The sequence below is a fragment of the Peribacillus suis genome, from assembly GCF_059384845.1.
Window position 1 is genome coordinate 865071 of the sequence record NZ_CM182019.1, and the last position, 57021, is coordinate 922091.

Genomic DNA, 57021 nt, shown 5'->3' on the forward strand with positions numbered 1-57021 from the left:
TTTCTCAATTGGATGGCGTACTGGGCATCAATTGCATATTACGAAAACTACAATTTAAAAGTCAAGGAATCGTCGCCACGTTAAATAAGGAATTAGAGAAACTTCCTCATTTGGGTGGGTTTTGCAGTTACGGGGAGCAATTAAATAACATGCAATTAAATCAGACCCTTATATTACTGGGGTTCGGGAAACGCAAACGAGGAGATAGAAAATGAGTATTCTAGATTTGCTTCGTAAGGACAACGTCGAGAAAGTGACGAAGAAAGAAATCATCGAGCTTGCGACCACGATGGATAAACAAGACTTCGATCAAGTTGTAAAGGGATTAGAAGACTTGGTCGGACTGTTACGGGATACCAGTAGCGACAATTCCAAGCAGGATAGCCAGTTGAATCATTTCGTCCATGATTTGAAATCTAGTATCGAAGTTCAGAATCTGGCCTTGGGAGAGACGGTTTCTAATATTCGTCATGTAGTAGGCAGTACGGAAAACATCGAGACGATTACGGATGAAGTATCTATACAAACAAAAGAAAGTATGGAAATGGTCTTGGCTGGTAGTGATAATATCGATAACTTGGTCAACCAAATGACGAATGTTAATGCGATGTTCCAACAATTCGAAGAAACCATCATGAGTTTACAAGAAGAAATCAAAGAGATTTCAAGCTTTGTCGTGGTGATTGAATCGATCGCCGATCAAACGAATCTTCTCGCCTTGAATGCTTCGATTGAGGCAGCTAGAGCCGGGGAGCACGGACGAGGTTTTGCTTTAGTGGCACAGGAAGTAAGGAAATTGGCAGATAAAAGCAAAGCCTCCCTGACGGAAATCAATCTGAAGGTAAATAGTATCGTGAAGAATGTGGACACTTTTTCAAGTAGTGTTTCAGAGAAAACGAAAGAAATTGAAGCGGTTATCCTGACCACTGAAAATACGAAAAAGTACTTTATTGATATTTCCAGCAATGAGAAGAAATTATCCGAGAAAATGAACGAAATCAAAAAGGCCACGGGTATTACCCTTCATGAAATGATCGGTTTCTCAGAGGGACTGGATGACGTGCTGAATGGTTTTATCGACAATAACGATAAAATCAAGGCACTCCATGCTCTATCACAGGAAAAGTTCATTTTTTCTACAGAAGCTTTTTCCTATATTACACAAATGAAAGACTTGGTTCATTCTTTGAAGCAGGGGAAGCTGTAGACCCTGCAACTAATTGTGAAAGATAGAGGAAAACTGCCATTCCAAGGGCAGTTTTTTTATTTTAGTTTATACAAATTATTTTGCCTCAAGGAAACATTTTGTCGGAATTGCATAGATTATAAAAAAGGAGAGGATTCATATGAATTTTACGAACCGTACCCAAAAGAAAATCATTGGATATTCCACCTTGTTCAAGAAGTTGGGAATTATCAATGATAAGGAATATAAAAATATAATGAATACTGTTCAATCGAAGGATTAAGCTGTGGATACCTATAACCGCGGTTTTCAATAAAAGGTAAGACCCCATCTTTATTACTAAGTAAGGTGGGGGAGGCTGCGGTTACAAAAGAGATGGGATATGGTAGAGTGATTATATTACATTTAATAGGTAAACATCCGTAAAGTGGTGGGAGGATGAGTTGAAAATGAAGCAGAACGTGTTTGTACATATGCCCTCTTTTATTCTATTAGTCTTCAGTTATTTACTTATTGCCCTACTATTCTTTGTTGTTTACAAAAAACAACAGAATCCGCCTAAGGTATGGAAAGGGCTCCTAGTTATGCTCATTGGGATTTTTTCTTTCAGTATTCATTTTAATTTATCAAGTGAAGTGACAAAGATACCAATATTGCCATTAGGGGTCGTCTTTTTATATTGGTTTTTGAGAAGAAAGGACAATACAGAGCGTTGGCCGCGGTACCGTCGTTATGCTTGGTTAGGGTTTTGGGTGAATTTCATCTTTTTTGCTTCTTCATTCTTAAACTCGCCGCTTGAACATTTAATGTTCCCAAAAGATCAACCCTCGACCTATATCCAGGACGTTGAAAAAGCTTCCCTGATTATCACTCACCCGGCTGGCAAGGATGTCACATTGAATAATGAAGTGTTGCAAGTACAGGTGGACAAGATGAAACAAAATCAAATCAAAAGTGAATCTTGGTATTATAAAATTAATGAAAAGAACGGGTATAAAGAACGGTTCCCTTATCTTTTGATAGGAACGGTTCCTGAAAAGGGAAGCGGACTTGAAACGGTCATTTATGTAGAAGATGATGGAAAGGGTTTCCTCATTACACCGAATAATGGAGGCCAGGTTTACTTCCGGTCTGAAGAATCTGTGTTGATCGGAGGTGCTGAAAAATGAATAAAAAAACGAAAATCATCATTTTAGTGATGGTGATTGTCCTTATAGTGGGAGTCCTTTTGATCATTCGAGCTCCAAGAGAACCTGAAGCATTTCTTACAGATAAACAGGTGATTAAACGAATCAATTCTTTTTTTCCTGAATCAGAGCCTAAAATCATTCAAGACGTTCTTTACTTAGATGAAACCCATGTTTTTGTCCCTTTCATCAATGAAAGCAAAGAATACGGGATGAGTTTCTGGGTATGGAAGGACAATAAATGGAGAGCGGCTTCCGTAGATAATGGGGGTGAGCCAAAGGCCTGGAATGGAGAAGGAGATTCATTTTTTATGTGGAATCTAAATCCAAAGGACGAAGTGTCTGAAATTAAGGCGTTTATGAAAAAAGATAGGAATTTTAGTGTATCAGGGGATGAGGCGACCTATGAACCCGGTTTAGAAGTGATGCACAGTATCACGGTTGAGGATAAATCATATGGAGTGGAAAAATATCCGGATAGCTGGCGGACTCTTATGGATCAGTATGCAGAAGTACAGAAAGAATCCAGTTTTGATGAATTCTTTGAGGATAGACAAACATTTAAAATAGGTAATAGATTCTATGACAAGGACGGCAAGGAAGTTTTTCCGACGGTGCCTACCGATGGAATCGGGTATTCAACAGGGAATGATTATGTGGATGTGCCTTATCTAATGGATTTGGTAGATGATGAATTGGAAGGCTCATATTAACAGGGGGCTGCCAAGAAATTGGTGGCCTTTGTGCGTTGTGTAAAAACTAGTATTCTTATATAGTTAAGGGAAGAAAGTTTTATAGAAGGAGTGGCTTAGAGGTGCTGGCATCATGAGTTCGACGTTTTTAGCTCTACTTATTTTTATGATTACATTAGTGTTGGTCATCTGGCAGCCAAAGGGTCTGGGAATTGGCTGGAGTGCCTGCGGAGGGGCGATCATCGCTCTTTTGTTCGGTGTTGTTTCATTCCAGGATGTAAGTGATGTGACGCAGATTGTTTGGAATGCGACATTGACGTTCGTGGCCCTGATTATCATTTCGTTAATTTTAGATGAAATTGGATTTTTTGAATGGGCTGCGCTTCATATGGCCCGATATGCAGATGGTAAAGGCTTCCGTCTCTTCATTTTGGTGATGATTCTAGGAGCCATCGTTTCGGCGCTTTTTGCAAACGATGGGGCGGCATTGATCTTGACGCCGATTGTGCTAGCGATGGTGCGAGCATTGAAGTTCGATGATAAGATGGTGCTCCCATTCATCATGGCGAGCGGATTCATTGCCGATACGACTTCCTTGCCATTCGTCATCAGTAATCTGGTGAATATTGTGTCAGCGGACTTTTTCGGGATCGGTTTTGGTGAATATGCCAGCCGGATGATCGTTCCGACTTTATTCAGTTTAGGAGCTAGCATTCTCGTATTGTATTTGTTTTTCAAAAAGGATCTACCTGTAACCTATGATTCCTCTCATTTGAAGCGTCCTGCCGAAGCGGTAAAGGATCCACGTATGTTCAAGATTTCCTGGTTCGTCCTGGCTATTCTTCTAGTCGGCTATTTTTCAAGTGAGTTTGTAGGTGTACCCGTTTCGTTTGTGGCTGGTGCAATTGCCATTGTCCTTTTGATTTTGGCAAGAAGAAGTCCAGCCGTGAAAATCCGTACCGTTTTAAACGGTGCCCCATGGAATATCGTATTCTTCTCGATTGGGATGTATGTGGTCGTATATGGACTGCGAAATGTAGGACTGACTAGTCTGTTAGCTGACGTCATTAAGGCAACGGCCAATCAAGGTTTGTTTTCGGCGACGATTATCATGGGATTCATTGCGGCTATTCTATCTTCATTCATGAATAATCTGCCAACGGTCATGATTAATGCCTTGGCCATTGCGGAAGTTCAAACAACGGCGCCTATTAAGGATGCTCTGATTTATGCCAACGTCATCGGTTCCGATTTAGGACCAAAGATCACGCCAATCGGCTCTTTGGCCACACTTTTGTGGCTCCATGTATTAAAGCTAAAAGGTGTCCGGATCACATGGGGATATTATTTTAAAGTAGGAATCATCCTGACTGTTCCAACACTATTCATCACTCTGTTTGGACTATATATCTGGCTATTGATCCTTCATTAACGAGACTGCCGGTTTTCTGGCAGTTTTTCTTTTGCATGAAAATAATTGGTGAAGGGCCCTATCCTTTGAGATAATAGAATAAATGATTCGAAAAGGAGTTACATAGATGGCAGAGGACTTTAGCATTCCAAGCACCAAGGTGGATGAAATCGATAAGAAAATCATTTCAATCTTGCATGAAGATGCGCGGATTTCGTATACGGATTTAGCAAAGCAAGTGGAACTGTCGAGAGTGGCGGTTCAGATGAGAATCAATCATTTAGTGGAAAAAGGGGTGATTGAACGTTTTACCGCTGTCATCAATCCGGCTAAGATAGGCATTCATGTTTCTGCATTTTTCAATGTCGAGGTGGAGCCTAAATATTTGGAATCGGTGGCACAACAACTGGAGGATGAGCCTGCAGTAACGAGTTTGTATCATATGACGGGGCCTAGTAAGCTGCATATGCATGGAATCTTCACGGATAATCAGGAGATGGAACGCTTCCTCAATGAAAAGTTATATCCGGTCGTCGGGGTTGTCAGCGTCGATTGCCAACTCCTTATTAAACGCTATAAGAGCCGGATGGGAATGAAGCTCTAGGAAAAGCTCCATGTAGAGATAAAAAAAGATTGTCGAGAAGATATAGTTATCTCGGCAATCTTTTTTTTGGGCGCATAATGCCTACAATTCTATTACTATTCCATTTCTTCCACAATTCCTTTGACCAATCCAACGAATTGCGTTCTAACTTTACTTGCAACTTCAATCACTTCATCATGACTTAATGGTTGATCTAAAATCCCGCAAGCCATATTCGTTAAGCAGGAAATCCCTAGCACTTTCATCTTGCCATGGACGGCTACAATGGCTTCCGGAACGGTTGACATCCCTACAGCGTCTGCCCCCAGCGTACGAATCATTCGAATTTCCGCTGGTGTTTCATATGCGGGACCACTCCACCAAGCATAGACGCCCTGTTGCAAGGAAATGTTCTTTTCCTTAGCTACTTTGGACGCAATGTTTCGCAAGTCAGGATGATAAGTTTGGGAAAGGTCAGGGAAGCGAGTACCCAATTCATCATTATTAGGTCCTATGAGAGGATTTGTACCAACTAAATTGATATGGTCGGTAATGAGCATTAAATCACCTGGATTAAAGTCTGTATTAACTGCGCCACAAGCATTGGTAATGATCAATTGCTCCACCCCTAATGCCTTCATGACACGTATGGGAAAAGTCACTTCATCTAGTGTATATCCTTCATAATAATGAAAGCGTCCTTTCATAGCCACTACAGTCTTACCTTTCAATTGCCCGATTACTAGTTCGTTTGCGTGTCCGATTGCTTCGGATTTTGCAAAGTGAGGAATTTCACTATATGGGATTTTGAACGGGTTCTCAATTTCATCAGCAAGAGATCCTAACCCCGATCCTAAAATCATACCGATTGTTGGCTGATTGTCCGTTTTACTCATAATAAAATCTCTGGTCTCTAAAATTTCTTGTAATCTTTGCATACAAAATTCCTCCTCGATAAATGAAAATCCAAGTACTCTATTTGAATATGGATGGTAACCAAAAGTTTAAGGGCTTTACTGGCTAATGTAAATAAAATATTTAGATAAATGGTAATATTAAAATAACTTTTTTTAAATGAACGGGGGAGTTGTTGATCATATTTGCTAAAGAATAACTAGAAATTATTAGTGAAATTAAAACTGAACAAGCAGATCAAATCTAAAACTCAATGGCTATCAACTAATTTATAAGGAGACAATTTAATGTTTGGATTTTTCCGTATGTATCGATTTACATTATCAATTTTACTATTATCAATTATTGTATTAAGTGGTTGTGGAACCACTAATAAAATGGATTTCTATGAAAATACTGATAGCACAAGTTTGTCAGAGGAAGTAAATACAATTTCTTTAAATTCAACAGAAGATAAGATTAAAGAAGTCTTAGGAGAACCAGACTTTGTTGAAGAGGTAGAAAAGTCAAAATCCACCTATTTAATATATGGGAAAGATAGAGATAATAGTGATATAGAATTTCAAATAGTTAATGGGCAAGTTGCTAGTTATTTTTTTTCAAGCAATACATATAAAACATCAAAGAAAATAACAAAGGGCAGTTCAAAAGAAGATGTTATACAAGAATATGGAGAAAATTACTACGAAAGAGATGATTCTGGTGCTAAAATAATTGGTTACTTTGATAAAACCCAAAAGGTTAATATGGAATTTTCTTTTAATGAAACGATAGAGGGGATAATCATATCAAAAATTAATTAATTTAGTAGTTTAGTTATTGTATCAAATGGTTTTCTTGCCACCTTAATAAAAAAAACCACCTTTAAGGTGGATTTTTTTATGTGATCGGGAGGATGAACCCTCCATAGGCAAAGGCAAAAATGATGACGAAGGCAGGGTGAATCTTGAATTTCCCCAATGCTAGGAAAGCAATTCCAGCAATGATTAAGGAATGAATATATCCAATGGAGCCGACAGCGTCAGCAGCCATCTGCCATGTAAGCAATAGCATCATGATGGCGATCACGGGCTGAACGAGTAAGGACATGCCTTTTACGATGGGCGACTGCTTGTATTTTCGCAAGATTTTCAATAAATAAATCAAGGCCACGGCAGAAGGAATGATCGTCCCCGCCAAAGCGACGAAGAACCCGGGCCATCCGTAAACATCGTAACCGACATAGGCGGCGATTTTTGTGGCAATCGGTCCTGGGAGGGAGTTTCCAAGCGCAAGCATTTGTGAGAATTCCGTATTAGAAAGCCAACCATAGCGGGTGACAATTTGGTCGTACATAAGCGGAATCGAAGCCGGGCCTCCTCCATAGCCAAGGATATTCGCTATGAAAAATGCCAAGAATACAGCTATGCCAATCGGGATGAATAGGGCACCCATTATGCTGATTCCTCCTTCCTATCCTGTTTCTTATTTTTCAATCTGTTCTTCAATTTAAAATGAAAGGCGCCATATAAAAGGAAAATCATGATGACGATTCCAGGATGCAGGGAAACGACCTGAAGAAGCAAGAAGGAGATGGAAAAAAATAAGATGCCAAGCACTTTCCCTAACCCTTTAACGGCCTTTTCACCAAACTCATATGCCATTTGTCCAAGCATGACAGCAACGACTGGCATCACGGCAGCAATCATATTGGTAATCATCGCCGAATTACTGAGGACGTTTATGAAGGCGATCAAGAATACCATGGCAAAGGCAGATGGTAAGATATGCGCCGCCACACTTACGATGGCACCAGGCCATCCTTTCAGTTTGTACCCCAGATAGGCGGCCATCTTTGTGGCAATCGGACCAGGGAGTGTATTGGCAATGGCCAATGTATCACCGAATTCGTCATCATCTAGCCAATGATAACGGGAAACTGCTTCATGCCGGATGAGTGGAATGACCGAGGGACCACCACCGAACCCTAAAATCCCCGTCCGCATCATTCCCACGGTTAATTCGCCATATGGATTGTTCACATTGGTTCCTCCTCTGTTCGAATAATAATTTCCATGATTATCTATTAATCATAACAAAATAGGTTTCGAAATGCTCATAATATTTTAATAAAAGTATCGAATTGTATGTAATTATATAACTTATTAGTTCAATAGATGATTTAAAGGTGAAAATGATTTCTATTTGTTAATAAAAACAAAAAAGTGGATTACGTATTGTGAGTTAATGGTTTATAATACAAATATAGTTAATTTTCAGAAAAATAAAATAAATAAAAGGAGCAACTGTATGACACAATCGATTATCGGAACGAAGAGCATGGTAGTGAGCCCCCACTATTTAGCATCGATGGCGGGAAATCATATTCTCGAAAAAGGAGGCAATGCTTTTGATGCAGCGGTGGCTGTCAGTGCCTGCCTGGGTGTTGTTTATCCGCATATGACGGGACTTGGCGGTGATATGTTCTGGCTGAATTATGAAAACAGTGACGGGAAAATAAGTGTTTATAATGGTAGCGGACGATCTGGGGCAAATGTCAGCCGTGAAACGTATGCAGGAGAAGCGGCCATTCCCTTTCGTGGCATAAGGAGTGCCATCACCGTTCCAGGAATGGTAGATAGCTGGGATGCTATATTAAAAGAATTAGGTACCTTATCATTGGCTGAAGTTCTTGTACCGGCAATCGAGTATGCGGAAAATGGTTTTCCCATTACGAAGAACCAAGTGGACTATACAAAGCAGAACTGGGACTGGCTTTCAAAGATGCTGATCACAGCCGATATTTATGCGCCAGGAGGAAGAATTCCGGAAGTGGGGGAACGTTTTTTTCAAAAAGACTTGGCCCGTAGTTTAACCTTGATTGCTGAACGGGGGAGGGATGTTTTTTATCATGGCGAACTTGGTCAATCCATCGTTACTTATTTGCAGGAACAGGGTGGACTGTTAACCGCTGCTGACTTTGCCAACCATGAAGGTAACTGGGTCGAACCTATATCCACTACCTACCGCGACTATACCATTTATCAAGTCCCACCCAACTCTCAAGGGTTCGTCGGTTTGCTGGCATTGAATATTCTAGAAAACTTTGACTTGGAAAACATGGAGCATGGTTCTGCCGATTATTATCATCTATTGGCGGAGGCATTAAAAGCAGGGTTTCGTGACAGAAACGAGGTATTAACGGATCCTGAATTCTTTGATATTCCCCTGGGTAAGCTCCTTGATAAGCGATATGCTGCCAAGATTGGGGCAGCCATTCAACGAACGAAGGCAGAAAGGGTAGCCAGCCCGCCGATGGGCAGTGACACCGCTTATGCCGCCGTTGTAGATAAGGATGGGAATTCCGTATCATTCATTCAGAGCCTGTACTTCGAGTTCGGATCGGGTGTCGTTGCCGGGGATACAGGAGTGATTCTTCAAAACCGGGGGTCCTTTTTCTCGCTAGATTCCAACCATGTCAATACTTTGGAACCTAACAAGCGTTCCTTCCATACCCTGATGCCGGCAATGGCCTGTAAGGATGGAAAACCTAGCATTATTTACGGAACGCAAGGTGGGGAAGGTCAACCGCAGACGCAAACCGCGATCATTACCCGGATGATCGATTATGGGATGGATCCCCAAACGGCCATCAATGAGCCTCGTTTTGTCTGGGGCAGGACCTGGGGAGAATCTAGTGAGGCGTTACGCATCGAAAGTCGTGTCGAGAAAGATACCATTAAGGAACTCCAAGAAAAAGGGCATCTTGTCGAAGTCGTGGAGGAGTTTGATGGGGCGATGGGACATGCGCAGGCCATCCGGATCGATGAGCATGGGTTCCTTAAAGGTGGAGTCGACCCACGGGGAGACGGTGCAGCCATCGGATCTTGAAAAGAGTACGAACGTAACCTCGATATAACCTGATTTCATTTCATGAAAAACGTAGGGTCCCGGCTTAAAAGCCGGGGCCCTACGTTTTTTACTATTACCTTTTTAAAGTTACCAACTTTTTAGTATTCACTCTCACTATATATATTTTAAATGAATAAGATGTTAGTTAGTTCCTACAGAAAATACTACTTTAGTCTAGTGATATATTGAATATAGGAAAATAATACCATTTTAACCATTGCTGACTATCATTAAATATACGGACCTAGCAATTCCAGCGTCATTTTAAGATGGCAGTCGGAAGCTCTTTCTCGCTATTTTCCTACTTCTATACAAGGATTAACCTTGGGAAAGTGTCGAAGACTAAGGGAAAAGTGGATAATTTAAAAGATAATATTTTTTGAAATCCTAAAAAGATTATAAACATATAAGACTATATACAATAATATGTAAAATTAGGTAATATTATGTAAATACATTCTTTATTGAGAACAAATAAATCTTAATAAGGAATATTATGGAGTGAATGTACTCCTAGATTAGTATTGTAAGGTTGCTTCAAGGGTACTCATACGAGTTAAAAAATAAAAGGGAGGAGATAATTTACTTTATATTCCATATTATATAACTTGCAACATGAAGAAGGCTACTAAAGATTTTTAGAAGTAAAAATAGAAATGCGGGGGGAATTGAAGTGGGTATGAAGAAAAAGTTAGGTTTAGGTATTGCATCAGCAGCATTAGGACTATCACTGATTGGTGGGGGTACATATGCTTATTTCAGCGATCAAGAAGTAACCAATAATACGTTCGCAGCCGGTACATTGGATTTGTCCATTAATCCACAAACAATCGTCAATCTTGAGAATATGAAACCTGGTGACTCGAAAACAACTGAATTTAAATTAGCGAATAATGGTTCGTTGAAAATTAAAAACGTCAATCTAAAAACAGCGTATTCGGTTGTCGATGCGAAGGGTGACAATGGTTCTGAGGATTTCGGGAAGCATATCCGAGTGAACTTCTTATGGAATTGGGACAAAGAGAATGAACCTATTTTTGAGACAACACTGCAAGAATTGAAAAATATGGATCCAGACCTTGTTAAAAAGAGTGTTCTAGACCCTTTCTTTGCAAAAAATGGTGGGCTTGAACCGGGTGCTGAAAACGATCTTTGGGTACAGTTTGAATTTATCGATAATGGTGAAGATCAAAATGTATTACAAGGCGATCAACTTAAACTTGACTGGACATTTATCGCCAATCAAACGGCTGGTGAAGCTAAGTAAAATTTCTCATATACCTATGAGAAGTAATTTAAAAACTATTTATCAGGGAGATGAGATAATTGAAAGTAAATAAGAAAATGGTTTCTACTACTTTAGCTCTATCCGTTTTTTTAGGGACGTTCGGTACAGCTGGATCACTTGTAGGTGCTCAGGATACTATTAAATATAATGATGAATATAAAACTCCTTCTTTTATTGGTGAAACCTGGTCCCCAAAAGGGAAAAGTGGCTTAAGTAAGAAGGAAATCGCCTATTCTTTCCTTAATGAAAATAGTAAGAAGTTTAAACTAAAAGGTGATATGAAAAAAAACTTTAAAGTAATAGACGAACAAGCTGATAAAGAGGTCGGAACCCATCACTTTAGACTGATTGAACAGTATAAAGGAGTTCCTATATACGGATCGGATTCGACGATAGCGATTGACGAGAATAATAATGTTACGTCGTTCTTCGGTGAAGTAGTACCTGATCTAGAGAATGAAAATATCAAGACAGAGGTTGCCATTTCTGAAACAGAGGCGATTGAAGTAGCAAAACAGGATCTTGAAAAGAAAATTGGCAAGGTAGATCAGTATGATGGTGACATTGCCGTTGAACAGTATATTTATGAATTCGATGGAGCATTCCATAATACTTTTCTAGTTAAAGCTTCTACTATTGAACCCGAGGTTGGATACTGGCATTATTTCATTGATTCTACCAATGGAAAAATTGTAGATAACTATAATGCTTCCCATGAAGTTACGGCATTTGGTAATGGCGTATTTAATAACAAGCAGATGTTTGAAGCGCAATATGCTAACGGGGTGTATGGTCTCACTGATGTGACGCGAGGTAAAGGTGTAGTCACCAATGATGCAAAGAATGGCAATCGACTAGTCACAAGTCTTATTAAAATGTTTAAAGACGGTGCTGCTGTAGATGCACATGCAAATGCACAAAAGACCTATGATTATTTCAAAGGCACATTTGGGCGTAATTCGGTTGATGATAAGGGTCAACAGTTAATTTCTTCGGTCCATGTGAATAATAATTGGAATAATGCATCCTGGAATGGAAGAACGATGTCATATGGTGATGGTGATGGCATCGCCTATCATAATTTCGCGGGAGGTTTGGATGTTGCTGCGCATGAGATGGCGCATGGTGTGACTGAACATACGGCAAATCTAATCTATCGAAATGAATCCGGGGCCTTAAACGAATCCATGTCAGATATATTTGCTGCCATGGTAGACAGAAGTGATGAAGAATGGCTAATTGGAGAAACAATCGTTAAGGATGGAAGAAAGGGATTGCGTTCCATGAGTAATCCGGCAGAAATCGTTGACGTCAGAACGGATAGCGGCTATTCTCCAGATCATTGGAGTAAAAGGTATACAGGTACTTTAGATAGTGGTGGCGTTCATATCAACAGTAGTATCAATAACAAGGCAGCTTACCTGATCTCAGAGGGTGGAACTCATTATGGAGTTACCGTGAGTGGGGTTGGTCGTGAAGCGACAGAACAAATTTATTACCGCGCCCTTTCTAAATACCTGACAGCCAGTTCAAACTTTACAATGATGAAAGAAGCAGCTATTCAGGCTGCAACGGATTTATATGGAGCTAGCTCAAAAGAAGTAAGAGCTGTAAAAGCTGCATATATCGCTGTTGGTGTGAACTAAGAGTTTAAAAAGTGGAGGTGTCCCAAAAGTGTTCTTTTGGGCACTTCTTTTATATCGAATACTTGAAGTACATTCTATACATAGGAGTTCCAGAGCATTAGTCTAGGAATCGTAAATCTGAAAGGCAGCAAGCACTATAAAGAATGAAGCCTAGGAAGAAGGGGTTTCCAATACTAAATAAAAAGGGAATTTGGAAGAGAAAAAAACTATTATGGACATTAACCAAGCTGGTGGCTATATGGTATTTATTTTTAGGAACAGTGGTGGCTGTTACGGGGCAAACGAATGCCTATTACACCGACATGGAACTAGTAAACCAAGAGATTCAAATTGGGACTTGGGAGATAGCCGAGGACATGGATTGCTCTAACGCAAAAGAGAATGAGAATCATGAAGAATGTGAAGAAGTGAAGGAACCGATCGACGATGAGCCAGATCCAAATGAAAATCAGGAGAATGAGAGTGCTGAGCCCGAAACTGAGGAGAATGAAGAAGCAAAGGACTCTGATGAAAAAGTAGAGGATTCCACTAAAGACGAAATTGAAAATAAGCCTAAAGAAAACGAGGCTATCGATAAAGAAAAAGAAGAAAGTGAGTTACCGATTAAAAAGGACCCTATTACAGAGGATCAGAACACAGATGGTAAGGTAGATAATAAGTCAGGAGGCGAAGAGTTTGAAAAGAACGCTGAAAGTAATAAGTAATTTGATTACAGTGGTACTATTTTTAAACTTAATGGTAATGGTATTTCTTGTCATATCCTCAAAAGCGTCTGGGGGGGAACCCCAGGTTATGGGGCATCAGCTTAAAACGGTTTTGTCCGGGTCGATGGAACCTACCTTTCAAACCGGGTCAGTTATAGCTGTCAAGCCACTAAGTTCAGACGAGAAACTAGCCCTTAAAAAAGGGGATATCATCACCTTCCAAACAAGTGAGGAAATACTCATAACGCATAGGATCACCAAGGTGAACAGTAGCGGAGAGCATGTTCTTTACGATACGAAAGGTGATAATAATAAAACTGCAGATGCTGACCCGGTTCTATCCGATAATATTGTAGCTCTATACTCTGGATTCACCATCCCTTATGTAGGATATTTCATCGATTTCACCCAATCCAAAGAAGGCGCTGCCCTTTTACTTATAGGTCCGGGTTTATTGCTCTTAGGGTACTCAGGTTTTTGCATTTATCAAGGATTAAGAGAAATGGAATCGTCCGAAAAACTAACATCCAAGAAAAAAATAGTGTAATGGTTTAGGGACTTGAAAAGACTAATGAATCAATAAGCAGGAAACCCCCGGCAAAGGGACAATGTATATGCCTCTTTGCCGGGGGTTTATTCTCGGTATTCTCCAGAGTCATTAACTTCCCCGGTATACCTGATAGCCCCATGGGGAGACGAGTAAAGGCACATGATAGTGGGAAGCGGGGGACGCTAGACCGAAGCGGATAGGAACTTGGTCCAAAAAGGGAGGGTCAGGTAGCTCAATTGATTGACCGCGGAAGTAATCGCCGATATGAAAGACGATTTCGTACTGTCCGGTTTTTGCTTCTTCCCCGGTGAGGAGAGGGGCATCGAGCCGCCCATCCGCGTTCGTGACAGCTGTTTGGAGTAGCTGCCAGGTAGAGGATGATGATTCGGAGTAATATAATTCAATCGTGACGTTTGCAGCGGGTTTCCCGTGTGTTAAGTCCAAGATATGCGTTGTTAAACCAGACATATATGTCTCCTTATCCCTTGCATTCTTCGGCCAAGGCCGAGACTATTTAGCTTTTGATTTTTTCCTGTAAACGAAAGAACGCTATTTGATAAATCTCTGCTAAGGCCGTTTCAAACTCGGTTTCTTCTGTATGGTGAATCCTCAATTCCATTGCTTCATATATGTCATGCTTATCCTTGCCGCGTACTGCGAGGATGAAGGGGAAGTTAAACTTTTTTTGATAACGTCTATTTAATGAAAGGAAATTTTCGTATTCCAAAACGGTAAGGTCCTTTAATCCCGCTCCTCGTTGTTCCTTGGTCGAGTCAGCTGTCATTTCGACTTTGTCACCTAGGTTTGGGTGCTTCCTTATTAAATCCATTTGCATTTCCTTAGGTGCGTGGTTCACGATATCGACCATGCATTGATGAAGGCTTAATAAGGAAGAAAACGGCCTGGACGCTGAGGCTTGCTCTGGAATCCAAGGTGAGTGCTCGAAAGTATCCCCGAGAATCTCCGTGAATTCCTTATGGCTTTTTTTCTGTAACATCTCCAATGTGATCATGTTCTAGACTCCTTTTATACGCTTTTGGCTAAGAGTTGGTCCGTTTCAGGCACGACTCTAGGATCTGATTTTTTATTCCGGGGAGTTAAAATTAAGTTCAGGATGATGGCTGTCAGGCTACCGGTAATGATTCCATCGCCGACAACAATACGAATCGCTTCCGGCAGGCTCGAGAACAATTCGGGAACGACCGTTGCGCCGAGACCCAATGATACCGAACATGCGATGACCAATAAATTCGAGTTATCGGAAAAGTCTACATCGCCTAACATCTTGATTCCTGAGGATACAACCATCCCGAACATGACGACAGTGGCTCCACCAAGAACGGCTGTAGGAATCAATGTAGCGAGTGCTGCAATTTTTGGAACCAGTCCAAGCCCGATTAAAATGAAACCTGCCGCGATGGTGATGGATCGTTTTTTCACGCCGGACAATTGAACCAGTCCGACATTTTGTGCGAATGTGCTATAGGGAAAGGCGTTGAAGATTCCTCCTAAAGTGAAGGCAAGCCCTTCTGCACGATAGCCCCGTACAATATCCCGTTCCTTTAAGTCACGCCCGGTTATTTTTCCAAGGGCAAGGAAGGCACCGGTCGATTCGATTAGGATGACCGTTCCGACTAGCATCATCGTCAGGATAGGCGCGATTTCAAAGGTGGGTACGCCGAAGTAGAATGGAGCTGGGACATGAAACCACGAGGCTTCCATGACGGTGGAAAAATCCATTTTTCCTGTAAATGCGGAAACGACCGTTCCTGCGATGATGCCGACCAATACGGAAATGGCACGGATGAATCCAGTGAAATACCGATTCATCAGTAAAATGATGGAAAGGACACCGAATGAGAGCATGAGGTTTTCAGCTGAACCAAAGTCTTTGCTTCCTGCACCGCCAGCCATGTTTTTAATGCCGGTGGGAACTAAGGATAATCCAATGATGATGACGACTGTCCCAGTCACGACAGGAGGAAATAACTTTAGTAGCTTGCCAAAGATATTGGAGAAAAAAATGATGAACAGACCTGCTGCGATGATCGATCCATATATGGCGGAAATGCCATAGTTACTTCCTATGGAAATCATGGGAGTGACCGCTACGAAGGAAGTCCCTAAAACAATCGGGAGCCCAATGCCGAAGAATTTGTTTTTCCATGCTTGGAGTAACGTCGCGATTCCACAGGTTAATAAGTCAATGGCAATGAGGTAAGCAAGCTGTTGAGGAGTGAAGCCTAAGGCGCCTCCGACGATGATGGGCACCAGGATTGCCCCTGCATACATGGCGAGGACATGCTGTAGGCCTAAGGAGAAGACCTTGGACTTGCCAACTTTTTCATTCATATAAGTAAAACTCCCTTCTTAAAAAAAATGTCATATAATATAACGCATTCTTGTTATGATTAATATCATCATAATAAATATTCTGATAATTGTCATTGGGTATTGTAACTAATTTTCAGAGGGGATTATGGACAAACTATATAAAGAAAGAAGAAGGTAGTCCAAAGAATGATAGAGTATTTTCCTGCTGGCTTACTTGAAAAGTGGGGATTTGTCGTAATATGCGAAATATATTGACAGATTCATAATGAACATATTAGTATATATGTAATCATTTGGTTGGAATTTAGATATCTCCATATATACCTGTTGGATGTCTGTATGACAGGAGGCCACTAAGGATGTTTCAGGAAAATACAGTGTACATAGTGGGCGAGTCAAAGGCGGCGTCCAATAATCCGATTACTCAGCAGTTTAACTGCTTTTTTATTGGATTGGTCATTGATAGTGATACACACGAGATCGTGGATGCGGAATGTTCGACTACAATATCGCTTACATCCAACTTCATTCGCTCCATGTTGAATGGACATTCCATTCTTCAACCTGATGTGTTGGAGAAGGAAATTGAGAAACGGTATTTTGGTTCTTCTCAGAAAGCTCTGACCGTTGCCATAAGGAATGCAAGTATTAAATATCTTCAACTTAATAAGGTATAGCTGCTTCTTTTGTTAGACGCAATTGAAATCCAGCTGTTAAAGAGTGTATTCGTGCGCTCTTTGGCAGCTGGATTTTTTTATTAGGGACATGTTGACTAAATCATAGTTTAGTAGAACGGAATCCCTTGAATATAAGGAGGTATGGGAAATGATTCAAGATGGTGTGATGTTTGTCTGTTTTTTATTGGCATTTACTGCTGCGATTGCCGTAGTGGAGAAGAAAGTAGGAGGAAAGTTCTTCAAGTATGTACCTGGCATTGTCCTCATTTATATTGGAGCGGCCTTGATGAAGACATTTGGGCTCTTTTCAGACAGTGAATCAGTCGAAAATGCATATGGTACTGTCAGGGGTCTCCTGCTTCCAGCCATGCTAATGCTCATGTTGTTGCAATGTGATATGCGTAAAATACTGAGACTTGGACCGAAGATGCTTTTAACTTTTTTTGCGGCGTCAATCAGTATCATAGGAGGGTTCACTCTAACTTACGTCTTGATGAATGGTTTTTATGCGGAAGGAACTTGGAAGGCATTTTCGGCTTTGAGTGCAAGTTGGACAGGGGGATCGGCCAACATGGTGATCCTGCAAGGGATATTGGATGTACCTGAAAATATCTTTGGTTATGCGTTAATCATGGATACAGTCAATTACTCCATTTGGGTTATGTTTTTGTTCTGGTTGGTACCTCTAGCCGGGAAATTCAATTTTTGGACCAAAGCGGATACTTCTTTCATTGAACAAATGACCTCCGAGCTTGAAGCGGGAGAAACGACAAAGACGGAATTTGGCTTCGTGGAATTGATCGGTTTCTTGGCGCTCGCTTTAATCGTATCAGCAGGGGCAACGAAAATCGGGGAAAATCTGCCAGTGTTGGGTGCTGCAGTGAATGGGACGACGTGGACCATCATCATCGCGTCGACTGTAGGGTTGCTTCTGGCCGTCACGAAGGTTGGGCGCATCGCGGGCTCCATGGAAATTTCCAAAGTCATGCTGTATATAGTCATTGGTTTAATTGCCTCCCATGCCGATTTTTCACAGCTGTTTCAAGCACCTGTGTATATTCTATCCGGTTTCATGATTCTATTCTTCCATGGATTGATCATGGTCATTTTGGCAAAAGTCTTCAAGTTGGATCTATTTACAATGGGAGTTGCCTCATTGGCTAATATAGGAGGGGTTGCTTCAGCTCCGATATTGGCGGGCGCATTTAACCGGGCTCTAATACCTGTCGGAATCCTGATGGCTGTTTTGGGTAGTCTTCTGGGTACCTATTTTGGAATATTTACGTCATATATACTATCAAGCTTTTAAGGAAGGAATGTTACGATGAAGATTGAAAGTTTACAAGTATCAGTGGAAACTCTACCACTCATCAAACCATTCAAGACTGCCTTGCGCACTGCAATGGAAATTGAGAACATCATGGTTTCTGTGAAGTTGGAGGATGGTACGGAAGGATTGGGTGCAGCAGCCCCGACGGTTGCCATCACAGGAGATTCCACTAATGGAATCATGACGGTCATTGAAGAAGTGATCGCGCCACATCTCATTGGCCGTGACATTGAGAGTATTCATGTATTGTCTCAGGTAATCCAACAATCCTGTGTAGGCAATACAAGTGCAAAAGCTGCTGTTGAAATCGCTTTGTATGATGCAGTCAGCAAAAGGTGGCAGCTCCCTTTATATCAATATCTGGGTGGGAAATCGAATGAGCTGAAAAACGATATGACAATCAGTATTGATACACCTGATGAAATGGCAAAGGCGGCCTTGTCTCTAATAGAAGGTGGATTTTCAACGATGAAAATCAAGCTGGGGAAGGATTGGAAGAGTGATGTGGAACGGGTCTCCCGTATTCGAGAAGCTGTGGGGGATCAAGTCATCATCCGGGTCGACGCGAATCAAGGATGGACAACAAAACAAGCAATCTCCATCATTCATGAAATCGAGGAGAGGAAGCTGAACGTTGATTTGGTGGAACAGCCTGTGCAAGCACATGACATCGATGGTTTGAAAGAAATAAAGAGGTCGGTGAACGTGCCGATCATGGCCGACGAAAGTCTGTTTTCCCCTCGTGATGCCTTGAGACTTTTAAGTGAACGGGCTGTTGATTTACTGAATATTAAATTAATGAAAACCGGAGGAATTCGGCGTGCACTTCAGATCGCGGATATGGCAGAAGTAGCCGGGGTTGAATGCATGATCGGAAGTATGATGGAATCAACCATAAGTGTAGCGGCCGCAGCACATCTGGCAACCGCACATCCAAACATCACGAAGATTGATCTGGATGCACCATTATGGATTAAGGATGAACCATTTGAAGGACTTCAATTTAAGAAAGACCACCTCTTCATTACCGATAAACCTGGACTAGGGGTCAAGAGGAAATCCTCTTTTACTCAATAAAAATTTTTGGAAGGGTGATTATGTAGATGGAAAGAAAAAAGGTATTGGTTTTAGTGCTATCTTTCTTTGCACTTAGTATTTTACTATTCAGTTCAAGTGAAGCAAGCGCAAAAGAAAAAGTGAGAAGTGCCTATGTAGATGTAGCGGTTGCCACTCTGTGGACGGAGCCGGACCTATTAAGACAATTGGATGCTCCTTCTGCGTCGAACCCCGTTGATTTGAATGCCTGGATCAAGTCCATGAAGTATGAGGACAAGCTGTGGCTTGTGGGTAACCTGGAAACACAGGCGTTATATGGGTCAAAAGTGACCATACTCGAAGAACGAGGAAATTGGGTGAAAGTAGCAGTAGCCAATCAGTTGACACCCCGAAATGAAGCGGGTTATCCAGGATGGATGCCAAAAGGGCAATTGAAGACAGCAAAGGCCTTTGAAAAACAACTCTCTAAAGGGTTAGCCCTTGTGGATGCTCCCAAGACTTGGCTTTATTCGGATTCGAAACAGCGGTCGAAATTCATGGAAGTCAGCTTTGATACACGCCTTCCACTTTTGCAGGTGAAAAAAGATAAGGTAAAAGTTATGACACCAAGTGATGGAGCCAAATGGATAGATAAGAAAGACGTAGAGATCTATCAAAATGACAATCAAATTCCAAAACCGACGGGTACGGACATCGTGCAAACGGGCAAAGGATTTTTAGGTCTTCCTTATCTATGGGCCGGAATGTCCGGTTTTGGATTTGACTGTTCCGGGTTTACCTATACGATGTACCACGCTAATGGAATAACGATTCCAAGGGACTCTTCCGTTCAGGCGCAACAGGGGGAAATGGTGAAACGGGAAAACCTTGAACCAGGCGATTTACTCTTTTTTGCCTATGATAAAGGAAAAGGGAAGGTCCACCATGTAGGGATGTATATAGGAAAAGGGAAGATGATTCATTCACCAAACACCTCTACACATGTAAGGATAGATGAAATCGATACATCGGGTTACGGTGAAGAATATGCTGGGGCAAGAAGATATCTAGATTGACTTAAGGAGTTATGATAGTCAAAAGGGGTTCGAAATGAAGATTTCGAACCCCTTTTATTTTGATATTCAGTTCGTCATCCTGGGCATTATTTTATAATGGCAACGGCAGGATCTTTTTTATCTTGATTAGCATGTATTTTTACCATGGCCATTCTTGCAAGGGGTTGAATGACTAAACTCTCAGCAAGAAGAACGATGAAGAAGTTTCTTGGCCAATATGAAATAAAGTTGCTAAAGGTATCCGAATTAAAACCGTTACCGATGATTCCGCCAATGAAAGTCATGCACATGGACATGCCGAATACAGTGAATACGATACGGAATAAAATCTTTGCGTTAAAGCTATCTGTTGGTTGAGTGAACTTTTTAACCATGTTTTCTGCAATGCGTCCTACAAGGACTGGCTCAATGACCATGGCGATAACAAACATGATTGGCCAAATTTTGATAATATCCATTGCAATTTCCCCGTTAAATTCACCAGTTACTGTAATGATACTGAATGATGACATGAATAAAGAGGTAAGAAAACAGATGATACCTCCGTATAATGCGCCCTCTTTGCCGTTTCTTGGTAATCTAGTTTCGTTTTTCAATGTTTTCTTCCTTCCGAAAATACATATTTAGACGTTGTGGTTACGTGAATACACGTGTTTACACTACTGATTCTAAGGCGTAATGAAAATCCCTCAACAAGCAAGTCGAGAGGATTTGTATGGACGTGATTATATTACATTAATACGCCTTTAATAGATTGGGCAATCCCTTCGAAATCGTTCTTAATGGTTCGCTCGAGTTTTTTGTTAAACAAAGCATGATCCCACCTTCGATGGTAGCGGTCAGCATTAATGCCAGTGCCTGAGCTGCTTCTTTGGAAAAGCCATCTTCTATTAATTTGATTGAATAAATATCTTGAATCTTTGTGAAAGTGAGAGCACATGTGGTTCTCACTGGTTCGCTTAGTGATCCCATTTCGCTTACGATACTACTGAATGTATAACCAGTAATCATCCCATCACGATCATACTGAACGGCCAGTTTTTCAATCATCGATTGAGTAGCCATTTGTGTAGTTGGATGTTGTTGGAAAATGTCTTTCATATCCGAAGTGATCATAGTATTCAAAGATTGAAGACAAGCGATGAGTAATTCTTCTTTTCCGTTGGGGAAATGGTGATAAAGTGAGCCTTTTGAAATGTTACATTTCTTTAAGATTTCATTTAATCCTACGCCTAAATATCCTTTTTTCTGAAAAAGGTTTGTAGCGATGTCAATGATCAGTGATTTTGTATCCAATCGCAGGAAACCTCCTCTAAACCAACCGGTCTGTTTTTAAATATATCAAAATAATGTTTTATAAGTCAAGATAATTATAAATTCACATTCTTAAGAAATTAAAGTTTATCCCCATTCCACAATCCTACTTGGATACCGCATATGTGGATGTGGATACAACGATATATTCTGTGCTTCCATAAAAAAGAGAGCCCTTAACAGGCTCCTGAATACTCCCAATCATTCTTATTCTTTGTAAGTTCGGTCGAATCTTGGACGGTATTTAGCTTTTTACCCGTTCAAGCAATTCCATGCGGTTACCGAAAGGGTCGGAAATGAAGAATCTTTTAACACCTGGGATTCTATCGTCCTCCATGACTTCGATTCCATTTGTTACTAAATGCTGTTTTAAAGCTTCTATATTCTCTACTTCAAAAGCGGGATGAGCTTTTTTTGCCGGATAAAATGGTTCTTCGATTCCGATATGTATTTGGTGATTGGCGAATTCAAACCAAACGCCACCGCGTTTCTTTAGGGCTTCAGGTTTCTCGACTTCATCAAAGCCTAGCAGGTCCTTGAAAAATGTTCTTGCCTTGTCCTCGCTGCCTTTAGGGGCGGCGAGCTGAATATGGTCAATGGACTTAAAAGTAAATGGCATGTAAATCAATCCCCTCTGGATCCAAATGGATAGTATGTTCTTGATTCAAATCTTACACCTATTGTAATAATAAGGAAATTATAAAGTTGTTATTTAAGTTGATAAGTCTTGCTTATGGTTAACGATCCTAACGTGTTTGTAATGGAAGGATGTAATTGGAAAGATGAAATCTAAGTAGTTAGCAGGGTGTTGATCCTTAAGGCAAGTCGTATTTGCAGTGTGGTTTCAGGGTCTTTCAAGCTCTTCCCAAGTAGTTCCTCGCATTTCTCGAGTCTGTATACAACGGTGTTCCGATGAACAAATAATCTCTTGGCTGTTTCGGAAATTTGGCAATGGGTCTCCAGGTAGACGGATAGTGTCTGCAATAATGGTTCTTGCTCTTCGTTCTTTATTTTCGAAAATCCTTGTAGGGCGAAGTGGTTAAAGTTCTTTAGGTCTTCTTCAGGGATGATTCGTAGCAATTCCATGATGTCTTTTGTCCGGAATGTCTGGATATATCCAGCCCTTTTTGATAGACCGCCTTCCTTGAGGGAGTCATTCGCTTCCTTGAAGGCGTGTTTGATCTGAAGAAATTTCGGGGCCATATGGCTGACTCCGAACGACATGGTACAGTCAAATTGTTTATTCACTGTTCTTTGCAAGGCATGTAAGGAGGATTCTACATATTGAAGGGAACGGTTTGAATCTTCGTTTACCTCATATAAAAGAATGCACTTCTTTCCTTTTGTAAAGAGGTGGATAGGGAGGGTTGAGTCGAGAAGTTCCTCTTCTAAAAATGCATAAACCGAATCGGCTTTTTCCTGTTGCTGTGTATAGTTTTTACTTTCATGGGTTTCGTCCATTTTCCCAACGACGCATATATATGTTTGTTCGTTATGTAAGGAGAACTCTTTTGCCCGGTTTATGATTTCCTCATGTGAGGAGAAGCTGCCATCAAGGACATGGAGGAAGAACTCGTTTCGAATATTTCGATCATGCTGTTTGAGTGCGTGCTCTTTCATTAATGCGAAGGAGATGACGTTTGTGGCCTGTTCGATTGTTAAGGTAATCAAATTGTCGCTAGACTTGATTTCTCCTGAAATGGTCAAATATCCAAATGTTTTTCCATCCAGATAGATGGGGAAAACAGTATAGGTTTGCTGATTGGATAGGACTGAAAATGAGCAAAAAGGAGACTTGGTTAGTTGAAAATTGTATCCTTCACTGATCATTTTTTTGATTATTGAAAAAACCGAAGAGGTGCGATATGGATGAATCATCGGTTTAAGGTATTGATCAACCAATGTGATGGGAAATTCAATCATATTGGATAAATGATCAAGTAATTTCTGAATTCCTTTTCCACGCATAATGAGATTGGTGAATTGTTTATGTGTCTCCATCGCGTGCGTTAATTCATTGGCGCGTTGATCGAGAATTTGCCGGAGTATGAGATTGGTGATTTCACCGAGAGACAAGTCTGCGGGAAGATCGATTATAGGAAGAGAGAGTTCGTTGGCAAGTTGAAGTATCTCCTCAGGTACTTCCTTCAAGTACCGTCGAGTCTTGATGCCGAGTGCGGCACAACCTTGTTTGGCCATGCCTTCGATGAGAGTCTTGAATAAGAGTGGCTGGTCCTTCAGGTGGTACGCGGTCGTTACGAGAAATTCATTAGGTTTTAGAAAATGGATGATATCCGGGGCATCCATCATGTTGACCGTTTGTACTTCCCCATCCAAACCTAATTCTCCAGCGATAACGTGCATGCCGGGTAAAAACGGCAAATGTAAAAGTTCGGCTACCTTCATCTAAACACACCTCATTCATTAAGATTTTGATTATCTAGGGGTGCGCGAGTGTAATAGTCTTTTCCTATAGAACGTGCTGTGGACTATCTCCTTATCGCCTTCATGATGTCAGTTTTTTTTCTATCATATCATACAATTCCTTTGACAATCCTTACAAATTTTCCATTTTATTTTGTTGAGATAGCCAAAATTATATTTTAATGTAAGGTTTTATAACATTGGTGGTGACATAATGTCTGAATATTGGTACTATTTATAAAAAGCTATGAATGAAAAAAGGGGAGATGAAGGAATGAAGGAAACCAATGTTGCTACGAAGAAGAAAAAAAGAGTGACACCCTATCCAAAAGAATGCACGTTCAGTAAAGAGGATTGGGATGTATTGACGCAGTATTGGTTTCCGGTGGCGGCGGTCGAGGAAGTGAAGGAAAAGCCCCTCGGCATTAAATTGCTGGATGTCCATCTTGTGCTTTACCGTGCGAGCGGAAAAATCATTGTGGCTAGGGATCTTTGTCTGCACCGGGGGGTTCCGCTAAGCATGGGGTGGGTGGAAGAAGACAATATCGTTTGTCCTTATCATGGATTTAGATACGGGCCAGAGGGGAACTGCACGGGAATTCCCGCACACCCTAATGCGAAAATATCTCCTCGTCTTTGCATTACCATCTATCCGACGGTAGAACGTTATGGATTGGTCTGGACTTCGATAGCAAGTGATATTGAGGATATCCCGCCATTGCCGGCATGGGACGATCAGGCATACCTGAATATTCTGCCTCCGTTCATCGACATTGCTGGTTCTGCAGGAAGACAGATGGAAGGGTTTTTGGATGTATCTCATTTTGCCTGGGTTCACTCAGAAAGCTTCGCTGATCGTGATAACCCCGTTGTGCCAAGTTATAAAGTGGGTAAAACGGAATACGGCTTACATGTCGAGTATAGAAGTTCGGTCAGCAATTACGGAAAAGACCTGAAACATTTGGAACCGCCGAATTTTGAGTGGCTACGCGTGTTTGACATTTATCCTCCATTAGCGGCGAGGTTGACGGTCCATTTTCCGGAAGGTGGGAAATTATTTATCCTGAATTGCGCTAGTCCAGTCTCGGCTAGGAAAACAAGGATGTTTTCCCCGATGGCGCGAAATTTTGATTTAGATGCACCTCTTGAAGACACTTACGAATTCAATTTACAGATATTTAATGAAGATAAGGAAATGGTCGAAAACCAAAAGCCGGAGGAGTTACCGCTCGATCTTCAGGCGGAAGCCCATATCGCGGCGGATAAGACTTCGATTGCCTACCGTCAACTATTGAGGGAACTGGGGTTAGGCTCAAATTATACAAGTTGATGTGTGAGGGTGTCCTTGTGGATGCTCTCGCTTTTTTTCTACCAAATAAGTTTGTTGTTTAGTGATGGTGTACAAAAATATCTTTGATTTCTAACAGAATTGTCAATGAAGTTCATCATGTAAGCAAGTAAAATAATCTATATAACATAATTTTGCGAAGATTCATAACATACAGTAGGGCTGAATAAGAGGAGGTAAACGTGATGGCCATCCAAATCAAGGAATCTCTTTATGAAAAAGATAATGTTGCTTCTATGATTGAATGGTTGGCTTCTTTCGGGTTAACGAAAAAGCAGGGAGTAACTCGGTTATTATATTCCAAGGCATGGGTGCAGGCCCAGCGAGCATTGAAAATGGAAATGGAAAAAGTGGGTTTACAGACGCATTTTGATAGCGTAGGTAACTTGTTTGGAAGATTGGAAGGGACGAATCCCGGAAGTAAAACAATCCTGACGGGGTCGCATATTGATACCGTTGTCGAAGGAGGGAAGTATGATGGTGCATTTGGGGTCATCGCTAGTTTTCTAGCGGTACAAAGGTTGCATCAAACCTATGGGCCTCCCCGGAAAACGATCGAAGTCGTTTCCTTTTGTGAAGAAGAAGGGAGCCGTTTCCCCTTGACATTCTGGGGATCGAGGAATGTCCAAGGGGTGTATGGTCTGGACCAAGTGAAAGGGCTGATGGATTCAGAGGGGTATCCATTTTTGAGAGCCATGAAGGAAGCAGGTTTTGACCCTGATACATATATAACGCCAGTCCGTGATGATATTGAGGGATTCGTCGAGATTCATATTGAACAGGGAAGTATCTTGGAAAAAAATCAAAAGACGATCGGGGTCGTCAGTCATATTGTTGGGCAGCGTCGCTATACGATTAGGGTTCTTGGTGAAAGTAATCATGCAGGCACCACTCCGATGCATGATCGAAGGGATGCAGTCAGTGCAGCTTCGGAATACATTTCTTTTTTAACGAGTAAGGCCAAGGAAATGGACCCTCATTTAGTGGCGACGGTCGGTAAAGTGGATGTGTTTCCAAACGTTCCGAACGTCGTGGCTGGTGAAGTGGCATTTAGTTTAGATATCAGGCATCACCAAGAAGATGTCCTTGATTCGTTTTGTCGGGAGATTTTCTCTACCTTCCAATCTCATGCTGATGGTAACGAGATACAGTTGGAAGTTGCACAGTGGATGGATGTCGTGCCGGTTGAATTAAGTACAGAGATGAATTCCTTGGTTCGGGAAATTACCGAAAACCATAAGATTCCTTATCAAGATATCATTAGTGGTGCGGGGCATGATGCACAGGTGTTTGGTTCGATTTGTCCGACATGCTTGCTCTTCGTTCCAAGTCGGGATGGAATCAGCCATTCGCCGGGAGAATTTACGAACATTCAGGACTTAGAAAAAGGAATCGATGTGTTAAGCGACCTATTATATAAATTAGCCTATTAAAGGGGGAAGATGAAATGGCATATAAAGAATTATGCACACCGGTCAGGACCATCATGACTCCAGGGCCAGTGGAGGTGGACCCCCGGGTTTTACGGGCGATGAGCACTCCGATTTTAGGGCAGTTTGATCCTGCCTTTACGAATATTATGAATGAAGTAATGGAAATGCTTCGTCTCGTATTCCAGACGAACAATCACTGGGCTTTTCCAATCGACGGGACATCCCGATCCGGAAATGAAGCGATACTATGCAGCATTATTGAGCCTGGCGATAAGGTCCTGGTTCCCATTTTTGGGCGGTTCGGTCATTTGCTGGTTGAAATTTGTGAGCGATATGGTGCGGAAGTGCATACGATCGAATGTCCGTGGGGGGAGGTTTTTGATCCAGCGGATGTCATTGCGGAAATCAAGAAAATATCCCCGAAAATAACGGCAATTGTTCACGGGGAAACGTCCACAGGATGCATGCAGCCGTTAGCGGAAATCGGTAAGGCCTGTCGGGAGCAAGATGTTTTGCTTGTGGTCGATGCGGTTGCGTCGATTGGAGGAACGGAGGTAAAGGTGGATGAATGGTATATTGATGGGTTGATAGGCGGTACGCAAAAATGCCTGTCCGTTCCTTCGGGTATGGCGCCAATCACATATAATGAAAGAATTGAAAAGATCATTCAGTCCCGTAAAAAGGTGGAACGGGGGATTGAAACAGAAGAAGATCGTCAACGTATTTCTAGCCATCGTCCCATTCCCTCCAATTATTTCGATTTGGGCATGCTGCAGGATTATTGGGGACCACGTCGTTTGAACCATCATACAGAAGCAACTTCGATGATTTATGCATTACGTGAAGGACTACGCCTTGTGCTCGAAGAAGGATTGGAACAGCGATTTGCCCGCCATAGGCATCATGAGTCCGCACTTGTTGCTGGCATCAAGGCGATGGGGCTTACGTTATTTGGGGATGGGAAAAATAAATTACCATGCGTAACTTGTGTTGAAATTCCAGAAGGGGTGGATGGAGAGCAAGTCCGGTCGATGCTATTGAATGAATTTAGTATCGAAATCGCATCCTCGTTCGGTCCCCTTCACGGGAAGATTTGGAGAATTGGAACAATGGGATTCAGTTGTCGGAAAGAGAATATTCTCTTTGTGCTGGCTTCTTTGGAAGCGGTCCTTTTACGCCAAGGGTTCGAGGTGAATCGGGGGGGAGCTTTGCAGGCTGCACTCGACATATACGTAGGGGAATCGGGAAAACGGATCGGAGTGAAATCATAACGGGAAGGTGACTTTCTGTATCTTTTGCCAAACGATTTGAAGGAGTGAACAAGATGTCCACATACGAACTCATTATCCGTAATGGCTACGTGGTAGTGCCTGAAGAAGTGAAAAAAGCCGATGTTGCCATCCGGGACGGCAGGATTGCCGAGATTGGCAATCTGATCGATGATAAAGGGCTCGAAGAATATGAAGCATCGGAACACTATGTTTTTCCTGGAATGATTGATGTTCATGTCCATTTCAGTGAGCCGGGACGTGCCCATTGGGAAGGGTTTGAAACCGGTTCGCAGATGATGGCAGCAGGCGGATGCACGACCTATTTTGACATGCCATTGAATGGGATCCCTTCCACGATTGATCAACTGGCGCTTCTTGAGAAGGCGAAAATCGGTGAAGCGAAGTCGGTTGTCGATTTTGGTTTATGGGGTGGTTTGGTACCCGGAAATATAGATGAATTGGAAGGGCTAGCTAAATCAGGGGTCATTGGTTTTAAGGCCTTTCTTTCTGCGACGGGCAATGATGAGTTTGAACGGGCGGATGATTTAACTCTGCTTCATGGTATGCGGGAAATCGCCAAGTTGGATAAGATCTTGGCACTGCATGCCGAAAGTGATTCAATTACTCGCTGGTTGAAGCAAGTGAAAGAGGAGCAAGGATTATACAGCGCTGACGACTATGCGGCGACTCGTCCCGTATTAGCAGAAGCAGAGGCAGTCGAACGAGCCATTACATATGCAGAATTGACAGGATGCCGACTGCATTTTGTCCACATCAGCAGTGCATTGGCGATAGAAAAGATAGAACGGGCCAAGCGACGTGGCCTGGATGTAACGGTCGAAACCTGTCCTCACTATCTACTATTCAATCAAGCTACACTCATCGAGAAAGGGTCGGTAGCAAAATGCGCACCTCCACTTCGTGAGAGGGACGAACAGGAAAAGTTAATTGCTTTATTAATAGAAGGAAGGTTTGACATGATTTCATCAGATCACTCCCCAAGTCCTTATGAAATGAAGGATCCTGCGGTGCATAACCTGTTCGAGGCATGGGGTGGAATAAGTGGCGGGCAGTTTTCCTTACTATCGATGATCGAACTGGCCATTACATACGATATTCCTTTACCGAAAGTGGCTGATTGGATAGCGGCAGCACCTGCTGAGCGATTTGGACTTTCTTCAAGGAAGGGACAAATCAAGGAAGGAATGGATGCGGATCTTGCTGTTATTTCCCTGAGTCAAAACTATACAGTCAGTAGGGACAATTTTTATGCCAAGCATAAGCAAAGTGTCTATATGGGCCACACCTTCCCCTGTCAAATAACCGCCACCTTCAACAAGGGAAAGCTAGTCTATGATAAGGGCGAAATCAGGAAACAGGCGCGGGTAACGTGGCTAAAATAGTAGGGAAATCGAATTGCACATCTAATATTACAATATTATATGAAGTGGAAAGAAGGTGATTCTCCTATATTTGGATCGCCTTCTTTCGTTGTTTTTGCGGAAAGGGTGAAATGAAAAATCTATATAGTGTAGACTAGTATAGGTATAAGTAGCGATGAATGCAGGGAAGAGACTATCCTCCAACGGTACTAGAAAAATATCCCGGTAATAAAACGTTGACTCTTTATGAACCGTTGTTATAGGATTACGGTATGAAAAAATGTGTAATAGGTATAAAATCCACACGATAGATACCGGTAACTGTCCTTTTAGCAAACAAAGGGTGCCCGTGAACAGCGGGGGCATCCTTTTTTATATGTAATTGTCAGAAAGGGGGAAACCTCTATGGAATCTTTGATCATGGATATGATCGAAGCGTTTAAATCTTTATCTTATTTCGGGGTGTTGCTTGCGTTAACATTTGAATTCATCCCAGCTGAAGTCGTTCTGCCGCTTGCCGGCTATTGGGTATATCAAGGTGAATGGAATTTAGTCTTGACGATACTGGCTGGTTCAATTGGTGGGGTAACGGGTCCATTGACACTTTACGCCCTAGGAAAGTATGGGGGAAGGCCGCTAGTAATGAAGTTTGGGAAGTACTTCTTGGTGAAAGAGGAACAGCTGAACAAGGCTGAGTACTTCTTCGATAAGTATGGAGCGGGAATTGCCTTTTTCGGAAGATTTGTTCCCGGAATCCGTACGGCCATTTCATTACCTTGTGGTATTTTGAAAATGAATATCTGGAAATTCATGCTTTATACATACTTGGCGATGCTTCCCGTGACCACGATTTATGTATATCTAGGATATAAGTTAGGGCCGCAATGGGAGCAAGCTGGAGCGATTTTCGCGCAATACGCGAATTTCTTGCTCATCCCAATCGTCCTGATCGTCATTTGGCTGTTCTTCAAAGCAAAGAAAAGAAAAACGAATCAATAACAAAGAAGGCGCCTGGTATAGGCGCCTTGTTTTATTTAGTTTGTTAGCAGCATCCGCCGTAACCTCCGCCGCCATAACCTCCGCCGCCGCCGAAGCCCCAGCTACAACCAATGATGACTAGTAAGATGAACAATACGATCAATAAGGCAAAGCCGTTATCGAAACCTCCGCCACCGCACCCATCATTGCATCCATTGTTACATCCATTATTATTATAACCACCCATTTAACTTCCTCCTCATAACATTTATGATTTACATACCTAGCAAAACATCTTTACTGGGAATACTCCATACTATGTATTCTAGGCCGAAGTGTTTGCTTATTCATTAAAAATGGGCGTGGGTAGACAGGGGGAGATGAGCCCGAATAATTTTTCCTGGATTTTAAAGATGTTATAATATACCACATATATAGAAGGGGGCTGGTCTTCTCCGTGAAAGTTGCGATTATGACAGATATACATGGCAATGCTTCGGCATTGAAAGCCGTTCTTAAGGAAATTGATGATAGAAATGAAGTGGAGCGAATCTATTGTTTGGGGGATATGATCGCAATAGGACCCGATACCAATGACGTCTTGGATTTGTTATTTTCGAGAGATGACCTAACGATGATCAGTGGAAATCATGATGAAGCCGTATTGGCCATTGTTAAAGGGGAGGAACATCCAACGGGACATGTCCATGTTAAAGAGCACCATGAATGGATTGCGAAAAGGATGGACCCACTATTCGTGCCGCTCCTGGAAAAACTGCCTCGCACCCTGGAGGTTCCGGTTCATGACCGCACTCTTTTCTTCACCCATTATCATATGGAAAAGGAAAAGAGGAATGCACACATCAGTGAAAATCCCTTCAGCAAGATCGTTGAACCCAATTTAGCTAACTTGGAGGCCCTTTTTAGAAATCGGTCAGAAGATTTGATAGGATTTGGGCATCATCATCCTCTTCATCACTTTCAAAACGACCAAACGATTTTCCTGAATCCCGGATCGCTTGGGTGCAATAGTGAACCAATTGCACGGTATGCCGTGGTTACCATCGAGGACAACGGCATTCAGGTTCATCTGGGAAATGCGTCGTATGATAATGCTGCCTTTCTTTCGTCCTACAAAAAGTTACAGGTCCCGGAGCATGAATTCATTATACGTGCCTTTCATGGAAATCAGATGATATAGATCCAAGCATAAAACATCTTCCTGAGGATATGATAAAAGTCAAACTGTTACATATTCGAGGAGGAGAGTCCCATGAAGGATTCGGAACAGAACCGTCATCTTCAAGATCCCGAAAATGCAGAGCAGCAACATAGCCTCGTCTGCAATGATGAATTATTCAATAAGGACCTGCGTGCTATCGTCGATGATACCATGCAAAATGAAGGATAGCTTGTTAGGACACTGTAGGACATCGCCTGCAGTGTTTATTTTTGCCCTCCCGTACCTTTTACGCTTTAAATGGGTAAGTCAATCATTTGAAACCATTCTGAAATTATCCCATACTATATATAAGGTTATAGATACGAGAGGAGGGGAAATCATGGGACATCATGAGGGTCACTCCCATGACCACGGACACCACCATCATCATTCAGATAATAAAAAAGCTCTGCTGGCGTCGTTTGTGCTGATCTCGACATTCATGGTAATCGAAGTGATTGGAGGGTTCATGACGAATAGTCTGGCCTTGCTATCGGATGCAGGGCATATGCTGAGCGATGCAGCGGCTTTGGGGCTCAGTTATGCAGCGATTAGGCTAGGCGAGCGAAAGGCGACCCAATCCAATTCCTTTGGATACAAGCGTTTCGAAATCATTGCCGCTTGTTTAAATGGTTTGACGTTAATCGTAATCTCGGTATTCATTTTCGTAGAGGCGATTCGGAGGTTTGTAGATCCGCCTGAGGTTCAAAGTTTGGGAATGCTAATGATTTCAATCATTGGCTTGTTTGTGAATATCATTGCCGCATGGATTCTAATGAGTGGCGATAAAGAAGAGAACCTGAATGTACGGAGTGCTTTTTTACATGTAATCGGCGATATGCTCGGTTCAGTGGGCGCCATTGTGGCAGCACTATTGATTTACTTTTTCGATTGGGGAATGGCGGACCCCATCGCGAGTATGATTGTCGCAATTCTAATAGTTATAAGTGGGTATAGAGTGGTGCGCGATTCTTTCCATATTCTAATGGAAGGCACACCAGAACGAATCGACATGGAAGAAGTGAAAGAGAATTTGAAGGAATTGCCGCATGTATCGGATGTCCATGACCTCCATATCTGGACGATTACCTCCGGATTTCTCTCGTTAAGCTGTCATGTCGTCATTGATGCTGGTGGAGACCACGATTCAACCCTTGCTGTTGCCCAAAAACTGCTTCATGACCGACATGGGATTGAACATAGCACGATCCAAGTGGAAAAACAGGATGTGGGGTGCCCGAACCCGCATGAGACATGTAATTGAAACAAGGCCGGCTCATCGATGAAGCCGGCTTTTTTGATGTGTCGTATTTCGGATGAAACCGAGAAGTGTCCAAAAATGTCGAGGAATGATTAGATGAACATATTCCTGACACATTAAGGGGATATGATGGGGGATAAAAGACTGATGCACAGTTAGGTTGGATAATGCAATATGATTCAACTATAATTTAAGAAGGAGGAATTCCTTTATGAAAAAAATTCTAGTCGTTGAAGATGAAATTGCCATTTCGATGGTGTTGAAAGCATATTTACAGCGTGAAGGGATGGAAGTCGTACAAGTTTTCGATGGACTCAAGGCTATTCCGACCTTCGAAGAAACGAACCCTGATCTGGTTCTACTTGATGTGATGCTGCCTGGTAAAGAGGGCTGGGACATCTTGAAAGAAATCAGGGAGAAGGATATGTGTCCCGTGATCATGCTGACGGCATTGAATGATGTGGATTACCGCCTATCCGGCTTTAAGTCGGGAGCGGATGATTATATTTCCAAGCCCTTTGTGGCGGAAGAAGTGATGGCCCGGGTGCATGCCGTTTTAAGGAGGAGCTCGACACCTGTCGTCGAAGAAAAACATGTACATCAATTTGGCAGCTTGTCCATTGATAACAAGGCCTATGCGGTGCACTTAAAAGGGGAGGAAATCAGCTTGACGCCCCGTGACTTGTCATTGCTCATTTTTTTCGCGAAGCACCCCAATCATATTTTCACGAGAGAGCAACTCCTCGATCAGGTGTGGGGCATAGACTATGACGGAAGTGACCGTGCCGTGGATTTGGCCATCAAACGAATCAGGAAAGCCCTCGATGCCTGGCCATCATCTGAAGGGGAAATTAAAACGTTGCGTGGATTGGGGTATCAATTGAGTGTCTATGAAAACTAGGAAACGGACTACCTTGCAGCTCTATTGGACAAAAAGATATGTATTGACGTTGATTTCGGGCTTATTGCTATTATCTGTCTTTTCCTTATGGTGGATGGAAAAAACGGCCCTGGAATATAGGCTGAGCCTGCTTAAGTATTTAGCGGATGAAACGTCCGACCGGGCAATGAAGGAGAATGGCCAAATTGTCGTCGGTCCCATCCTTTCCGAAATCGTGGAAGAAAGGGAAAAAATCCTTCAGCTCAATAAGCAACCGATCATCTATATCGTTGACCCTGATGGCAGTATCATCTATACGATGCCTCAATTATATCTTAATGAAGATAATAGTAAGCTTCCTCACGCCATCATGGATAGTCAGGAATTGATCCAGAAGGTCAAGATTTCCGAAAACAAGGTATTTGTCGTCAAGTCGCCGATCACATTTGAAGGCGAGACAAAGGGGTGGGTCGTCATTGCCCAGGAAGAAGGGGCATTAAAGGAAGTCAACCAGGATCACGGTTTGCTTGCATTCCTGATAGGAGGTTTGCTATGCCTTGGGACGGGCGTCATTTATTTTCTTTCAAGAAAGATATCGAGACCCATCCAAGATGTGGCTAACGCTGCTGTCCAAGTGCGGGAAGGCAACTATGATATCCATTTTAAAGAAGAAGAGGAGATACGCGAAGAAGAGATATACGAACTCGTGGAATCCTTCAAGGAAATGACAAACCGGTTGAAACTCATGGAGAAATTACGGGCCGAATTGCTTGCTGGTGTCACCCATGACCTGAAAACACCGGTCACATCCATTAGCGGGTTGATTCAAGCGGTAAGGGATGACGTGGTTACTGGCGAGCAAAGTAAGGAATTTCTTGATATATCCTTGAAGGAAACTCAACGCCTACAGGTGATGATCGAGGATTTGCTGGATTATAATGCAATGTCGGCCGGTGCCTTTAAAATTCGATTGGAAAGAGAAAATCTAAATACATTCATTCAGGAGATCGCTTATCGTTGGCAGATTACCCAGGAGGATCAGAACTTCACCCTGAATGTGCAGGTTCCCGATGAACCGATTCATGGGCAGATTGATTCACTGCGGATGCAGCAAATTATCATAAATCTGTTGAACAATGCGAAGCATTCCCTGGATGGCAATGGTCAAATCGAGATAGGTCTCTATGATCTGGAAGATTCCCGAATAGGAATCGACGTGAAGGATAGTGGACGCGGCATTCCGCAACATGAACAACAGTATGTGTTCGAACCCTTTTATCGGGGCGAAAACAAAAAACTGAAAGTGCGTGGATTAGGATTGGGCCTTCCCTTCAGCAAGATGCTTGCTAAAGCACAAAAGGGAGACCTCGTGTTGAAAGAAAGCAATGAACAAGGGACGATTTTTACCATTACAGTAGAGAAATCAGCGCGGGTATAACAAAAAAAGGGTTGTCCATTTCTAGTGGACAACCCTTTTGTCAGGTATAGTTGATTAGGCGAGTTGGCTGATGGCACGCCACAATTGAATGTGACGGACTTTTCTTGGAAGGAAGCGGCCCATTTCTTCTTCATTATAGCCAGCATGCAAATTCTTATGATCAAAAATGATCGGGCGACGTAATAAATCTGGATTTGCTTGAATGAGCGTACAAAGGTCGTTAAGTGGGGTATTATTTATATCGATATTCAAGCTTTTGAATTTTTTGGAACGGGTTGAGATGATTTCATCTGTACCGCCTTCCGTTTTACGTAAAATCGCTTTGATTTCTTCTATAGATAAAGGTTGAGAATATAAGTTCCGTTCATTGTAGGAAATTTCATTTTTTTGAAGCCAAGCTTTTGCCTTACGACATGCTAAACTGCTTGGTGTAGTATAAATTGTAACCATTAAAATCGACTCCCTTAAGGTTTCATATTTTTTATAGGTTTTTTTTGGGTTTTTGCTTTTTCGGTTTATGGGTTAAAATTATTTTGTATTTGTTATACTCTTACTTTAACGTTTGTATGTGTCAGCAATATGTCAAGAAAAATAAACTTAAAAGTTTTTTTGGAAAAGGGAGAATTCGAATGTGGATGTTTAAAATATCGGGAGTGCCTGCATCTGAAGGAAATCCGGGGAATAGGATGAGGGTGGCTGAGCCGTTTTTAGCTAAGGAAAACTATTTCTTAGAAGAGCAACTGTTGCGTTTTCCTTCATTGATGATGTCGACTGTGGGGCAAGGATCATGACCGCGGACTTTTGGTCACCTGTCAGACTGTCCGTTCAGATAGCCGGAATCTCGGGAATCCTCGTCTTTATTATAGGAATCATGCTTGCCCGCATCATGGCCAAAAAGCGCTTCAGAGGAAGGGTCATCCTGGAAACCGTGTTTTTGCTGCCCCTTGTATTGCCGCCTTCCGTCGTCGGGTTTTTACTGATCGTGTTTTTCGGTAAAAACGGAACGCTAGGTCAAGTCATCGAGAAGGTGTTTAGCCAACCAATCATGTTCACCTGGTGGGCGGCGGTTATTGCTTCTACCGTTGTAGCCTTCCCGCTTATGTACCAATCGGCCAAAACGGGTTTTGAGGGCATAGATGAAGAAATAGAAAATGCCGCGAGAGTGGATGGAGCGGGTGAATGGAAGTTATTCTGGTATGTATCCCTTCCATTAGCCGGCAAATCCATCCTGACCGGAGCGATATTGAGTTCAGCACGAGCCTTGGGGGAATTTGGGGCGACACTCATGTTTGCTGGTAACATCCCGGGACAGACCCAGACGATACCGACCGCGATATATATAGCCATGGATTCAGGGAATATGACTCTAGCTTGGCTATGGGTCGGTGTGATCATCGCCATCTCTTTCATTATGCTTTTCATCGTGACGTACATAAAATGATTATTTTTCGTATAAACTAATGAAAAATTGAGGTGCGACTTCTACGTCTTTCTTATGTATAAAGCCATTTTTTTCATACAGTTTACGTGCAGGCATGTTCAAGGTACCGGTCGAAACGGATAGCTTCTTCCATGGAATCGTCAGTTGTAGGTGGGTAAGAAGGGCCTGTGCAATGCCTTTTCGGAAATGATCTGGGTGTACGACCAATCGGCAAATCTCTATCAGTCCATTTTCACTTTTATAGGAAATGGCCCCGGCAACCGTATCGTCAACAAAAAAACCGATAAATGCTTCTTTGCAGCGTAAGAATTGGTCAAACGTTTCTACCAATGGAGGTATTTCGTCAAACCCAACCAATTCCGCTTCCACTGCATAGGCTTTTTTTTGAAGGGAAAACAGTTGTTGTCCATGGATGGAGCGTAATTCTGGAATATTCATCATCATGCGTAAATCATCTCCTTATAATCCATTATAATAGAAGTAGGTAAACAGAATGATGGTTTCTTGTGTTATAATCGACAAACAAGATGAACTAATGAAATGAGGAAGAAATTTGTTAACATTTGAAGAAAAATTAAGTATCATTGAAACTTTCCCGGAATTAGAACGGAAAGATGTTTCACTAGGACGCGTCAATTTCCATTTTCCCGGCAGTGTTCAGGAGAAGAAAATTGTCGTACAGCACCTGCATCCGAATGGCAATGGCTTCGTATACGCAGGGCATTTGAAAAAGAAGGAAACAGACCGCAAAGGATTCATCAATATACGTGACTATTCCGAAGAGGAATTAAAAGCATTGATCAAAACTGCCCTATCCTATTTATCCGAACCTCCTGTTATGCAAGAAGAGGAGGCGGACGATGAGTTCGCTAGGTTGGAGGGAACTTGGATTGGCCGTGAAAAGCAGGAGCTTTCGCTTGTTAGAGAAGATCAGCTTTGGAACGTATACTCAGGACCGAACTTAGAGGAGTGTTTCGAAAGTCCGATCGAAGCGGAGCGCTACCTATTGGATGAAGGATTCCGTCAAAGTAAAAAAAGAAAAATGTAGAATTTTAGGATAATTTGTCGGCAAAATTACTCCCATTAATATTGTTTTCAGTTAATTACCCATGATATAATATGGGTAATTATTTTTGTTCGGAATAAGTTGTTTGATAGAAGGATTTACCGTTTTAGGGTTCCTCTTGAGACATTATCCAGAACCAAAAATAGTATAAAAATGGATTTTTTCCAAACACAGGAGGAACTAACATGGTACAAGGTAAAGTAAAATGGTTCAACGCAGAAAAAGGTTTCGGTTTCATCGAAGTTGAAGGACAAGACGACGTATTCGTACATTTCTCAGCTATTCAAGGTGAAGGTTTCAAAACACTTGAAGAAGGCCAAGAAGTTTCTTTCGAAATCGAGCAAGGCGCTCGTGGACCACAAGCTGCTAACGTTCAAAAATAATTGAATGTTAATAAAGACCCCAATTTGGGGTCTTTTTATTTTGTATTTACAAGCTTGGGAGTTTGTTAGTTTGTAAATAGAGAGGCGAACTTTTTTATCCTGGGTAGGTCCGCTTCTTGATACATTTGTTCGATTTTCAATGTAGCGACCAATTGGCTCTTGGCAAATAGCATGTCACGAAATTGGTCGACGGCTCCGCAAAAATGATTGTAATTGGTTTCACCCGTTCCGAAGACTCCTGTTTTCAGGTGTGAAATCGGCATTTGCTCTAGCTCCGAATAGAAGGCGGACATTCTGGCAGGAAGCTCGCCATTTCCCCAAGTATAAGTACCGACAATCAACGAATCATACTCATGCACTGTACGTATATCAAATTCAAGAACCCGAAATAGCTCTGCTTCGGGCAAAAGGGATGCAAGGACTTCAGCAAGCGCCTTTGTATTGCCTCCTGCCGAATGATGGACGATGGCGGTTTTAAAGCTCATCGAACCCGTTGCTTGCATTTACTTGGCTATAGGTCCTTGATTTTTGCTCGAAGAAGTCGGTCTTAGTCAGCCCGATGGATTCATCGTCGAACGTTTTGATCCAGGGCATCGGGTTCTCACTATACTCTTGATACAAGTTTTCAAGTCCAAGCATGCGTAATCGTTTGTTGGCGATATATTCGATATACTCGTTGAACTCTTCCAAATCGAGATCTGCTTTCGTTTGGATATCCTCAAGCATATATTCGGACCATTCCTTTTCAAGCTCGACGGCCTTTTCAATCGTCGTATAGATGAACTTCGTATTGTCTTCATTATTCAGTTCCGGATATTCATACATTAAAATTTGTATAAGCATGCCAATGAAATCGAAATGGACCATTTCATCGCGATGAATATAGGAAATCATCGTTGCCGAACCGGTCATCAGGTTTTGACGGCCCAGATTGTAGTAGAAGGCGAAAGCCAGGTAAAAATAGATCCCTTCAAGGTTCGTGGAATGGATGAGCGCCTCGAATAAGTGCTGAGGGCTAGGATCGTCCACGAATGTTTGGTAGGCATCCACGATCGGTTGGTTCCGCTTGATCACTTCCGGGTGTTCTTTGATCCGGTTAAAAAGCTGTTTTTGCTTGCCGACAGGAATCAAGGAAGCAAGGATGTAAGAATACGATTCATTATGAATGGATTCCTGCTGGGCCATGTTGGCGAGGATCGCCTTTGCTGCCGGATCCTTGATGTATCGAAGGATTTCCACTAAAGTCGGTGTCTGCAGGCTGTCCATCCCGGCAATCATCGTGAGGATGTCGAGGAAAGCGTCCTGGATATCCTCATCCAATTCACCCCACTGCTTTTTATCCTGAATCATGTTCACACTCGATGGCTTCCAAAAATTGTTGATGAGCTGTGTATAGGTATCATAGAATTTTTCATACTGAATGTCGTTCCAAAGGAGAAAGCCTGAAGCTTCTCCTTTGAAAACGCCGGTTGCCTTGGTAGGATGGGTTGGTTCGAGCATCCTGATTTTCTTGATATGGTTTGTCATCTGTAAAATCTCCTTCAATAAAGTAAATTCCATTCCCACTCGTTAACTGGAGCAGCTCTCACAGGCATTGTCGTATTCGGATGAAGTGGAACGAAGATAATAAGTCGATTTCAATCCGCTTTCCCATGCTGTTAGGTGGATGTCCAATAACACTTTAGCCTTGATCGTGTTTTGTACATACAGGTTGAAGCTGATGGCTTGGTCGATATGACGTTGACGTGCTGCATTTTGCCTGATGCTTTCCTTTTGGTCCAAATGGAAGCGCGTTTTTTTATAGTATTCATACGTAGTGGGCGTCAATCCAGGCGCTGTCACTTTAAATTTGAAGTTTTTCTTTTCTTCATAAAACTCGATTTCATATAACGGGTCGATGCCATCCGTGGAATGACCGATTTTGGCAGTCGATGAATTGGGGGCGATTGCCATTAAATAGCCGTTTCGTGTACCATACTGCTTTACTTCTTCTTTTAATTCCAACCATTTTGGATCTCTATAGTCACGAAGGTCGAAATACTCCCCCGTTTGCCAATCGGACCCTTCGAAGTATGGGTAGGTTCCTTTTTCCTTGGCCAATTCATTGGATGCTTTAATGGTTAAATAAGCGATTTTCTCATATAAGGTATCGGCGTACTGAACGGCTTCATCGGACTCCCAGTAGATATTTTGCGTCGCCAGTAAATGATGCCACCCGAAAGTTCCTAAGCCGATGGAGCGGTAGCGTTTATTCGAAATGGAAGCTTGCTTGACCGGTAAGGTATTCACGTCAATGACGTTATCGAGCATGCGGATCTGAATCGGGATCAGTCTCTCCAATACATCGCTGTTCACCGCGCGAGGCAGGTTGATGGAAGAAAGGTTACAGACAACGAAATCCCCGCTTTTGCGAACTACGACGACATCGCCATCTTCCGTTTCATATTCGTCGGTGATCGTTGAAGGGCTTAAGTTCTGGGCGATTTCCGTACAAAGGTTAGAACAATAGATCATCCCTTTATGCTTGTTCGGGTTCTTTCTGTTCACTTCGTCCCGGTAGAACATATAGGGTACGCCTTCTTCTAATTGTGAAATCATGATACCTTTCATAATGTCCATCGCTTTGATTTTCTCGAAACTATAGCCTGGAAGTATGCCATTCTCCGCCGCCTCTACAGCAAGGGCGTAATGGTCCCTGAAACTGCCTTCCCCTTTTTTCTCGTCATAAAAATCTTCGAGGGAGAACCCAAGGGTTTGCTTCACGGTATGCGGGTCGAAGAGATACCAATCTTTCCGGTCACGCACGGCTTCCATGAATAAATCGGGGATGCAGACGCCCGTGAAGATGTCATGCGCCTTTAAGCGGTCGTCGCCGTTTTGCGTCTTCAAGTCAAGGAAGCTCATGATGTCCTTATGCCACGCATCCAGATAGATGGCGATTGCGCCTTTACGTTGCCCCAATTGATCGACGCTGACGGCCGTTTGGTTAAAGAGGCGAATCCAGGGAGTCGTGCCTGAACTGTTACCGGAAAAACCGCGGATATCAGAACCAAGCGAACGGATTTTCCCGACATATAGACCAACGCCGCCCCCGAACTTGGAAACTTTTGCGGCATCATAGTTTGATTGATAAATTCCGTCGATGGAATCCTCGATTGCATCGATGAAGCATGAGCTCAATTGCCCGTGTGTCTTTCCGGCATTTGAGAGGGTAGGGGTCGCTACCGTCATATATAGGTTCGACATTGCCCAGTAGGCTTCTTTAACAAGCTGCAGTCGGTGTTCCGTTTTTTCCAGTCTCATGATTTCCATGGCAATGATCATGAAGCGCTCCTGGGGAAGTTCATAGACCTTGTCTTTTTTTGGACGGGCCAAGTAGCGATCATTCAAAAGATAGATTCCGATATATGAAAATAGTTTATCTTTTTCCGGATCGATGACCGAACCCAATTCTTCGATTTCCGTTTTTGTGTAGGAGTCGAGAAGCTCTGCTTTATAAACAGGGTAACGTTGGCCTTCATGCTGCTGAGAGAGTTCTTGAATCAATTCATAGAAAGGTCCATAGTTCCGGCCTTCATAGCCCCGGTTCTTTTGGGCATCACGATACATGGTATTCAATAGTTCCCTTGCGGCGACGAATGTCCAGTCCGGGGCATCGATATCGACACTTTCAAGTGCAAGCTGGATCAACTTTTTCGATGTTTGTTCTTCTGAAGCATCACCATTTCGATCGAGCCATTTAGTAAAACGCTTTTTGAACTTTTCCATATCAAGACGGCCTTCGAAATCCTTGGATAACATGTCCAGCTGGATTGAATTTGTTTCTGTGTCATCTTTTATGGTAGGGTTATATGTTTGAGTCATAAATGTTCCTCCTCTTAAATGTACGCGAATAAAAAAAAACCGCCCAATAAATTGAGCGGATCAAACGATAGGATAAAAGAGCCATGAAAAAATAGCCATTACACTATCGTTTCATCATCTCAATCCCCGAAGAATAAGAAACTTGAAAAAACCAGGCAGGTCTCCTGACTCATGATCATCCTACTTTGAGTCCTTCCCGTATAGAGAGCTATACAGTGGTTTTCTCATTTCGTCACATTTACAGTTGCGGGGACAGTTCCGGGTTCACACCGGATTCCCTTTTCAGCCATCTCTGGCACCTTGGTTAATAATTCTATATATAGTTATTTATGTTGTTATAAAAGTCAATATCTAGTATGTATGCTTATATTATCGTAAGCCATCCATGCTGATAATTCAACATATATATTTGTGAAAAACTGATTCATATCTATTGACAAGGTCGGATAAAGGAAGAGGATGATGAAAGAATATAGGGAGGAATACAAAATTCCATCGCGGAATGTCAGGGTTTTTGTGTTAAAATAAATTGCATAGCAAAACTAGGGATTCTGATTATGAAAAGAAAAATCCCTGCCAAATCATTTAGGAAAAAGGAGAAAAAATCGTGGAAAAAATATTAGTTTTTGGACATAAGAATCCGGATACCGACACTATCTGTTCAGCAATCGCTTATGCTGACCTAAAAAAACAGCTGGGCATCCAAGCTGAACCTGTTCGTCTTGGTGAAGTGAATGGCGAAACACAATATGCGTTGGACCAATTTAAATTCGAAGCACCCCGCCTTGTTGAAAAAGTGGCTGGGGAAGCGGATGGCGTGATTTTAGTCGATCACAACGAACGCCAGCAAAGTGCCGAAGACATCGACCAGGTACGCGTATTGGAAGTCATCGACCATCATCGTATCGCTAATTTCGAAACAAGTGATCCTTTATATTACCGGGCAGAACCAGTTGGCTGCACGGCTACTATTTTAAATAAGATTTATAAAGAAAACGGAATTGAAGTGCCTAAAGCCATTGCAGGACTTATGCTTTCAGCCATCATTTCCGACTCTTTATTATTCAAATCGCCTACTTGCACAGAGCAAGACGTCGCAGCTGCTATGGAATTAGCGGAAATTGCCGGCGTGAATGCTGAAACATATGGCTTGGAGATGCTAAAAGCGGGTGCTGACTTGAGTGACAAAACCATCGATCAGCTCATCACACTTGATGCAAAAGAATTTTCAATGGGAACGGCAAAAGTTGAGATTGCTCAAGTGAATGCTGTTGACCCGAATGAAGTGCTTGCAAAGCAATCAGAAATTGAAGCAGCGATTCATGCAGTTATTGCCGCGAAAGAATTGGATTTATTCTTATTCGTCGTAACGGATATCTTAACGAATGATTCCGTTGCCTTGGCTCTAGGAGCATCAGCGGATGCAGTGGAGAAAGCGTATAACGTAACATTGAATAAGAACATTGCTGTATTGGAAGGCGTCGTATCACGTAAAAAACAAATTGTACCAGTTTTAACAGATATCTTCGCTAAGTAATAAAAAAAGGACCCGATGCCACTTTGAAAGTGTCTTCGAGTCCTTTTTTCAATTCAACGCTTCTTTCTCTTTTTCATACGCAATCACGATAAGCTCTTTGTTTGATTCCTCACGTATTTTGCCTTCAAAGAGTTTTAACTCATTGAGAAGGTCAGGTGATAAATCTGCAGCAGTATAATCCTGTTCGGATGACATGATTTTCCCTCCAATCCAGAGTATCATTCACTCTAGTTTGGCGGTTCAGCAAGAATTTATGCAGGGAAGCCATGCATCCTTTTACTTTTCATATGAGGCGAGGTTCTTTAGCAGCTGAGAACTTTCCTGATCAAGTCCGAGCACTTGAACCGTTTTCCCCTGTACTCTGTATTTTAAGATGACTTTCTCGACGGCGCCTACAGCCGAGGCATCCCATATTTTCGAATTGGAAAAATCAATGATGATGGAATCTGCTTTTTCCTTCGTATCAAACTTCGAAATGAAGTCTTGGACCGATGCAAAAAACACCTGGCCTTTTATTCGATAAGTGATTTGCCGATCCTGGTTGTCCGCTGTTTTCTCGACAGACACTTTTGAAATTTTAGCCGAGAAGAAAATCATACTCAAGAGTACCCCGGCGAATACGCCTTTGGATAAATCATGCGTATAAAGAACAACGATAACCGTTACGATCATGACTATCGCCTCGGTTTTAGGCGTGATACGGAGCCTCTTCAAGGAGGACCAATCAAACGTCCCGATGGAAACCATGATCATGACCGCAACAAGGGCGGCCATCGGAATTTTAATGAGGACATCATTCAATAACACGATCAAGATTAACAAAAAGGCCCCGGCGACGAAAGTGGACAGCCGACCTCGTCCCCCGGATTTGATGTTGATACCGGATTGTCCAATCATTGCACATCCGGCCATCCCGCCGAAGAAACCGGCCACGATGTTCGCTATTCCCTGACCTTTGGCCTCCCGGTTTTTATTGCTATCCGTATCGGTCATTTCGTCAACGATTTGAGCCGTTAGTAAGGATTCAAGCAATCCGACAAACGCTAGGGCAATGGAATAAGGAAAAATGATGGTCAATGTCTCGAATGATAAAGGGATATCCGGAATCAAGAACATGGGAAGAGCCTCGCTTAATTGCCCCATGTCGCCTACGGTCCGTACAGTAGCCCCTGTTGCAACGGCCACGATGGTCATGAAGATGATTGCGACCAGCGGGGAAGGAACGACCTTGGTTATCCGTGGGAATAGGTAGATGATGGCGAGTGAACCAGCTGTCATGACATACATGACCCACGTTTCCCCTTTGAAATGAGTGAGCTGGGCCATGAAGATCATAATGGCCAAAGAATTCACAAAGCCAGTCATAACCGGCTTCGGTATAAACTTCATGAGCTTCCCAATCTTAAAGACGCCCAGTAGAATTTGAAGGATCCCAGTTAATATGGTTGCGGCAAGTAAATAGTTCAAGCCATGATCCTTTACAAGGTCAACCATCACGAGTGCCATCGCCCCGGTCGCCGCTGAAATCATGCCTGGTCTTCCACCAACAAAGGAGATGACGATGGCGATGCAGAAGGAAGCATACAATCCCACCATCGGGTCGACCCCGGCAATGATGGAGAAAGCTATTGCCTCAGGAATTAAGGCCAGGGCAACGACGATTCCGGAAAGTACGTCTCCGCGAACGTTGCAAAACCACTCCTGTTTTAATGTAGATATATTCAAAACGACACTTCCTTTTTCTCTATATAAGTATGGATTGGCTATTGTAACGTACTAGATTATAGCATGACTTCATTATTCTATCTATGGATTCATAATTGAATGGAAATTTCCTTATTTATATCAATTAGGCCAAATAGAAAGATTCAAGTGGGCCACCTTCAACAAAAAAAGACCAGTGATGGTCTTTTTTTGTTGAACTTACGAGTCATAAGTAAATTCCGGTTCCTTACACTGTGGGATGAATGAAATAATACTATGAAAGGGGTGGACTTGATTGCATGAGTATGTAGAAGCATTAGAGAGAGGAGGGGGCATGTCCTGCTTATTCTTCTTTATGTATAATGCTAGATTTACATGCTGTACAGGTAACTTCTTTGTAATGCTTGAAGATGATCTTTCTAAGATCTCTTCTGGTTAACATAGCGAATACATTGTATCGCGTACCACATACACACGTATGTTTGTCTTTTACGATGTGTCTTTCATCCGTTTTGATAGTAGGAAAAAGCATTTTAACCCTCTTTTAAACTAATTTTAGGCGAAAAAAAACCAAGAAAAAAGTAAATCTTGGAAATCTACCCACCGCGACAAAAGCTTGATATGTCTGGTTTGTGGATTTTCACCTTAAATAATCTTAACATAAAAAAGAATCAAATCTATAAATATACAGAAAAACACGATAATGTTTAAAAAAACAGAAGGAGGAAAACGAGGGAATGAATAGATATCCCTAGGACTTAGGGTTTTCGTTTAAGAACTTTTCCCGACAAGATCTGCAGGTGATATCGGAAACCGATTTAAACTTAACCTTCTTCAGGTCTTTTTTCTCGAATATTCCCCGGTAGTTATGAATAATTCCACATTCACAATAACGCTGATCCTTGATGATGTGAACTTTTGCATAATATGTGAAGGTCGGATACATGTTGACACCCCTTGTTAGGTATATATTACTAGGTATATTATACTATTTTATTATAGCTATGTAAAAAATAAATTTCTAAGAAATTGGGCAAAGAAAAGTTCTGTTACAGAGAGGGTCCAACCATCTTGTTGGGTAAGTTTGAATGAAAAAGAAGACACCCGTTAGATGGATCATCTAACGGGTGTCTTCTTTTTGCTAAAGGTCTTCTAATCAATGTGAATGCCGGGCCAACTCCGGGTTGCGATGCAACGCCAAATACAGGACCAGTCCTGCTAACAGCAGCAGGAAGCTGGTCGTTATAAAAACGGCTGAAAATCCATAAAATCCTGCAACCATCCCTCCCATTGCCGGGCCGATGATATTGCCTAAAAAACGGAGACTAGTATTATATCCAAGCACTTCCCCCTGCATGGCAACGGGAGCCTCTTGGCGGATATAGGCAATCCTTACAGGGATAATTCCCCCTATGACTATACCTAATGCAAACCGTACAAATACAAGTTGCCAAAAGTGATTGATGAAAGCTCCAGGCAAATATACGAGTGCTGTGAGGAAAAGAAGGAGCACCAGAATCTTTATATGCCCATGGTGGTCGCCTATCCTGCCCCAGTACCTGGCCATCAATAAGTTTCCGAGACCAGCTGCGGAAAAGGCGATGCCTGAGTAAAAAGCCAGATTAGTAGTTCCGTGCAGTTCCCCGACATATAAAGATAGAATGGGTTGGATGCTGAAATGAGCCACCTGGACAATCGTTGATATGAGCATGACATTCACTAGAATGGGGTTCCGTAAAATGTGCGAGAGGACCTCCCGGCTCGAATACCTGGCTTTTGTTCCTTTTTGTCGCTGAACTTGATATTCCTTGGTTGCGAATACAAGAAGTCCAGAGACGAAAATTGTGATGGAAGTGAACTTAAACGCTGTTGAGTAGCCGAGAGTATCCGCAAGTACGCCGCCAATCAATGGTCCGAAAAGGGAGCCGGTTATATTCCCCGTTTGAAGAGTACCCAAGACCCTTCCGGCAATCTCTTTAGGTGTCTGTGTGGAAATGAAAGCTTGTGACATGGAGATGAAGCCAGTGAATATGCCCATGAACATTCTTAATAAGAACAACTGCAGGACATTTTCTACAAATCCCATCAAGAAAATCGATAGGCCCATACCGAAGGCGCAGGCAATCAGGATTTTCTTTCTACCATAACGGTCCCCGATTCGTCCCCAAATGGGGGAAAACAAAAAGGCGGTCACAAAGGTAATTCCGAATGTCCACCCCGACCAATGCTGGACATATTGTGCCGAATAATTGCCAAATGTACCGATGTATAACGAGATGAAGGGAAGAACCATCGTCATGCTACCACCGATGAAGAAGTTGGCAAACCACATGATGAAAAGATTCCGTTTGGCCAATTTAACATCCATATACATGTAACACTTCTTTCTACCTGATATTTACCATTCAGTATACAGATTTACCCTATTCTATTAAATGTATTTGATTCAGACATGCTTCAGGGCAAGAAAAAAATCTAGTTTGAAAAAGTTGTTTTTTAATGAAATACCCAGTGTTATACTAACTAAATACTAATTTTTCAGAAAATATAAAATATTTGATGAAAGTTAATATTTCAAATAGTAAGGGGAGAGTCTACATGTTATCAATTCTTGGATTTTGCATGATTTTTACATTTCTTATTTTAGTCATTTCAAAGCGACTTTCTGTAGTGGTTGCCTTCATTTTCACTGCCATCATTTTTGCATTGATCGGTGGGTTTGCGTCGGAAATGGGAGAAATGATGATGGCGGGGATTATAAAGGTAACGCCAACGGCCGTTATGATTGTATTTGCTATTTTATATTTTGGCTTGATGCTAGACGTTGGTTTATTTGAACCTATGATTACCAAGATACTAAGCCTTGTGAAGGGGGACCCACTAAAGGTTGTGATGGCCACTGCCATCATCACGATGCTAGTAGGGTTAGATGGTGACGGGTCTTCCACCTTTATGATCACCGTAACAGCCATGTTGCCGCTCTATATAAGGTTAGGGATGAATAGGCTTATATTGGCGTGTGTGGTTGCTTTAGCTGCAGGCGTCATGAATATCATCCCTTGGGGCGGCCCGTTGGTAAGAGCAGCAGCCAGTCTACAAGTGGAAGTATCAGACTTATTCATTCCGCTCATTCCGGTCATGATTGCAGGGCTGATATGGACGCTGTTTTCCGCCTATATCCTTGGGAAGAAGGAAAGAGCTAGATTGGGCATCACTTCATTGCAGACACCAATGCCTTCAGGGTTAGGTGAACAGGCTGCTGCGGTTGAAGCTACTAATGGTACAACCATGAAGTTTTGGTTTAATTGGTTATTGACGATCGCGTTAATGGTATTTTTGGTAATGGAAGTGTTGCCTCTACAAATCTTATTCGCTTCGGCTTTTGCCATAGCATTATTCGTTAACTTTCCAAATCCAAAAGAACAGCAGGAAAGGATATTAAGCCATGCCAATAGTTTTGTTATGATCTGTACACTTATCTTTGCAGCGGGTATTTTCACGGGCGTCTTCACGGAAACGAAGATGATGGATTCGATGGCTTCTTCCATCGTGACCGTTATTCCGGATTGGCTTGGTGCACATCTACCTGTTGTTGTGGCACTTACTAGCATTCCGATGGGCTTCATTTTTTCACCTGACGCATATTACTTTGGAATTATTCCCATCATTAGCGAGGCTGCGGCGAACTTTGGAATTGCCCCAGTTGAAATCGGGAGGGCCGCTTTATTAGGTCATTCCACAACAGGCTTTCCCTTATCCCCCTTGGTTCCTGCCACATTCATTCTGATTGGGCTGGTTGGTGTGGACTTTGGTGATCATCAAAAGTTTCTATTTAAATGGGCGTGTGGGACAACGATTGTAATGACGATCGTGGCTATCACTCTTGGGGTGATTCCATTATAAGAGGTGAGTCTAATAAACTAGTATGGAAAATTTTTTACTGTGAGATTAGTTAGATTTTTATCATGCTCATAGAATCTATTTTCCCATTTATCCCTCTCTCTGTTTATCCTTTCAAAATAGTGGAAATGATTAAGAAGACTATACATAAATGAAAGAGAGAGGGTACTGATGATGAACTATAAGCAAAAGCTGCTGTTGCCAGCATGTGCCGCCTTTTTGTTGTATGGATGCAATTCAGAGGATAACTCAACGAATGCAGACAAAACCGTGGAAGATTCAAAACCGGTACAGGGAACACAAACGGAAGTGGACCCACAAGCACAGGCGGAAGTTAAGGATACTGCGGGTAAAACTTTAGGTACTGTCAATTTTTCCGCGGAAGAGAATTCCGTCTTGATCGAAGCGGTACTGGAAGGGTTAGAACCCGGTTATCATGGGTTCCATATTCATGAAAATGCAGCATGTGAAGCGGATGCAAAGGAAGGCCCTTTTACTACAGCCGGGGGGCACTTCAATCCAACAGATGAAAAGCACTCCCATCATGCTGGGGATATGCTTCCTCTTTTTGCTAAAGAAGATGGAACAGCCAAATATACAGCCACGTTGGATAACATGACAGTGGAACAACTGAAGCAAGAAGAGCTTTCGGTCATCGTTCATGCAAATCCGGACAACTTTGCCAATATTCCTGACCATTATGAAGCGGATGGAGAAAAGGGACCGAATGAGGACACGTTGAAAACAGGTGATGCCGGTGACAGGCAAGCATGCGGGATTGTAGTAAGCACAGATAAGTAAGGGCATGAGCGATTCTTCTATGGAGGAATCGCTTTTTACATACTATTTGTAGCTTAGCTTAGCCTAAATCAACCACGAACGGCGATAATTCGACCGCAATCCGAATTATTTCAACCATACCAAGCAATATTTCAACCACGCAACATATTAATTCAACCATAGACAAAAAAGCTGAAAAAAAAGGATTTTTCTATCGTGATATAGAAGTAAGAGAAAAGCATGAAAAAACCCGAATCAGGACAAGGAGTCGATTGATTCGGGTTTCATGGCTTATTCTGCTGTAGCGGTTTCTTTAATAAGTTGTAGTCGTTCTGCCACTTCTTCTTCAGACAAGTTATGCTCGACTACATAGCGATTACGTGGGTGCACCCGACATTCGTGGGAACAGCTGCGTAAGTGTTTGTGCTCGTTTTCTTCACTGCAAAGGATTTTCTTGTTGCATTCCGGGTTCGCGCAGTTCACATAACGCTCACATGGTTCGCCGGAGAAGATATCCCTGCCGACGATGACATGTTCCTTTTGATTGATCGGAACGGCAATTCTTTGATCGAATACATACATTTGACCATCCCAAAGATCGCCTTGCACTTCAGGGTCTTTTCCGTATGTTGCGATGCCTCCGTGAAGCTGGCTGACATCTTCAAAGCCTTCTTTGACAAGCCATCCGGAGAATTTTTCGCAACGGATTCCGCCTGTGCAATACGTAAGGATTTTTTTACCTTCAAACATCTCTTTATTCTCACGTACCCATTCCGGAAGTTCACGGAAATTCGTGATATCTGGCTTGATTGCGCCGCGGAAGTGACCCAAATCAAATTCATAGTCATTTCTCGCATCAAGTACGACTGTATTTTCATCTTGCATTTGCTCGTAAAATTCTTTTGGGCTTAAGTAATTCCCTGTCGTCTGGTTTGGATCGACGTCATCTTCCAATCGAAGCGTAACCAGTTCATTTTTTGGACGGACATGCATTTTTTTGAAGGCATGGCCATCGGCTTCATCGATTTTATAGACCATATCAGCAAAGCGGGGATCGCTTTTCATCATGTCCATGTATTTTTCGGTTTGTTCGATTGTACCGGATACCGTACCGTTGATCCCTTCCTGGGCAACTAAAATCCGGCCTTTCAATTCAAGTTCTTTACATGCCGCAAGATGTTCGGCAGCGAACTCTACGTGATTCTCGATTGGTGTATACAAGTAATACAATAAAACTCTATATGGTTTTGTTTCCATTTTTTAATTACCACCTATGATTTATATTTGCAAGATATAAAGGGTGATCAGTTAAGACACTTTTCTCTTACAGACAATCATTATACCAAGAAAACATAACTTTGATAAGTGAATCATGAAAAATGAAAGGGGCCTCTTAAAAATGCTTCAAGATTTAATGAAATATCCCATCATTCAAGCCCCAATGGCTGGAGGCGCATCCACACCGAAACTGGCCGCAACGGTTTCTGCTGCAGGAGGATTGGGGTTTCTCGCAGCTGGCTATAAAACTGCAGAGGAAATGAGAAACGAAATGGAAGAGGTGCGCCGATTGACTGGGCGGCCTTTTGGCGTGAATGTGTTCGTGCCAAGTAAAGAGGTTGTGGATGAATCCAGACTCACCGCCTACCGGGAAAAAATACAAAAAGAGGCGGAAAGTGTAGGGGCTTCAATAGGGGAACCCATGAGCGACGATGATGACTGGGTCAATAAAATAGCCGTGTTAAAAGAACTCCGGGTCGCCGTTGTGAGTTTCACATTTGGGTGTCCAGAATCCGGTATCATCAAGGAACTCCAACATGCCGGTACGCTTGTTACGGTATCGGTGACGAACCCTACAGAGGCACAAATTGCAGTGACGGCGGGAGCGGATATCCTTTGTGTACAAGGGATTGAGGCAGGCGGCCATCGTGCCAGTTTTGATAACGAGTCAGAAAGTGACCAAGCGCTTTTGGAATTGATCAAGATCGTAAAAAAAGAAACGAACGTGCCGATAATTGCCGCAGGCGGATTGATGGATGGAAAAGACATTGCCGGTGTTCTTGCAGCAGGGGCAGTAGCGGCACAGTTGGGAACCGCTTTTCTATGTTGCCCGGAAAGTGGCGCAAGCCCAGCTCATAAGGCAGCGCTCCATAATCCACGGTTTACCGATACGGCGATCACCCGGGCATTTAGCGGCCGCCGTGCTCGGGGATTGGTGAATCGCTTCTTAATGGAATATGACACGGTCGCCCCGGCAGCCTATCCTTATGTTCATCACATGACGAAACAGATGCGAAAGGTGGCGGGACAAAAAGGCGAACCTGAATTGATGGCTCTATGGGCAGGAGAAGGATACAAACGGAGTCGAACGCTTCCCGCCTCGGTATTGATGGGAGAGTTGGTTGAAGAAATGAATATAGAATCTAGGAGAGTATGTCATGAAAATTAGACCCTTGAATCCAGATGAAGTACCACCGATGGAGTTACTGTTGCTTGCTGATCCTTCAAAAGAATTGGTTGAGACCTATTTTGAGAGGGGAACGTGTTTTGTCGCTGAATCGGATGGGCTGATAACCGGCGTGTATGTCTTGAAGGGATTGACCGATGACACGATAGAAATCGTCAACGTTGCTGTCGCGGAACAATACCAAGGTGAAGGCCTGGGGAAAAGGCTGGTCAATCATGCGATTCATCATGCGAAATCACTGGGGTATCACTCCATCGAAATCGGCACGGGTAATTCAGGGATGGGGCAGCTGGCCCTTTATCAAAAATGTGGATTTAGAATAACCGATATCGATCGCGATTTTTTCACGAGGAATTATCCAGAGCCCATTTATGAAAATGGGATACAGTGCAGGGACATGATTCGTTTATCTCAAACCATCGGGAGCACCTAATGCCGTTAGGGAAATCAATCCAATGTAGGCATCCCATCTTACTGGATAGAGCATAGGAGGAAAAATCATGCTTTTCGGCGATTCCATTTATCTATTGTTTGCGTTGCTCATGCCACTTTTTTTCGCTATTGTCGTATTCATATTCATTCGTTCTATTAAAAAGCAGAATGAATCTTTACAGCAAAAGGAGAAGGAAAGTACAACTCATAAACAATCATCCGAAAATTAATCCATGGTCAAGAGAGTGTCCAAATGAATGGGCACTCTCTTGATTCATTTCCCCAAAAACCCTTCCAACTTCTGCTTCACATTCGGCCACTCTTCTTTGAGAATGCTGAACACCACGGTGTTTCTGACTCTCCCATCTTTCAGTACTTTTTCTTTTCGTAACATCCCCTCTTCAACAGCTCCAAGCCTAGCAATGGCCGCACGTGAAGCACTGTTCAGCTCATCTGTCCTGAATTCTACACGATTCATGTGCCACGTTTCAAAGGCATGCTGTAAAAGTAAATATTTGCATTCGGTGTTGACGGCTGTCCTCCACTTTGAAGGGTGATACCAGGTCGAGCCGATTTCCACTGTTTGATTATCGAATCGTATATCCCTTAGGCTTGTGCTGCCGATAACCGATTGAGTCGAAGAATCGATTACCGCAAAGGGATGGTGCTGATTCTTTTCCCTTGATAAGATGCCTTGCTGTACAAATTCCACAGCGTCTTGATGAGACAAAATCTTCGTCGCACTCCATACCCAGATTTCTTTGGGGAGGGAGGCTGTGTAAATCGGTTCGATATGATTTTCCATCAGGGGTACCAGTGAAACGTATTTCCCGGTTAATTCAAACGGCTTCATGTTCATTCCTCCAATCAAGTAATATCTTGATTATAAAAAAAATCTGGTACTATAATAAGAACCAGAACTGTTATAATTTATGGAACCAGTAAAAGGGGTGGGCGCCATGTACGAAATCACTTTTCAACTCGAAAAAACAAAGGATCGACCATTATATGTTCAACTGTATCACTATTTGAAAAAGGAAATTCAGAATGGGCAAATAAAGGCTGGAATGAAGTTACCCTCAAAACGAAAGCTAGCCGTTCATTTAGGTATTGGCTTGAATACGGTGGATTCAGCTTATCAGCAGCTAATCGTGGAAGGGTATGTGGAGAGCCGGGTGAGAAAAGGATATTTCGCAGCGGAAATCGATCGGATTTCTTCCATTATGGAGCAAGTAACCACGACTAGTAATCCAGAGACCATTTTGCCAATTGTAACCAACATGATAGATTTTCATTATGGCCATGTGGATATCGACTCCTTCCCACATACCGTGTGGAAAAAGTGCATGAATAATACGCTGTACCTTCAGGAAAGGGACATGTTCATCAGCGGGGACCCTCAAGGGGAGCATGGTCTTAGGAACGAAATTGCGGACTACCTTTTTCAGTCAAGAGGGGTGCGGTGTGTCCCTAATCAAATCATCATCGGAGCGGGTACACAGTATTTCATTCATCTTTTGCGTCTTCTTCTTGGCAAGGAGAGAGTATTTGGGTTGGAAGACCCCGGGTTTCATCGGGTGAGAGAAGTATTGAAAGTGGAGGGAGCTGAGATGAGGTTCATTCCTTGTGATGAAAGCGGGTTGTGTGTGGAATCATTAAAGGAAAGCCAAGCTGATATCGCCTATGTTACCCCTTCTCACCAATTCCCGTTAGGAATGATCATGCCCATATCACGAAGGGTGGAATTATTGAAATGGGCAGGTAGAAAGAATGGCTATATTATTGAAGATGACTATGATGGGGAATTCCGACATACAGGCAAACCTATACCGTCTCTGCAAGGTCTGGATACAGGTGGAAGGGTGATCTATTTAGGCACGTTTTCTAAATCATTGATTCCCACGATTAGAGCGGGATATATGGTACTACCTCCTGAGTTAGCCGATCTTTACCAAAGGAAATTACAAGGATACAAACAGACCATTTCCAAAATGATCCAAGAAACGGTCTGTCTTTTTATAAAAGATGGCCATTGGGAACGGCATCTGAATAGAATGAGAATCCTGTATCGAAAAAAGAATCAAGTGTTGCTTGCTGAACTAGAAGAAACCTTCCATGATCAAATAACGGTAATAGGAGAGAAGTCCGGACTACATATTCTAGTGCAAGTCCATAGTGATAAATCCGAAGCCGAGCTTATTCAAACCGCTGAAAGAAAGGGAGTGAAGGTATACCCCACTTCGGTTTATCATTCAAAGAAAGACAACCATCCAACCATTTTGATGGGATATGGCGGTTTATCTGAATCAGATATCAAAGAAGGGATTCGCCTGTTAAAAAAGGCGTGGCTCTAGCTTTTGAATCACTTATATAAAAGGGATTTAAAAGAATGATGGCAATTAATCTCTAATATTATTTAGAATTTTAAGCAGTGTTTGGAAAAATAAGTCCTGCTCCTCTTCGGAAATGCCATCTAAGGCTTTTCCTTCGATCTTATCCGCAATCTTCATGCATTTCATATGTACTTCTTTTCCTCTGGGCGTGAGTTCAATTCGCTTTTCCTCTTCATCCTTCCCAGGGACTTGTTTGATCATATGGTTCTCTTCCATGCTATTCACGGAACGGGTAATGATCACGCTATCAACGTCTAGATAATTGGATATGTCATTGATGGTAGAATAACCACAGTTCTTTAAATAATTCAAGATTGTCCATTGGTTATGATAAATATTCAGGCTTGTGATCTGTTCGTTCATATTTTTTACGATAGTTCTGGATAATTGTAAATGTTGATGGAATAGCTGATTTTGTTTGTTTTTCATATAATTCTCCTTCATAATGAACGGCCACTTCATTATAATTTATAAATTGAAAAAGTCTAAGATAAAGAAAGATTCATATGATTCATTTTACTCATAACCGATTTTATCTTCAAGACATGTAAGGGGTATCATTTGTCGTACTTTGTGAGTAGTTGAACATAAACAAGTGCCAAAAAGAGAACGACCCTTTGTATTATACGACAAACATACAGAAATTTTAAGTATCGTCTTGCAAATCATGGGGAACTATCTTTTTCCAATTTGCCCTTACAAAAATATCAACTAAAAAAACCAGCATGGAAGCTGGTTTTTTGTCGTTAAATTCTTTCGCTTGCGGAGCGGTGTTTGGTTTCTTCTTTATTTCGTTCTTCTTCTTTTTCGTATTTAATGTCTTCTAGTGGCAAATCGTCGATGGGCATGACAAGCTGATCACGTTCTAGTTGTTTCTCTTGATTTTCTTTGAAAGCCTTGGATTTATCATTACGTTCCTGCAGAGTTTTATCTTTTTTTAAGTTATCCATAATCGATCCCTCCATCTCTTTCCTTATCTTTTCCCTTGAAATGAGAAAATAAAACGTATAACCGAAATATATGGGAGATTCTTTCATAAATATAGGAGAAATAGGTAAGGGCAAGGGGGTGTAGTAATTGAATTTCGCTATGTTTTTTCGCTGGTTTTGGAAGGCGGCTATCCTTTTAGGGATTATATTCTTGATTCCTTACTCGTGGGCGCTGATTTTTGCTCTAGTAACCGCCATCATATTGGATGGATTAGTGAACTTTATAAGCAAAATGTTAAACGTACATCGCCTCTGGGGCGTGTTGGTTTCCTTCATTATCTATGTAGGTGGCTTTATCGGCTTGATTTATTTCTCGCTTTCCGTTCTAATCAAACGGATTATCGTCCATTCTGAAAAGCTACCGATTTTAATTCGAGAAATTTATCTCACGGCAATTTTGCCGGTCATCAGGCAATGGGAGCAATATTCCCAAACGTTGCCGCCTAATCTCATTCAGTCAATCGAACTTACGATGGAAAAAGGAGTCATGGCTCTTGAGGGGTTTACGAAGGACTTTGTCCAGGACATGGTTCAGCTTGTTACACTCGTACCCGCCTTTTTTATAGATTTCTTGATCTATTTAATTGCTTTGTTCTTAATCAGTCTTGAGCT

63 protein-coding genes and 1 riboswitch (2 of these 64 running past the window's edge) are annotated in these 57021 nt (G+C 42.2%); of the genes, 39 read left to right on the forward strand and 24 right to left on the reverse strand.

Annotation, left to right across the window (positions count from 1 at the left end; translation table 11 throughout):
• The 7 genes from AC503W_RS04220 to chrS form a co-directional block, all read left to right on the forward strand.
• Nucleotides 1-215 carry the final stretch of an FIST signal transduction protein gene (locus AC503W_RS04220; protein ID WP_403123405.1) on the forward strand. It extends 937 nt beyond the left edge of the window, so 215 of the gene's 1152 nt are visible here — the last part of the coding sequence; its start codon lies off the left edge, out of view; it ends in the stop codon at nt 213-215.
• Between the two features lie 374 nt (nt 216-589).
• Nucleotides 590-1207 (forward strand): methyl-accepting chemotaxis protein, encoded by a 618-nt coding sequence (locus tag AC503W_RS04225; protein WP_403123804.1) that lies wholly within the window; start codon nt 590-592, stop codon nt 1205-1207.
• Nucleotides 1208-1346: 139 nt separating this feature from the next.
• A complete protein-coding gene (locus AC503W_RS04230; RefSeq protein ID WP_402867568.1) occupies nt 1347-1469 on the forward strand; it encodes a hypothetical protein in 123 nt (40 codons plus the stop codon).
• 166 nt (nt 1470-1635) lie between these two features.
• Nucleotides 1636-2355, forward strand: a complete 720-nt coding sequence (locus AC503W_RS04235; RefSeq protein ID WP_494916173.1) for a hypothetical protein — start codon at nt 1636-1638, stop codon at nt 2353-2355.
• On the forward strand, nt 2352-3086 hold the full coding sequence (locus AC503W_RS04240) for a hypothetical protein (RefSeq protein ID WP_494916174.1): 735 nt from the start codon (nt 2352-2354) through the stop codon (nt 3084-3086). The genes AC503W_RS04235 and AC503W_RS04240 overlap by 4 nt, the downstream gene beginning before the upstream one ends.
• 112 nt (nt 3087-3198) lie before the next feature.
• On the forward strand, nt 3199-4497 hold the full coding sequence (locus tag AC503W_RS04245; RefSeq protein ID WP_402867571.1) for an arsenic transporter: 1299 nt from the start codon (nt 3199-3201) through the stop codon (nt 4495-4497).
• Between the two features lie 106 nt (nt 4498-4603).
• A complete protein-coding gene (gene chrS, locus AC503W_RS04250) occupies nt 4604-5080 on the forward strand; it encodes a chromate efflux transcriptional regulator ChrS (RefSeq protein ID WP_494916176.1) in 477 nt (158 codons plus the stop codon).
• A 95-nt stretch (nt 5081-5175) separates the two neighbouring features.
• Here the strand turns inward: chrS and AC503W_RS04255 are convergent, their stop codons facing one another.
• Nucleotides 5176-5997 carry a purine-nucleoside phosphorylase gene (locus AC503W_RS04255; protein ID WP_494916177.1) on the reverse strand — a complete coding sequence of 274 codons (822 nt, stop codon included), beginning with the start codon at nt 5995-5997 and terminating at the stop codon, nt 5176-5178.
• Between the two features lie 264 nt (nt 5998-6261).
• Here AC503W_RS04255 and AC503W_RS04260 point away from each other — a divergent pair, with 264 nt between their 5' ends.
• Nucleotides 6262-6777 (forward strand): hypothetical protein, encoded by a 516-nt coding sequence (locus AC503W_RS04260; protein WP_494916179.1) that lies wholly within the window; start codon nt 6262-6264, stop codon nt 6775-6777.
• Nucleotides 6778-6853: 76 nt separating this feature from the next.
• Here the strand turns inward: AC503W_RS04260 and chrA are convergent, their stop codons facing one another.
• Together chrA and chrB are read right to left on the reverse strand one after the other, a co-directional pair.
• Nucleotides 6854-7408: a chromate efflux transporter ChrA gene (chrA, locus tag AC503W_RS04265; RefSeq protein ID WP_494916181.1), complete on the reverse strand. Its 555-nt coding sequence runs from the start codon at nt 7406-7408 to the stop codon at nt 6854-6856.
• Complete coding sequence (gene chrB / locus AC503W_RS04270; protein WP_494916183.1) at nt 7408-7995, reverse strand: chromate efflux transporter ChrB; 588 nt, start codon at nt 7993-7995, stop codon at nt 7408-7410. Before chrB ends, chrA begins: the two co-directional genes overlap by 1 nt.
• Before the next feature lie 268 nt (nt 7996-8263).
• On the opposite strand from chrB, the gene ggt reads away from it, so the two are divergent.
• The 5 genes from ggt to sipW all read left to right on the forward strand — a co-directional run bounded on the left by ggt (nt 8264) and on the right by sipW (nt 14050).
• Nucleotides 8264-9844: a gamma-glutamyltransferase gene (gene ggt, locus AC503W_RS04275; protein ID WP_494916184.1), complete on the forward strand. Its 1581-nt coding sequence runs from the start codon at nt 8264-8266 to the stop codon at nt 9842-9844.
• 694 nt (nt 9845-10538) lie between these two features.
• On the forward strand, nt 10539-11132 hold the full coding sequence (locus tag AC503W_RS04280; protein WP_402955442.1) for a TasA family protein: 594 nt from the start codon (nt 10539-10541) through the stop codon (nt 11130-11132).
• Nucleotides 11133-11209: 77 nt separating this feature from the next.
• Nucleotides 11210-12799 carry a M4 family metallopeptidase gene (locus AC503W_RS04285; protein WP_407407106.1) on the forward strand — a complete coding sequence of 530 codons (1590 nt, stop codon included), beginning with the start codon at nt 11210-11212 and terminating at the stop codon, nt 12797-12799.
• A gap of 230 nt (nt 12800-13029) precedes the next feature.
• Nucleotides 13030-13503 (forward strand): hypothetical protein, encoded by a 474-nt coding sequence (locus tag AC503W_RS04290; protein WP_494916185.1) that lies wholly within the window; start codon nt 13030-13032, stop codon nt 13501-13503.
• A gap of 31 nt (nt 13504-13534) precedes the next feature.
• Nucleotides 13535-14050, forward strand: coding sequence for a signal peptidase I SipW (sipW, locus tag AC503W_RS04295; protein ID WP_494917267.1), 516 nt, complete (start codon nt 13535-13537; stop codon nt 14048-14050).
• Between the two features lie 111 nt (nt 14051-14161).
• Here sipW and uraH read toward each other — a convergent pair whose 3' ends face one another.
• The 3 genes from uraH to AC503W_RS04310 are packed head-to-tail and all read right to left on the reverse strand — an operon-like array spanning nt 14162 to nt 16405.
• Nucleotides 14162-14521 (reverse strand): hydroxyisourate hydrolase, encoded by a 360-nt coding sequence (uraH, locus tag AC503W_RS04300; RefSeq protein WP_402867583.1) that lies wholly within the window; start codon nt 14519-14521, stop codon nt 14162-14164.
• Between the two features lie 46 nt (nt 14522-14567).
• Nucleotides 14568-15065 carry a 2-oxo-4-hydroxy-4-carboxy-5-ureidoimidazoline decarboxylase gene (gene uraD, locus AC503W_RS04305; protein ID WP_402990345.1) on the reverse strand — a complete coding sequence of 166 codons (498 nt, stop codon included), beginning with the start codon at nt 15063-15065 and terminating at the stop codon, nt 14568-14570.
• Nucleotides 15066-15079: 14 nt separating this feature from the next.
• Nucleotides 15080-16405, reverse strand: a complete 1326-nt coding sequence (locus AC503W_RS04310) for a nucleobase:cation symporter-2 family protein (RefSeq protein ID WP_407407696.1) — start codon at nt 16403-16405, stop codon at nt 15080-15082.
• Nucleotides 16406-16746: 341 nt separating this feature from the next.
• Here AC503W_RS04310 and AC503W_RS04315 point away from each other — a divergent pair, with 341 nt between their 5' ends.
• The 4 genes from AC503W_RS04315 to AC503W_RS04330 all read left to right on the forward strand — a co-directional run bounded on the left by AC503W_RS04315 (nt 16747) and on the right by AC503W_RS04330 (nt 20505).
• On the forward strand, nt 16747-17064 hold the full coding sequence (locus AC503W_RS04315; RefSeq protein WP_494916187.1) for a DUF3870 domain-containing protein: 318 nt from the start codon (nt 16747-16749) through the stop codon (nt 17062-17064).
• A 148-nt stretch (nt 17065-17212) separates the two neighbouring features.
• Nucleotides 17213-18373: a DUF819 family protein gene (locus tag AC503W_RS04320; protein WP_402867588.1), complete on the forward strand. Its 1161-nt coding sequence runs from the start codon at nt 17213-17215 to the stop codon at nt 18371-18373.
• Nucleotides 18374-18388: 15 nt separating this feature from the next.
• Nucleotides 18389-19471: a dipeptide epimerase gene (locus AC503W_RS04325; protein ID WP_407407694.1), complete on the forward strand. Its 1083-nt coding sequence runs from the start codon at nt 18389-18391 to the stop codon at nt 19469-19471.
• Nucleotides 19472-19497: 26 nt separating this feature from the next.
• A complete protein-coding gene (locus tag AC503W_RS04330; protein WP_494916189.1) occupies nt 19498-20505 on the forward strand; it encodes a C40 family peptidase in 1008 nt (335 codons plus the stop codon).
• 86 nt (nt 20506-20591) lie between these two features.
• Here AC503W_RS04330 and AC503W_RS04335 read toward each other — a convergent pair whose 3' ends face one another.
• The 4 genes from AC503W_RS04335 to AC503W_RS04350 all read right to left on the reverse strand — a co-directional run bounded on the left by AC503W_RS04335 (nt 20592) and on the right by AC503W_RS04350 (nt 24225).
• A complete protein-coding gene (locus AC503W_RS04335; RefSeq protein ID WP_494916191.1) occupies nt 20592-21101 on the reverse strand; it encodes a DUF2798 domain-containing protein in 510 nt (169 codons plus the stop codon).
• A gap of 139 nt (nt 21102-21240) precedes the next feature.
• The gene (locus AC503W_RS04340) at nt 21241-21801 is read right to left on the reverse strand and encodes a TetR/AcrR family transcriptional regulator (RefSeq protein WP_494916193.1); all 561 of its coding nucleotides are present in this window, start codon (nt 21799-21801) and stop codon (nt 21241-21243) included.
• Nucleotides 21802-22063: 262 nt separating this feature from the next.
• On the reverse strand, nt 22064-22438 hold the full coding sequence (locus AC503W_RS04345) for a VOC family protein (RefSeq protein WP_494916195.1): 375 nt from the start codon (nt 22436-22438) through the stop codon (nt 22064-22066).
• 170 nt (nt 22439-22608) lie between these two features.
• Nucleotides 22609-24225, reverse strand: a complete 1617-nt coding sequence (locus AC503W_RS04350) for a PucR family transcriptional regulator (RefSeq protein ID WP_494916197.1) — start codon at nt 24223-24225, stop codon at nt 22609-22611.
• Nucleotides 24226-24517: 292 nt separating this feature from the next.
• Here AC503W_RS04350 and AC503W_RS04355 point away from each other — a divergent pair, with 292 nt between their 5' ends.
• The 5 genes from AC503W_RS04355 to AC503W_RS04375 all read left to right on the forward strand — a co-directional run bounded on the left by AC503W_RS04355 (nt 24518) and on the right by AC503W_RS04375 (nt 30676).
• Nucleotides 24518-25573, forward strand: coding sequence for a Rieske 2Fe-2S domain-containing protein (locus AC503W_RS04355; protein ID WP_494916199.1), 1056 nt, complete (start codon nt 24518-24520; stop codon nt 25571-25573).
• 203 nt (nt 25574-25776) lie between these two features.
• Nucleotides 25777-27024: an allantoate deiminase gene (gene allC, locus AC503W_RS04360; protein WP_494916200.1), complete on the forward strand. Its 1248-nt coding sequence runs from the start codon at nt 25777-25779 to the stop codon at nt 27022-27024.
• 14 nt (nt 27025-27038) lie between these two features.
• Complete coding sequence (locus AC503W_RS04365) at nt 27039-28295, forward strand: pyridoxal-phosphate-dependent aminotransferase family protein (protein ID WP_494916202.1); 1257 nt, start codon at nt 27039-27041, stop codon at nt 28293-28295.
• 53 nt (nt 28296-28348) lie between these two features.
• On the forward strand, nt 28349-29698 hold the full coding sequence (locus AC503W_RS04370; RefSeq protein WP_494916204.1) for an allantoinase: 1350 nt from the start codon (nt 28349-28351) through the stop codon (nt 29696-29698).
• Nucleotides 29699-30082: 384 nt separating this feature from the next.
• Nucleotides 30083-30676 carry a DedA family protein gene (locus AC503W_RS04375; RefSeq protein WP_402955488.1) on the forward strand — a complete coding sequence of 198 codons (594 nt, stop codon included), beginning with the start codon at nt 30083-30085 and terminating at the stop codon, nt 30674-30676.
• Nucleotides 30677-30719: 43 nt separating this feature from the next.
• Here the strand turns inward: AC503W_RS04375 and AC503W_RS04380 are convergent, their stop codons facing one another.
• The gene (locus tag AC503W_RS04380; RefSeq protein WP_402955491.1) at nt 30720-30902 is read right to left on the reverse strand and encodes a YjcZ family sporulation protein; all 183 of its coding nucleotides are present in this window, start codon (nt 30900-30902) and stop codon (nt 30720-30722) included.
• A 210-nt stretch (nt 30903-31112) separates the two neighbouring features.
• Here AC503W_RS04380 and AC503W_RS04385 point away from each other — a divergent pair, with 210 nt between their 5' ends.
• From AC503W_RS04385 to AC503W_RS04405, 5 genes are all read left to right on the forward strand, one after another.
• The gene (locus AC503W_RS04385; protein WP_427687994.1) at nt 31113-31856 is read left to right on the forward strand and encodes a metallophosphoesterase family protein; all 744 of its coding nucleotides are present in this window, start codon (nt 31113-31115) and stop codon (nt 31854-31856) included.
• Between the two features lie 72 nt (nt 31857-31928).
• Nucleotides 31929-32066 carry a hypothetical protein gene (locus AC503W_RS04390; RefSeq protein ID WP_402867602.1) on the forward strand — a complete coding sequence of 46 codons (138 nt, stop codon included), beginning with the start codon at nt 31929-31931 and terminating at the stop codon, nt 32064-32066.
• 151 nt (nt 32067-32217) lie between these two features.
• Nucleotides 32218-33141: a cation diffusion facilitator family transporter gene (locus tag AC503W_RS04395; RefSeq protein ID WP_402867603.1), complete on the forward strand. Its 924-nt coding sequence runs from the start codon at nt 32218-32220 to the stop codon at nt 33139-33141.
• Nucleotides 33142-33349: 208 nt separating this feature from the next.
• Nucleotides 33350-34039 (forward strand): response regulator transcription factor, encoded by a 690-nt coding sequence (locus AC503W_RS04400; RefSeq protein ID WP_402867604.1) that lies wholly within the window; start codon nt 33350-33352, stop codon nt 34037-34039.
• Nucleotides 34029-35456, forward strand: coding sequence for a HAMP domain-containing sensor histidine kinase (locus tag AC503W_RS04405; RefSeq protein ID WP_402868516.1), 1428 nt, complete (start codon nt 34029-34031; stop codon nt 35454-35456). The genes AC503W_RS04400 and AC503W_RS04405 overlap by 11 nt, the downstream gene beginning before the upstream one ends.
• A 54-nt stretch (nt 35457-35510) precedes the next feature.
• On the opposite strand, the gene spx is transcribed toward AC503W_RS04405, so the two are convergent.
• Nucleotides 35511-35906 carry a transcriptional regulator Spx gene (gene spx, locus AC503W_RS04410; protein WP_402867605.1) on the reverse strand — a complete coding sequence of 132 codons (396 nt, stop codon included), beginning with the start codon at nt 35904-35906 and terminating at the stop codon, nt 35511-35513.
• A gap of 179 nt (nt 35907-36085) precedes the next feature.
• Here spx and AC503W_RS04415 point away from each other — a divergent pair, with 179 nt between their 5' ends.
• Together AC503W_RS04415 and modB are read left to right on the forward strand one after the other, a co-directional pair.
• Nucleotides 36086-36247 carry a hypothetical protein gene (locus AC503W_RS04415; protein WP_402867606.1) on the forward strand — a complete coding sequence of 54 codons (162 nt, stop codon included), beginning with the start codon at nt 36086-36088 and terminating at the stop codon, nt 36245-36247.
• The gene (modB, locus tag AC503W_RS04420; RefSeq protein WP_402867607.1) at nt 36244-36897 is read left to right on the forward strand and encodes a molybdate ABC transporter permease subunit; all 654 of its coding nucleotides are present in this window, start codon (nt 36244-36246) and stop codon (nt 36895-36897) included. Before AC503W_RS04415 ends, modB begins: the two co-directional genes overlap by 4 nt.
• Here modB and AC503W_RS04425 read toward each other — a convergent pair whose 3' ends face one another.
• Nucleotides 36898-37341, reverse strand: coding sequence for a GNAT family N-acetyltransferase (locus AC503W_RS04425; RefSeq protein WP_407407825.1), 444 nt, complete (start codon nt 37339-37341; stop codon nt 36898-36900). It abuts the gene before it with no gap.
• Nucleotides 37342-37450: 109 nt separating this feature from the next.
• On the opposite strand from AC503W_RS04425, the gene AC503W_RS04430 reads away from it, so the two are divergent.
• Both AC503W_RS04430 and AC503W_RS04435 read left to right on the forward strand, forming a co-directional pair.
• Nucleotides 37451-37945: a hypothetical protein gene (locus AC503W_RS04430; RefSeq protein WP_402867609.1), complete on the forward strand. Its 495-nt coding sequence runs from the start codon at nt 37451-37453 to the stop codon at nt 37943-37945.
• 203 nt (nt 37946-38148) lie between these two features.
• Nucleotides 38149-38346 carry a cold-shock protein gene (locus AC503W_RS04435; protein ID WP_028393295.1) on the forward strand — a complete coding sequence of 66 codons (198 nt, stop codon included), beginning with the start codon at nt 38149-38151 and terminating at the stop codon, nt 38344-38346.
• A gap of 65 nt (nt 38347-38411) precedes the next feature.
• On the opposite strand, the gene AC503W_RS04440 is transcribed toward AC503W_RS04435, so the two are convergent.
• From AC503W_RS04440 to AC503W_RS04450, 3 genes are read right to left on the reverse strand one after another with little or no spacing between them, the layout of a single operon-like run.
• Nucleotides 38412-38849, reverse strand: a complete 438-nt coding sequence (locus AC503W_RS04440) for a flavodoxin domain-containing protein (protein ID WP_494916211.1) — start codon at nt 38847-38849, stop codon at nt 38412-38414.
• Nucleotides 38821-39873 carry a ribonucleotide-diphosphate reductase subunit beta gene (locus AC503W_RS04445; RefSeq protein WP_494916213.1) on the reverse strand — a complete coding sequence of 351 codons (1053 nt, stop codon included), beginning with the start codon at nt 39871-39873 and terminating at the stop codon, nt 38821-38823. Before AC503W_RS04445 ends, AC503W_RS04440 begins: the two co-directional genes overlap by 29 nt.
• Before the next feature lie 42 nt (nt 39874-39915).
• Nucleotides 39916-42210, reverse strand: a complete 2295-nt coding sequence (locus AC503W_RS04450; RefSeq protein WP_494916215.1) for a ribonucleoside-diphosphate reductase subunit alpha — start codon at nt 42208-42210, stop codon at nt 39916-39918.
• Nucleotides 42211-42347: 137 nt separating this feature from the next.
• Nucleotides 42348-42529, reverse strand: a riboswitch (cobalamin riboswitch).
• 288 nt (nt 42530-42817) lie between these two features.
• Between AC503W_RS04450 and AC503W_RS04455 the strand changes: the two genes are divergently transcribed.
• The gene (locus AC503W_RS04455; protein WP_402867612.1) at nt 42818-43747 is read left to right on the forward strand and encodes a manganese-dependent inorganic pyrophosphatase; all 930 of its coding nucleotides are present in this window, start codon (nt 42818-42820) and stop codon (nt 43745-43747) included.
• A 48-nt stretch (nt 43748-43795) separates the two neighbouring features.
• Here AC503W_RS04455 and AC503W_RS04460 read toward each other — a convergent pair whose 3' ends face one another.
• The 4 genes from AC503W_RS04460 to AC503W_RS04475 form a co-directional block, all read right to left on the reverse strand.
• Nucleotides 43796-43942 (reverse strand): hypothetical protein, encoded by a 147-nt coding sequence (locus AC503W_RS04460; protein ID WP_402867613.1) that lies wholly within the window; start codon nt 43940-43942, stop codon nt 43796-43798.
• Nucleotides 43943-44023: 81 nt separating this feature from the next.
• The gene (locus AC503W_RS04465; protein ID WP_494916217.1) at nt 44024-45472 is read right to left on the reverse strand and encodes a SulP family inorganic anion transporter; all 1449 of its coding nucleotides are present in this window, start codon (nt 45470-45472) and stop codon (nt 44024-44026) included.
• Between the two features lie 322 nt (nt 45473-45794).
• The gene (locus AC503W_RS04470) at nt 45795-45983 is read right to left on the reverse strand and encodes a hypothetical protein (protein WP_402867615.1); all 189 of its coding nucleotides are present in this window, start codon (nt 45981-45983) and stop codon (nt 45795-45797) included.
• A 624-nt stretch (nt 45984-46607) separates the two neighbouring features.
• Nucleotides 46608-47825: an MFS transporter gene (locus AC503W_RS04475; protein WP_494916220.1), complete on the reverse strand. Its 1218-nt coding sequence runs from the start codon at nt 47823-47825 to the stop codon at nt 46608-46610.
• A 224-nt stretch (nt 47826-48049) separates the two neighbouring features.
• On the opposite strand from AC503W_RS04475, the gene AC503W_RS04480 reads away from it, so the two are divergent.
• Both AC503W_RS04480 and AC503W_RS04485 read left to right on the forward strand, forming a co-directional pair.
• A complete protein-coding gene (locus AC503W_RS04480; protein ID WP_407407537.1) occupies nt 48050-49354 on the forward strand; it encodes a CitMHS family transporter in 1305 nt (434 codons plus the stop codon).
• Between the two features lie 168 nt (nt 49355-49522).
• The gene (locus AC503W_RS04485; protein WP_494916222.1) at nt 49523-50152 is read left to right on the forward strand and encodes a superoxide dismutase family protein; all 630 of its coding nucleotides are present in this window, start codon (nt 49523-49525) and stop codon (nt 50150-50152) included.
• 270 nt (nt 50153-50422) lie between these two features.
• On the opposite strand, the gene trhO is transcribed toward AC503W_RS04485, so the two are convergent.
• On the reverse strand, nt 50423-51388 hold the full coding sequence (gene trhO, locus AC503W_RS04490) for an oxygen-dependent tRNA uridine(34) hydroxylase TrhO (protein WP_402867619.1): 966 nt from the start codon (nt 51386-51388) through the stop codon (nt 50423-50425).
• 142 nt (nt 51389-51530) lie between these two features.
• Here trhO and AC503W_RS04495 point away from each other — a divergent pair, with 142 nt between their 5' ends.
• From AC503W_RS04495 to AC503W_RS04505, 3 genes are all read left to right on the forward strand, one after another.
• Nucleotides 51531-52577 carry a nitronate monooxygenase gene (locus AC503W_RS04495; protein ID WP_407407540.1) on the forward strand — a complete coding sequence of 349 codons (1047 nt, stop codon included), beginning with the start codon at nt 51531-51533 and terminating at the stop codon, nt 52575-52577.
• A complete protein-coding gene (locus tag AC503W_RS04500; RefSeq protein ID WP_407407542.1) occupies nt 52567-53028 on the forward strand; it encodes a GNAT family N-acetyltransferase in 462 nt (153 codons plus the stop codon). Before AC503W_RS04495 ends, AC503W_RS04500 begins: the two co-directional genes overlap by 11 nt.
• Before the next feature lie 67 nt (nt 53029-53095).
• Nucleotides 53096-53257 carry a hypothetical protein gene (locus tag AC503W_RS04505; protein ID WP_407407544.1) on the forward strand — a complete coding sequence of 54 codons (162 nt, stop codon included), beginning with the start codon at nt 53096-53098 and terminating at the stop codon, nt 53255-53257.
• A 44-nt stretch (nt 53258-53301) separates the two neighbouring features.
• Here AC503W_RS04505 and AC503W_RS04510 read toward each other — a convergent pair whose 3' ends face one another.
• A complete protein-coding gene (locus AC503W_RS04510; protein WP_407407546.1) occupies nt 53302-53880 on the reverse strand; it encodes a GNAT family N-acetyltransferase in 579 nt (192 codons plus the stop codon).
• Between the two features lie 106 nt (nt 53881-53986).
• On the opposite strand from AC503W_RS04510, the gene pdxR reads away from it, so the two are divergent.
• The gene (pdxR, locus tag AC503W_RS04515; RefSeq protein ID WP_494916225.1) at nt 53987-55381 is read left to right on the forward strand and encodes a MocR-like pyridoxine biosynthesis transcription factor PdxR; all 1395 of its coding nucleotides are present in this window, start codon (nt 53987-53989) and stop codon (nt 55379-55381) included.
• Between the two features lie 45 nt (nt 55382-55426).
• Here the strand turns inward: pdxR and AC503W_RS04520 are convergent, their stop codons facing one another.
• Nucleotides 55427-55849: a MarR family winged helix-turn-helix transcriptional regulator gene (locus tag AC503W_RS04520; RefSeq protein ID WP_402867625.1), complete on the reverse strand. Its 423-nt coding sequence runs from the start codon at nt 55847-55849 to the stop codon at nt 55427-55429.
• Between the two features lie 317 nt (nt 55850-56166).
• Nucleotides 56167-56370, reverse strand: a complete 204-nt coding sequence (locus tag AC503W_RS04525; RefSeq protein WP_402867626.1) for a YczO family protein — start codon at nt 56368-56370, stop codon at nt 56167-56169.
• A gap of 127 nt (nt 56371-56497) precedes the next feature.
• Between AC503W_RS04525 and ytvI the strand changes: the two genes are divergently transcribed.
• A protein-coding gene (ytvI, locus tag AC503W_RS04530; protein WP_402990271.1) for a sporulation integral membrane protein YtvI crosses the window boundary here: on the forward strand, nt 56498-57021 show its 5' portion. It continues 523 nt past the right edge of the window; 524 of the gene's 1047 nt are visible here — the first part of the coding sequence; the start codon lies at nt 56498-56500; its stop codon lies beyond the right edge, outside the window.

Coding starts and splice junctions, on each gene's coding strand:
- AC503W_RS04225 (WP_403123804.1), top strand. CDS start 590: ATGACGAATGTTAATGCGATGTTCCAACAATTCGAAGAAACCATCATG.
- AC503W_RS04230 (WP_402867568.1), top strand. CDS start 1,347: ATGAATTTTACGAACCGTACCCAAAAGAAAATCATTGGATATTCCACC.
- AC503W_RS04235 (WP_494916173.1), top strand. CDS start 1,636: ATGAAGCAGAACGTGTTTGTACATATGCCCTCTTTTATTCTATTAGTC.
- AC503W_RS04240 (WP_494916174.1), top strand. CDS start 2,352: ATGAATAAAAAAACGAAAATCATCATTTTAGTGATGGTGATTGTCCTT.
- AC503W_RS04245 (WP_402867571.1), top strand. CDS start 3,199: ATGAGTTCGACGTTTTTAGCTCTACTTATTTTTATGATTACATTAGTG.
- chrS (WP_494916176.1), top strand. CDS start 4,604: ATGGCAGAGGACTTTAGCATTCCAAGCACCAAGGTGGATGAAATCGAT.
- AC503W_RS04255 (WP_494916177.1), bottom strand. CDS start 5,997: ATGCAAAGATTACAAGAAATTTTAGAGACCAGAGATTTTATTATGAGT.
- AC503W_RS04260 (WP_494916179.1), top strand. CDS start 6,262: ATGTTTGGATTTTTCCGTATGTATCGATTTACATTATCAATTTTACTA.
- chrA (WP_494916181.1), bottom strand. CDS start 7,408: ATGGGTGCCCTATTCATCCCGATTGGCATAGCTGTATTCTTGGCATTT.
- ggt (WP_494916184.1), top strand. CDS start 8,264: ATGACACAATCGATTATCGGAACGAAGAGCATGGTAGTGAGCCCCCAC.
- AC503W_RS04285 (WP_407407106.1), top strand. CDS start 11,210: ATGGTTTCTACTACTTTAGCTCTATCCGTTTTTTTAGGGACGTTCGGT.
- sipW (WP_494917267.1), top strand. CDS start 13,535: ATGGTAATGGTATTTCTTGTCATATCCTCAAAAGCGTCTGGGGGGGAA.
- uraH (WP_402867583.1), bottom strand. CDS start 14,521: ATGTCTGGTTTAACAACGCATATCTTGGACTTAACACACGGGAAACCC.
- uraD (WP_402990345.1), bottom strand. CDS start 15,065: ATGATCACATTGGAGATGTTACAGAAAAAAAGCCATAAGGAATTCACG.
- AC503W_RS04310 (WP_407407696.1), bottom strand. CDS start 16,405: ATGAATGAAAAAGTTGGCAAGTCCAAGGTCTTCTCCTTAGGCCTACAG.
- AC503W_RS04315 (WP_494916187.1), top strand. CDS start 16,747: ATGTTTCAGGAAAATACAGTGTACATAGTGGGCGAGTCAAAGGCGGCG.
- AC503W_RS04320 (WP_402867588.1), top strand. CDS start 17,213: ATGATTCAAGATGGTGTGATGTTTGTCTGTTTTTTATTGGCATTTACT.
- AC503W_RS04325 (WP_407407694.1), top strand. CDS start 18,389: ATGAAGATTGAAAGTTTACAAGTATCAGTGGAAACTCTACCACTCATC.
- AC503W_RS04330 (WP_494916189.1), top strand. CDS start 19,498: ATGGAAAGAAAAAAGGTATTGGTTTTAGTGCTATCTTTCTTTGCACTT.
- AC503W_RS04345 (WP_494916195.1), bottom strand. CDS start 22,438: ATGCCATTTACTTTTAAGTCCATTGACCATATTCAGCTCGCCGCCCCT.
- AC503W_RS04350 (WP_494916197.1), bottom strand. CDS start 24,225: ATGAAGGTAGCCGAACTTTTACATTTGCCGTTTTTACCCGGCATGCAC.
- AC503W_RS04355 (WP_494916199.1), top strand. CDS start 24,518: ATGAAGGAAACCAATGTTGCTACGAAGAAGAAAAAAAGAGTGACACCC.
- allC (WP_494916200.1), top strand. CDS start 25,777: ATGGCCATCCAAATCAAGGAATCTCTTTATGAAAAAGATAATGTTGCT.
- AC503W_RS04365 (WP_494916202.1), top strand. CDS start 27,039: ATGGCATATAAAGAATTATGCACACCGGTCAGGACCATCATGACTCCA.
- AC503W_RS04370 (WP_494916204.1), top strand. CDS start 28,349: ATGTCCACATACGAACTCATTATCCGTAATGGCTACGTGGTAGTGCCT.
- AC503W_RS04375 (WP_402955488.1), top strand. CDS start 30,083: ATGGAATCTTTGATCATGGATATGATCGAAGCGTTTAAATCTTTATCT.
- AC503W_RS04380 (WP_402955491.1), bottom strand. CDS start 30,902: ATGGGTGGTTATAATAATAATGGATGTAACAATGGATGCAATGATGGG.
- AC503W_RS04390 (WP_402867602.1), top strand. CDS start 31,929: ATGAAGGATTCGGAACAGAACCGTCATCTTCAAGATCCCGAAAATGCA.
- AC503W_RS04395 (WP_402867603.1), top strand. CDS start 32,218: ATGGGACATCATGAGGGTCACTCCCATGACCACGGACACCACCATCAT.
- AC503W_RS04400 (WP_402867604.1), top strand. CDS start 33,350: ATGAAAAAAATTCTAGTCGTTGAAGATGAAATTGCCATTTCGATGGTG.
- AC503W_RS04405 (WP_402868516.1), top strand. CDS start 34,029: ATGAAAACTAGGAAACGGACTACCTTGCAGCTCTATTGGACAAAAAGA.
- spx (WP_402867605.1), bottom strand. CDS start 35,906: ATGGTTACAATTTATACTACACCAAGCAGTTTAGCATGTCGTAAGGCA.
- AC503W_RS04415 (WP_402867606.1), top strand. CDS start 36,086: ATGTGGATGTTTAAAATATCGGGAGTGCCTGCATCTGAAGGAAATCCG.
- modB (WP_402867607.1), top strand. CDS start 36,244: ATGACCGCGGACTTTTGGTCACCTGTCAGACTGTCCGTTCAGATAGCC.
- AC503W_RS04425 (WP_407407825.1), bottom strand. CDS start 37,341: ATGATGATGAATATTCCAGAATTACGCTCCATCCATGGACAACAACTG.
- AC503W_RS04435 (WP_028393295.1), top strand. CDS start 38,149: ATGGTACAAGGTAAAGTAAAATGGTTCAACGCAGAAAAAGGTTTCGGT.
- AC503W_RS04440 (WP_494916211.1), bottom strand. CDS start 38,849: ATGCAAGCAACGGGTTCGATGAGCTTTAAAACCGCCATCGTCCATCAT.
- AC503W_RS04445 (WP_494916213.1), bottom strand. CDS start 39,873: ATGACAAACCATATCAAGAAAATCAGGATGCTCGAACCAACCCATCCT.
- AC503W_RS04450 (WP_494916215.1), bottom strand. CDS start 42,210: ATGACTCAAACATATAACCCTACCATAAAAGATGACACAGAAACAAAT.
- AC503W_RS04460 (WP_402867613.1), bottom strand. CDS start 43,942: ATGTCATCCGAACAGGATTATACTGCTGCAGATTTATCACCTGACCTT.
- AC503W_RS04470 (WP_402867615.1), bottom strand. CDS start 45,983: ATGCTTTTTCCTACTATCAAAACGGATGAAAGACACATCGTAAAAGAC.
- AC503W_RS04475 (WP_494916220.1), bottom strand. CDS start 47,825: ATGTATATGGATGTTAAATTGGCCAAACGGAATCTTTTCATCATGTGG.
- AC503W_RS04480 (WP_407407537.1), top strand. CDS start 48,050: ATGTTATCAATTCTTGGATTTTGCATGATTTTTACATTTCTTATTTTA.
- AC503W_RS04485 (WP_494916222.1), top strand. CDS start 49,523: ATGATGAACTATAAGCAAAAGCTGCTGTTGCCAGCATGTGCCGCCTTT.
- trhO (WP_402867619.1), bottom strand. CDS start 51,388: ATGGAAACAAAACCATATAGAGTTTTATTGTATTACTTGTATACACCA.
- AC503W_RS04495 (WP_407407540.1), top strand. CDS start 51,531: ATGCTTCAAGATTTAATGAAATATCCCATCATTCAAGCCCCAATGGCT.
- AC503W_RS04500 (WP_407407542.1), top strand. CDS start 52,567: ATGAAAATTAGACCCTTGAATCCAGATGAAGTACCACCGATGGAGTTA.
- AC503W_RS04505 (WP_407407544.1), top strand. CDS start 53,096: ATGCTTTTCGGCGATTCCATTTATCTATTGTTTGCGTTGCTCATGCCA.
- AC503W_RS04510 (WP_407407546.1), bottom strand. CDS start 53,880: ATGAAGCCGTTTGAATTAACCGGGAAATACGTTTCACTGGTACCCCTG.
- pdxR (WP_494916225.1), top strand. CDS start 53,987: ATGTACGAAATCACTTTTCAACTCGAAAAAACAAAGGATCGACCATTA.
- AC503W_RS04520 (WP_402867625.1), bottom strand. CDS start 55,849: ATGAAAAACAAACAAAATCAGCTATTCCATCAACATTTACAATTATCC.
- AC503W_RS04525 (WP_402867626.1), bottom strand. CDS start 56,370: ATGGATAACTTAAAAAAAGATAAAACTCTGCAGGAACGTAATGATAAA.